Source organism: Kocuria palustris (assembly GCF_016907795.1).
Classification (GTDB): domain Bacteria; phylum Actinomycetota; class Actinomycetes; order Actinomycetales; family Micrococcaceae; genus Kocuria; species Kocuria palustris.
Genome location: NZ_JAFBCR010000001.1, coordinates 2,172,623 through 2,229,891, shown reverse-complemented (window position 1 = coordinate 2,229,891; position 57,269 = coordinate 2,172,623). Strand labels below are relative to the sequence as shown.

Genomic DNA, 57,269 nt, shown 5'->3' with positions numbered 1-57,269 from the left:
GGCGGCACCTACCACCAGGCCACGGATGAGCAGCAGCTGCAGCAGGCGTTCCTGGAGGGGCTCTCCACGGTCGATCGCTGATCCGCAGCGCCCATGAGCTGAGGCCCCCGCACCATCGGTGCGGGGGCCTCAGCTCATGGCGGCGGGGAGCCTCAGTGGAAGAAGTGGCGCGCCCCGGTCGTGTACATGGTCACTCCGGCGGCCTCCGCGGCCGCGATGACCTCCTCGTCGCGGATCGACCCGCCGGGCTGGACCACGGCCCGCACACCGGCCTGCAGCAGCACCTCCAGGCCGTCGGCGAACGGGAAGAACGCGTCCGAGGCGGCGACGGAGCCCTCGGCGCGGCGCTTGCCGTCCGAGTCCAGGGTGTTCGCCCGCTCGACCGCCAGGCGGCACGAGTCCACGCGGTTGACCTGGCCCATGCCGATGCCGACCGTGGCGCCGTCATCGGCGAGCAGGATCGCGTTCGACTTCACCGGGCGCAGCGCCTTCCAGGCGAAGGCCAGATCGGCCAAGGTCTGCTCATCGGCGGCCTGACCGGCCACGAGCGTCCAGTTCGCGGGATCGTCGCCCTCGGCCTGGCTGCGATCGGCCACCTGCATCAGCGCGCCGCCGGAGATCTGACGGAACTCGAGCGGATCGCGGTCGAAGCCCTCCGGCAGGCGCAGCAGGCGGATGTTCTTCTTCTGCGTGAGGATCTCCAGGGCGTCCGGCTCGAAGTCCGGAGCCACCACGACCTCGGTGAAGATGTCCTTGACGGTGCGGGCCATGGCCTCGCTCACCGGCCGGTTCACAGCGATCACTCCGCCGTAGGCCGAGAGCGGATCGCAGGCGTGGGCCTTGCGGTGGGCGTCAGCCACCGGGTCCTCGGCGCCCGGTGTGGCCACGGCCAGACCGCACGGATTGTTGTGCTTGACGACCGCCACGGCGGGCTCGTCGAAGTCGCCCACGGTGCGCAGAGCGGCGTCGGCGTCGACGTAGTTGTTGTAGGACATGGCCTTGCCGTGCAGCTGCTCGGCCTGGGCGATGCCCGCAGACGCCGCCTGATCCAGGTAGAGGGCCGCGGCCTGGTGGGGGTTCTCGCCGTAGCGCAGGGTCTCGGCGCGCTCGAAGCCCAGACCGGCGTACGGCGGCATGACCAGGTCCGCCTGCGGGTCGTCCGCAAGCAGCGTCTTCTGGGTCCACTCGGCCACGGCGGTGTCGTAGGCGGCCGTGTGCGAGAAGGCGGCGGCGGCCAGGCGGCGGCGCGCGGCCAGGTCGAACCCGCCGTCCGAGGCGGCCGCCACGACGTCGTCGTAGCGGGCCGGGTCCACGACCACGGCCACGGACGGGTGGTTCTTGGCTGCCGCGCGGACCATGGACGGCCCGCCGATGTCGATCTGCTCGACGACCTCGTCTCGCCCGGCGCCGGAGCGTACGGTCTCGGCGAACGGGTACAGGTTCACGACCACCAGGTCGAAGGACTCGATCTCGAGCTGCTGCAGCTGCCGGACGTGGTCGTCCTTGCGGCGATCGGCCAGGATGCCGGCGTGCACGCGCGGGTGCAGGGTCTTCACCCGGCCCTCGAGGCACTCGGGGAACCCGGTCAGGTCGGCGACCTCGGTCACGGGAACGCCGGCCTCGGCGATGCGCTTGGCCGTGGAGCCGGTCGAGACGAGGGAGACTCCGGCGGAGTGCAGGCCCTGGGCGAGCTCCTCCAGACCGGTCTTGTCGTAGACGGAGATCAGCGCGCGCTTCAGGGGCAGGCGGTCCAGCTGGTTCTGGCTCACAGACGGTCACTTCCTGATGGTGGATCGGGGCTCGGCGCCGCTTCCGGCGCGCGCACCAGTCTAGGACCCGTGGAGGGAAGGCGCCTGTGCCCTGCTCAGCCGCGGGAGAGCTGGGCGACCGTGTCCACGAGCAGCTCCCGCTCGGCGGCCTTGATCCGCTCGTGCAGCGAGTCCTCGTCGTCCTCCGGGGCCACGGCGACGGCGGTCTGGGCCAGGATCTGCCCCGCATCGACCTCCGGGACCACGCGGTGGACCGTGGCGCCGGTGATCTTCACCCCGTGGGCGAGGGCGTCGCGCACGCCGTGGGCGCCGGGGAAGGACGGCAGCAGGGCCGGATGGGTGTTGATCAGGCGATCGGCGAACGCTGCCACGAACTGCGCGTCGAGGATCCGCATGAACCCGGCCAGGATCACCAGGTCGGGCTCGCGCTCGGCCACCGCGGACTGGAGCGCGCGGTTCCAGCTGGGGCGGTCGGAGTACGACGACGGCGCCACGAGGAAGTCCTCGACGCCTGCGGCACGGGCGCGCTCGAGCCCGGCGCAGTCCTTGTCGGCTCCCACAGCGACGATCTCGGCAGGGATCCGGCCGTCGGCGACGGCATCGAGCAGAGCCTGTGCGGTGGTCCCGGAGCCGGAGAGGAGGATGACGAGGCGCATGTCTGGAATCCTATCGGCGCCCGAGCAGCCGCCGCGTCAGCCGTCGGGTGTCTGCCCGTGCCCGGCCCTGCGGGCCACCGGTGCGATCGGCGCAGGCCCGGCCCGTAGACTCGTGGCCATGAGCTCCGCACCTCCCCCTCCGAGCCCCACGACCCCGCGACCGGGACCGGGCGGCGACGGCGGGCCAGGCGGCGAGGAGCAGGAGCCGCGCGTGCTCAGCGGGCCCGCGGGCACCGCGCTGATCGCGCTGCTGGCGGTGGGCGCGGCCATGCTGCTGAGCTCCGGGCCGCTGTGGATGACGCTGGCCGGACTCGTGGCCGCCGTGGCCGGGATGATCCTGGCCGTCGTGGCGCTGGCGCGGATCCGTCGCGCACCGCGCAAGGCCACCATCATCATGACCTCAGTCATCGCGCTGGTCATCGGGCTGTGGAGCCTGATCGGCGGCGGCGCGCGGCTGCTGTTCTGGGACCAGGTCTCCGCCTACGACACCTGCATGTCGAGCTCGGTGACGATCGCCGGGACGTCGTCCTGCCAGCAGGAGCTCGAGGACGGGCTGCGCGAAGCGATCCTGCCGGGCTCCGCCCAGGATGCTCCGGCGGACGGGCCGACCTCCTGAAGAGGGCCGGGGCTCAGCGGTCGCGGACGGCCTTGCGCCTGCGCCGACGGCGCTCGTCCGCGGACTCCCTGCGCTGCCTCTTGGCCTGCACGGCCTCGGCGCGCTGGCGGCGACCCTGCTTGATCTCCGCGCGTCGGCGCGCCTCCCGCTGGCGGTCCGCCTCGGCGCGCGAGGCCGCCTCCTGCCGAGCCCGCTCGTCCTCGTCCTGGACGCTCCACAGCTCGTCGTCCTCGGAAGCACCCGCCTCCGGCTCGGCGGCTGCCGCGCCCGTGCGCACCGCACGGCGATGGTCCGTCCAGGGGCTGAGGATCAGGGCGATCAGGGCCCCGAGCGCCACCTCGAGCCCGACGGCCAGCGCCAGGCGCGCAGGATCGGGACCCACCTCCGTGAGGGCGCCCAGTCCCAGGGATCCGGAGGAGACCGCCCCCAGCAGCAGCATCAGCGCACCCGCGACCGCCCCGATCAGCACCGAGCTCAGCACGATGACCAGGGGCGCGGACAGCCACCGGCTCGGCAGGCGCACCGCGATCCACTCGCCCAGGTGGTCCTCGCCCTCGCGGGCGAACCAGTGACCGGCGGCGAACCCGCCGAGCACGAGCAGCACAGGGGCGGCCAGCAGCGCCGGCGCCGGGTCGTGACCGGGCAGGATCGCCAGCACCGGCAGCATGGGCAGTGCCTCGGCCTGGGTTCCGGCCGGCGTGATCGCGGTGCCGTCGCCGATCGCGAAGCCGGCACCCGAGGCCCAGGCGGAGGCCCACAGCACGAGGTTGGGCAGCAGGGCGAAGTGCAGCACCGCCACGGCGATGTCGCCGGGGATGTCCGTGCCGAGCGCGCGGTGGGCCTCGAGCATGGACTCGGCCCCGGTGGCCAGGGCCAGCAGCATGCACACCGCACCGGCCAGCACGGCGCACAGGGCGCCGATGCCTCCGGCGCGCAGCAGCGCCCAGAGATAGGATCCGGCCCACCGGTAGTCCTGGCGCATCCGCTGTGCTCGCGCGACCGTGCGCTGCCCCACCAGGGCGGCCGCAGAGCCCTCCTCGACCATGGCTCCGATCGCGATGAAGAGGCAGACTAGCCAGCCGCCGATCAGCAGGGCCCACAGCGGCGAGGCGGCCGAGGCCGGGGTGCGTGCCACGACCGCGACCGCAGCGGCCAGCACGGCGTGGGTGAGCCCCGCGGTGAGCACCGCGGCCCCGAGCCGGGCCCCCGAGGGCGCACCCCGTGCCATGCGCACGCCGACCGCGAAGGACAGCCAGGCGGTGAGCGCGCTGAGGCCCAGGGGCACCAGGCTCACCACGCCTCCCTCGGCCCCCAGCCCCTCCGCCGGGGCGATCAGGACGTCGACAGGGACCCCGAGGGAAAGCAGCCACAGCTGCGCACCGAGCCCGCCCGCGACCGCGGCGGGCAGATGCTCGAAGCCGCCCAGAACGGTCGAGAGCACGAGCGCGATCATGGTGAGCGCGAGCACGGGCACAGAGATGCCCAGCCCGGGCAGCACGCCGCGGTGCCAGGGCACCGAGACGGCCGGGATCTCCTCCGGGGCCCCGCCAGGGGCGACGGAGGACTCCGGATCGGATGGGGAAGCCGGGGAAGCGGATCGATCGGTCATCGCCGCACATGGTCTCACGCTCGCCTGCCAGTCCCCGGGGAGACGGACCGCACAGATGGCGGGTATGAGTTCACATCGGCTTCACCGCCAGGCCACTGCTCGGCGACGCCGCGTGCCCCGTGCAGCGCCACACTGGACAGCGTGAGAATCGCTGTCATCGCCGAACAGTTCCTGCCCCATATGAACGGAGTCACCCACTCCGTCATCCGCGTGATCGAGCATCTTCGGTCCCAGGGCCATCATGCGATGGTCATCTGCCCCGCCGCCGATCCGCTGCAGATGACGCACACGGTCGAGGCTCTCGATGGCGACGCCGCCGGACATCCGTCCCTGGACGGGCTCGTCGTCCACCGCCTGCCGGCCGTGCCGCTGACCGGCTACCCCGACGTCCGCCTGGCCGCGGGGCCGACCGCGACCGTGCGCCGGATCCTCAAGCGCTTCGCCCCGGACGTGGTCCACCTGGCCTCCCCGTTCGTGCTCGGCTGGCGCGGCGTCCAGGCCGCTCACCAGCTCGGCGTGCCCTGCGCGGCCGTCTACCAGACCGAGATCCCCGGCTACGCCGCCCGCTACGGCGCCCCGTTCCTCGAGGACGTGCTGTGGGGCCACGTGCGGACGCTGCACAACCTCGCGACCGTGACGCTCGCGCCGTCCACGTTCGCGATCCGCCAGCTGCACGAGCACGGGGTGCAGCGCGTGCACATGTGGCGCAGGGGCGTGGACGCCGTGCGCTTCGATCCCGCCAAGAGAGACGAGGCCTGGCGCCAGGAGATCGGCGGCGACCGGAAGCTGATCGGCTACGTCGGTCGGCTCGCAGCGGAGAAGCAGGTCGAGGACCTGGCCCGCCTGGACGCCCTGCCGGACTCCCGGCTGGTGATCGTCGGCTCGGGCCCGGAGAAGGAGGCTCTGCGCCGGAGGCTGCCGAACGCGCACTTCGCCGGCTTCCAGGGCGGCGAGGACCTGGCCCGGACCATGGCCTCGTTCGACGTCTTCGTGCACCCCGGAGAGTTCGAGACCTTCTGCCAGACGATCCAGGAGGCCATGGCCTCGGGCGTCCCGGTGGTGGCCACGGGCCGCGGCGGCCCCCTGGACCTGGTGGATCAGTCCCGCAACGGCTGGCTGTACCGCCCGGGCGACCTGGGCCAGCTGGAGCACCACGTCCGCGACCTCGTGGGCGATGACGCCAAGCGGGCGGCCTTCGCCCGCGCCGCACGTGCGACCGTCGAGTCCCGCACCTGGGCGGCCATCGGAGACCAGCTGCTCGCCCACTACGAGCGCGCCCGCATCACCTTCCAGCGCCACCGCTCGGCGCGCCGGATCGTGCGCGCCGGCTGATCAGGGGACCGACGATGGCGGATCTGGTTCTTCAGCCCATCAGCTTGGCGACCAGCACCTCGGCGAACTCGCGGGTGATGTCGCCGTAGTTCAGCGAGAAGTCGTCGTCCACGCGGGTGGGGATCAGCCCCGAGCACAGCACGGCGGCACGGGCGTAGAGCCCGGGCAGCTCCGCGCCGATCGGCACCGACAGCAGCTGCAGGGACTCGTCCCACGCCGCCAGCGGGGCTCCGGCCTGGCGAGCGGCCAGATGCTTGCCCAGCCCGGAGTTCACGAGTCGGCTGTGGCCCGACTCGACGTCTGCCTCGGTGCGGAACCGGTAGCGCGTGCGGTGGTGGTGGTTGATGCGGAAGAGCCCGACCTGCTCGCGGTCGGTCGTGGCGTGCCAGGTGGCATCGGCCGGGTCGAAGCGCTCGGCCACGCCGTTGTACTGCATCTCCGCGCGCGGCAGTCCCTGCTCGACCTCCGACAGCGGAGGGAGGGTGTCGAGCATGACCGGACCGGCCTCATAGACGACGTCGCACAGGCCCTCGGGCAGATGCTCCGCCACCGATTCGAGCTCGGCATCCATGATCAGCGACATGGAGTGGTCCTCGGGCGACAGCGTCACCACCGAGCCGCCCGCCTTCTCGGCCGCGGCCACGACCTGGGCCTCCTTCTGCGGCGTCCACCCGCCCGTGAGAAGCACCGAGCCGTCCACGAGCTGGGCCAGCGCCGGCGAGCAGACCTGCCAGCGGCGCACCGTCCAGTTGGCGTCGCGGATCGTCTCCAGGAATCCGAGCGCGTGGAGGTTGCCCACGAACCACTCCTCGAAGCGCTCGGTGTCCTCGAGCTGTCGGGCCACGATGGACAGCGACGAGCGCTTGCCGCCGCCCAGGAACGTGAGCGCGTCCCGGAAGGGGCCCCACGACGACGGGTGCTCCCCGACCTCCGGGCCGATGAACTGCAGGGCGTCCGCCGAGCCGACCTCCGAGACCGCCGAGGCCTTGGTCAGCCGTCCCGGGTAGCGCTTCTCCATGCCGCAGTCGCGGCAGCGCCCGAAGATCCAGGTCGCCTTGGACTTGGGGTCCATGGGCGGGATCACGATGCGGTGCCGCCCCGTCCGCAGGCAGGAGGGGCCGTCGTGCTCCGGAAGCACGTTCTCCCGGGGCACCAGCAGCTGGCCCTCCTCGGAGTGCCAGCCCGGCACGAGCGGCAGTTCGAGATCGGTCTCGACCGGATGGGCCTCCAGGTTGTCGAAAGCGCCCTGGACGTACTCCTCCGGCAGCTCCTCGGCGGTCGCCGCCGTGACGGGCCACAGCGCATCCGTGGGCTCGTGGAGCATCTCGCCCTCATATCCCAGCGAGCGCTGCGTGATGTAGAAGCTGGTGTCGCGGACCTGGTAGGCGATCCGCTGCTTCACGGTGCGTCCGGCCTTGAGGACCAGGATGTAGTCGTTGGGCCGCAGCCGGCCGTCCGGGCCGACCATGGGAGTGGACTCCACGGAGATCTGGAACGGAGGGGTGCGGTTCTCGGCCAGCTTGTGCCGCTCCAGGCGGAAGGTCTCCGCGTGGCGCCACTCCACCTCCAGGGTCAGGGGATCATCCGAGTCGGAGACCACCGTGATCTGCGGCGGGCGCTGCGTGGACCAGCGGATGACGTCGCCGGGGATGCGCAGCCCGCCGGAGAGACGGATCGACGGGACCAGCCGCGGCACCATCCCGGAGAAGTTGTCATCGGCGGTCAGCTCGGGGTTGCCGGCGCGCAGGACCTGGACGCCGTCGAACAGGGCCCAGCCCTCCGGCAGGCCAGCGGTGCCCGCGGGACGGAAGGTGAAGTCCGGGGAGGCGGAGTCCTCGAGGATCGCGCGCATGCCGGCGATCAGGTCCTCGTCGTCGCGGACCAGGACGCGGCACGGCCAGGCGGCCGGGATGTGGTCCACGGAGATGTAGGTGTCCGAGAAGCCGTCCTTGGCGAACACGACGACCGGGCGCGGCGAGCGCCGGAAGCTGTGGGCGCCGGCGGACAGGCGCAGCTCGCCGAGCAGCAGCGACTGCGGGTCGATGCGCGCGGAGTATGCGGAGATCCCCAGGTAGGCATCGCCGATGTAGGACAGGAAGACGGAGCGCGGCCCTGCGGTGGTTTCCAGCTCGACATCGCGATCGGCCATGTAGCGCTTGGGCACCACGAAGCCGAACTCGAACTGCGGATTGCCGACGTAGTCGACCGAGTCGACCAGGGTCAGCGATGCCGAATGCTCACCGGGCCGGGAGGTCGCCGAGCGGCGCACCGGCACCGGGCCTCCGGCGGACTCGCGCGAGCGCTCCCAGCGGATGAGCTCGGAGCGGGCGATCTCCAGACCCGGGTCGCGGGTGGAGGAGGTGGACCACAGCTTCTTCATCTCCGGCGAGACCTCGGTGTCGGCCACGTCGAGCCAGAAGTCCAGGTAGATGCCGAGCTCCCCCGCCGAGAGCCCCTGGGCCGTGGTCAGCCCCATGTCCTCGAACATCTGGTGCAGCTGGCGCCGCTCGGACTCCCCGAGCAGCGACTGGGACAGCGCCAGGCCCACGGGCCGCTGGTTCAGAGCATCGCCCACGGGCAGCCCGACCTCGCCGTCGCGCAGCTCGAGCCAGTAGCGCACGGCGTCCCAGTAGCCCTCGGCGTCCTTCTTGAACGAGGCCTCCAGGGCCTTGGCGTTGTCCTGGCCGGCTCCGAGCAGGATCGACAGGGGCAGGTAGAAGGCCGTGGCCGCCTTGGCGCCGGTGCGCGAGGCGAGACGGGAGGTGTGGCGCCCGGCCACGGCGAACAGGCACAGCAGCGCGACGACGGGCGGCGGGGCCAGCTCCTCCAGGGAGTCCAGGGCGCGGCGCGAGTCGCGGTACCACAGCGTGTTCATCCGCGTGAACGCCTCGAGGACCGGGGTGCGCGATCCGTCGAGGACCAGCAGCGGCGTCACCGAGTCGGCGATCGCGCGCAGGACCGAGGGCCCGTCCATCTCGTGCTCGGCGCCGATCCTGGCGAGCACGGCGTCGTCGAGGTCCAGCGGGACCAGCTCGCCCGCCTTGTCGGTTCCGAACAGCGCCGCGCACACGGCGTCGTTCCAGCGCAGGTACTCGATCTCCGCGGCGCTGCGGGCGATCCGATGGTCTCCGAGGCTGAGTCCTCGCGTATGAGCCAACTTCTCCTCCGTCCGCGGCTCCCCGAGCCGCCGTCCTGATGCCGGATGCCGGTCGGCCGCGATCCGCAGCCGCCCCTCTGGTGTCATGTCCTGTGCCCGAACGGGTGCGTTCGGACAGCACCTCCCATTGTAGGTGCCGGGCGCCGCGTAGAATCGGTCGGATGACCGCCTCACCCGATTCCGGAGCCTCTGGATGGAAGCGCGCGCTTGAGCGGATGCTCGACGACGAGGAGGACAGCGCGCTCGAGGCCTCCTTCGACGACGGCCCATCGGCCCAGGTCGGACTGGAGTTCGACCTGCAGCTGCCGCTGCTGCGCAGGGTCCGTCAGGCGGCGCCCGCCGCCGGGGCTCCCTACACCCTGGGAATGCGCCCGGTTCGACGCGGGGCGCGCGGGACCTGGATCCGCGGCGGGCTGGACTGGGAGCGCGTGGTGGACGCCGGTCGCACGGGGGTCGTCAGCCCCGAGCAGGCGGACTGGTTCGACGAGCTGCGCGTGCTCGCGAACGTGCGATCGCGCCAGGTCGCCCATGACCGGCACTGGATCAGGGTGGAGCACTACGAGTCGCCCATGCTGTGGCCGCTGCTCGAGCGCGCCGAGCAGCTGGACGTCTCCCTGGTCAGCGCGGGCGGAGGCCGGCCCGTCGTGCTGGATCCGGTCGGGCGCTTCCAGGTCGATCTGAGCCGCGACGAGGACCACGGCCTGGTCCTGCACCCGGAGGTCGTGGTCGAAGAGGAGGGCCTGCGCCGGGTAATCCCGCTGACCTCGGCCGGGGTCGTGGGCGATCCGGGGCACGGCCTGTTCTTCCCCGTGGCCGAGGACGACGCCCCTCCGGCCTTCTCCGGCTCCGCGCCGGAGCACCTGGACCCGGAGTCCGATCTCAACGCCATGTCGCTGCGCCTGGTGCCCCTGAGCACGCGCCTGACCCGGGATCAGCGCCGCTTCCTGGAGACCGCGCAGGAGATGACGGTCCCGGACGACGAGGTCCAGGAGTTCGTCGAGCGGTGGTTCCCCCGCCTGCAGCAGCGTATCGCCATGACCAGCGACGACGGCTCCATCGAGCTGCCGGATGTCGCCGCCCCGGAGATGGTCCTCACGGTGACCCACGATGACCTCACGGTGCGCCTGGAGTGGGAGTGGGAGTACCAGCTGGGAGCTGAGCGCCTGCGGCTGCCCTTCCGCCCCGCGGATCCCCTGGGCACCGAGCCGGTGCGCCGCGACTCCACCTGGGAGTCGTCCATGACCACCGCCGTCCACCGGCGCATCCCCGACCTCGAGTTCCGCCGCAGCGCCTACGTGGGCTACGACGCCGTGGTGCTGCTGCGCGACTGGCTGCCCGAGCTCGAGCGTATCCATGACCTGCGCATCGAGACCCGCGGCACGGAGCCGGCCTACCGCCCGTCGCAGGATCCGCCGGAGATCACGGTGAGCACTGCCTCGAGCCAGCGCCGCGACTGGTTCGACCTGGGCGTGTCGATCCGCGTGGGCGACTTCCACGTGGCCTTCGCCGACATCTTCAAGGCGCTGGCCCAGGGCCAGGACGTGATGATGCTGCCCGACGGCACCTGGTTCGGCCTCGACGCCCCGCGCTTCGAGAAGCTGAGGGACCTGCTCAAGGAGGCCCGGTCCCTGCAGGACTCGCCCTCGGACGCGCCCATGATCTCGCGGCACCAGCTGGGCCTGTGGGAGGAGTTCGAGGAGCTGGCCGATCGCTCCGAGCCGGTCAGCCGGTGGCGCGAGGCTGTGACCCGCCTGAGCGCGGGGCTCGAGGAGGAGGATCCGCCGGAGGTGCCGCAGGCTCTGCACGCGCAGCTGCGCCCGTATCAGGTCGACGGCTTCCGCTGGCTGGCAGCGCTGCACGATCTCGGCCTGGGCGGCGTGCTCGCCGATGACATGGGCCTGGGAAAGACGGTGCAGACCATCGCCATGTTCCAGCGCGCCCACGATCGAGCTGCTGCGGGCATCGACGGAGCCCCCGCCGGCGGGCCCTTCCTGGTGGTGGCGCCCACCTCCGTGGTGCCGAACTGGGTCTCGGAGATCCGTCGATTCGCCCCCGAGCTGTCCGTGCGCTCCATGCCCGGCACCGCCTCGGCGACCGGAGAGGACCCGCGGCGGCTGGCCGCCGAGCACGACGTCGTGGTGATCTCCTACGCGCTGCTGCGCCTGGACGAGCAGCTGTGGAGCGCGATCGACTTCTCTGCCGTGGTGCTGGATGAGGCCCAGTTCGTGAAGAATCCGCGCACCCGCGCCCACCGCGCCGCGCGGGCCCTGCGCACCGACACGACGATCGCCGTGACCGGCACCCCGCTGGAGAACGGGCTGACCGACCTGTGGGCGCTGCTCGCACTGACCGCCCCGGGGCTGTTCCCGTCCCGACGGCGCTTCGCGGAGGCCTATCAGCGCCCGATCGAGACCTCGGGCGATCGCACCGCGCTGTCGCGGATGCGCCGGCGCCTGGCCCCGTTCATGCTGCGCCGCACCAAGGAGTCCGTGGATCTTCAGCTGCCGCCCAAGATCGAGCAGACCCTCGAGATCGAGCTGTCCGAGGAGCACCGCCGGCTCTACGACCTGCACCTGCAGCGCGAGCGATCCAAAGTCCTGGGGCTGCTGCAGGATCTCAACGGCAACCGGTTCACGATCTTCCAGTCGCTGACCAAGCTGCGCCTCATGGCCCTGGACCCGTCGCTGGTGGATCCCGAGATGGAGGTCCCCTCCTCCAAGCTCGAGGTGCTCTTCGAGCACCTGCCGGAGATCGTCGCAGAGGGGCACCGTCCGCTCGTGTTCTCGCAGTTCACCGGATTCCTCAAGCTCGCTGCCGCGCGCCTGGACCGGCTCGGCATCCCCTATTCCTACCTGGACGGCTCGACCCGCGACCGCGCCACGGCGATCGAGGACTTCCGCTCGGGACGCACCCGCGTGTTCCTGGTCTCCCTCAAGGCCGGAGGCACGGGCCTGAATCTGGTCGAGGCCGACTACTGCTTCCTGCTGGACCCCTGGTGGAACCCCATGGCGGAGAACCAGGCGATCGACCGAGCCCACAGGATCGGGCAGACCCGGAAGGTGCTCGTCTACCGACTGATCGCCCAGGGCACGATCGAGCAGAAGGTCATGGAGCTCAAGAGCCGCAAGGCCGCGCTGTTCGACTCCGTGATGGACGACGACGGGACCTTCGCCTCCCAGCTCAGCGCCGACGACGTCCTCGAGCTGCTGCGGGACTGAGGCCGTTCCCACCCACCGGCCCCGCGCCCGCGCCCGCGGCGTCATAATGCCGTCCGGGGCCTGTGGTCCCGTGAGACTGCGCCCGGATTCGTCTAGCGTGGAGGCCGCGCGAGATCGTCAGGCCGCCCGCGGGCCGACCGGATGCGACAAGCGTCCGGACAGGCGTCTCCGCCCGCCCATGAGCCGCTCGTCGGTTGCGCTCGGAGCAATCCGCCGCCCCGTGGAACGCGCGCTCAGCTGCCGACGCCACCCGCGCACCGCCGCGCAACCGCCTTCTGCCTGCCGAGGAAGTGATCGCCGTGTCCCACATCTCAGCGGACCGGCCCGAGTCCGAGGGCGTCCCGGCCCTGGTCGCCGACTCGCTCGTCGCCTCCGGGCTCGCACCCGCCGACATCCGCCGCCGTCTGCACACCCTGTTCCCGGACAGGGCACCGAGCTCCTGGGCCGCGTGGCTGCGCCGGGATGTGCTCGGCGAGCCGGTCGCCCGCGACCGGGCCCACTACGACGACCGCCAGCTGCGCCTGGGCGTCGAGGTCGTGGCCGCCGTGGCCGAGGGCCTGGAGCCCGATCCCCAGGCGACAGCCCTGCTGAGCCCCGAGGACGTCGACATCCTCGAGGACCTGACCGGCGGGTACGACCCCTCCGGGGCCATCCTGGCCAACAGCCTCATGCTGGTCGGCGCGCTGCGCCAGCAGGTGCACTCGGGCCAGCGCCCGGTCCTGCGCCAGTCGCGGTACCAGGAGCTGCTCATGGAGACCCGGCTCGTCGCCGATGTCCCGCAGTCCCATCAGCTGCGCTGGCCGCCGGCCGCCTCGGTCGTCGCCCGCCGTCTGGGCGGCGGCGACTGGGCGCGCGCGCTGGACGGGATGGGCCTGGACGGAGGCCAGCCCGGCGAGCCGAGGCAGAGGGACATGCCGGTGGCCCGGGAGATCCTGGAGCTCGACGACCCCGGGATCGGACTGATCGCAGCGCCGGCATCCACGGGCGAGTGGCCCCATGAGGTCTGGGACGAGCTGCGGGACCGCCTGCTGGACGAGCTCGAGGAGCTCGCCTGGAAGGACATCCTGGTCCTGCGCTACTCCGCGCCCCCAGAGGAGGACGCTCCCCCGTCCCCGTCCGCCTGGGCCCGCACCGGGCCCGACGGGACCGTCATCAGTCTCTCCGGGGTCAACAGCCCGAGCGCCCTGTGGCCGAGGGCCGAGGACTACTTCGTCGAGCCCCGCTGGCGCCAGCCCGCCCATGGCGGGGTCGCCTGGAGCTGCGGCCCCATGCCGGCTGAGGAGGCCTCCGAGCTGATGGTCGAGGGCATGCGCATCGGGCGGCTGTGCGGCAATCCCTACCGCTTCCGCTGGGGCGTGGGAGATGCGCAGACCGGCTCAGCGGAGGAGGACCCCCAGGCCTCGGACTCAGTGGCCCCGGTGATCTCGTTCCATCGCCCCACATCCTGAAGTCCTCCCAGGCCGTCGCGCCGTGAGCGATTCCACACCCTGAGGCGGACCGGCGATCCGCGGGGCAGGTAGACTCGCCCGATCGAAGGGGAGTAGTTCCAGGGCGGCCTCGGCCCCCGGAGGCTCGTCGACATACCGGATTCACGGAGGAGTCCCGGCGAGCCGTCCGCATGCGGATGAGCGAGACCTTCAGCCCATCGGCCAGGCTGGTCCCAGACCGCCCGAGCCTCGACAGGACAGGACTCCTCCATGAACGCCTCTCCCGCGCCCTCTTCCGACTCCCCCGCCTCGCTGAACCCGGGCGATCCCGGGGCAGCCACCCGCTCCCAGGTCCGCCGCTGGCGGCGCTACCTGGCCGAGGAGCAGGCCGAGGCGGAGATCTACCGCAGGCTGGGCGAGCGCTCCGAGGGACGCCACCGCCGGATACTGCTCGAGGTGGCCGAGGCCGAGGGCAGGCACAGCCGGCACTGGCAGAGCCAGCTCGCCCCGTACGGGCTGGGCCCCACGCGCCCGTCGCTCGGCTCCCGCACCCTGATGCTGCTGGCCGAGCACTTCGGCACCGTTTTCGTGCTCGCGCTGCTGCAGCGCGCCGAGTCGCGCTCGCCGTACGCCGACGATGCCGATGTCCCCGCCTCCATGGCCGCCGACGAGGCCCTGCACGAGGAGATCGTGCGCGCCCTGGCCAACGACGGCCGGCAGCGGCTGTCCGGCAACTTCCGCGCCGCGGTCTTCGGCGCCAACGACGGCCTCGTGTCCAACCTGGCGCTCGTGATGGGCGTCGGCGCCACGGGCATGGCGGGATCCCAGGTGCTCTTCACGGGCATCGCGGGCCTGCTGGCCGGTGCCCTGTCCATGGGCGCAGGCGAATTCGTCTCCGTGCGCTCGCAGCGCGAGATGCTCGATGCCTCGCTGCCCACCCAGGTCACCCTCGACGTGGCGCCCCAGCTCGATCTGCAGGCCAATGAGCTCGAGCTGGTCTACCGAGCCCGCGGGATGTCGGCCGAGGCCGCCGCGCATCGCGCGGCCGAGCGCCTGGGCTATCTCGACTGCGACTGCGACCCGTCGCTGTCCTACCAGGACGAGGACGACCAGGCGGACAGCGGCGAGGACAACGTGGCCCTGGGGACCGATCTGGGCGCCTCCGCCTCGAGCTTCTGCTTCTTCGCCTCCGGGGCGATCATCCCGATCATCCCGTTCATCCTGGGGATGGCCGGCATGCCCGCACTGGTGCTGGCCATGGTCCTGGTGGGCATCGCCCTGCTGGTCACCGGCGGCGCCGTGGGCCTGCTGTCCGGGGCGTCCCCGCTGAAGAGGGGCCTGCGCCAGCTCTCGATCGGCTACGGAGCGGCGATCGCGACCTACCTGCTGGGCCTGCTGTTCAACACGACGGTCGGCTGAGCGGCCCGGGTGCACGTCCGCCCATGTCCGGAGCCTGTTCCGGGGCTGTGAACTGCATCACTCAAGGCACGTATTTCCTGCAGGGACGCACCGCTGTCCCCAAGGCTGGGATATGATCCGGCTCGTGGCCTTTGCGCCACACAGCAATGAAGGACCACTGTCGCAGACGTCGGCACGGCCGCACTGGGGGGTGCTTCGTCGCCGGCAGCAGCAGTGGCAGCAGTCGCTCAGCCCACGACTCCCTTCATTGAGACATGACTGTCTGCCGATGGCCTCGAGCATTCTCCTTCTGGAGGCGCATCTCTCCCCGCGCCGGGTGCCTTGCATCCGTCACCTCGCGGCCATCGGCCTGTCATGCCACGCACTGCACCCGGGCCCTGACGGGTCCGGGCGCTGCTCATCCGGGTCGGCTCAGGACTGCGGCTCGAACTGCTTCTCCCACACGATCTCCCCGTTGCCGTCGCGCAGCGAGACCGTCATGAGGTCCTGCTCGTCCAGGTCCACGTGGCCGAAGAACTGGAACGCCGCGTCCCGGGGCGAGCCCATGGCGGGGCCTGCCTTGGAGAAGACCTCCTCCGGGCCGAAGGTCCGGTCCAGCTTGTTCGGCCCGAAGGAGCCCGCGTTGATGGGGCCGGCCACGAACTCCCAGAACTCGTGGAAGTCCTGGAAGGCCGCGTTCTCCGGCGTGTAGTGGTGTGCGGCGCAGTAGTGGACGTCGCCGGTGATGACGAAGACATTCTTCACGCCGTTGTCCTTGATCGACTTCAGCACCCGGGCCAGCTGCAGCTCACGCCCCAGCGGGTTGCCCGGATCGGTGTTGGAGATCGACTCCTGGGCCTTGCCATCCGGGACCACCAGCCCCAGCGGGAGATCGGCCGAGAGGCACTTCCAGGTGGCAGTGGAGTCCCGCAGGCCGTCGATCAGCCACTGGGTCTGCTCCTCACCCAGGATGTCCGTCTCGTGAGCCTCCTTGCCGGCGGTGTTCTCGCCCTTGAACGTGCGCATGTCCAGGCAGAAGACGTCCAGCTGGGAGCCGCGCTCGATCTTGCGGTAGATCCGCGCATCCTCGAAGCCGGATGTCCCGGGCTTGAGCGCGCGGGCGTCGCCGATGGGCTGGTACTCCTGCCACGCGCGACGGCCCCGCTGGGCGAGGGTGTCGACATCGAGGACCGTGTAGCGCTCGTCCTCCAGGGTCTCGCCGGGGTACCAGTTGTTAGTGGTCTCGTGGTCGTCCCACTGCGAGAGCAGGGCGGTGTGCGCGTAGAAGTCCCGGATGTTGTGATCCATCATGTTGTAGCGATGGCGGGCCCGGAACTCCTCCTGGGTCTCGGCCACCTTCGCCACGCCCTCGGTCACCACGTTGCGCCAGACCTGGCCGTCGGTCTCCTGGTGCTCTGCCGCGATGGGGCCGTCCGCGTAGATCGTGTCGCCGGCGTGGATGAAGAAGTCCGGGTTCGTGGCCGCCATGGCCCGGTAGGTGCGCATACCGCCCAGATCCGGGTTGATGCCGAAGCCCTGCCCCGCGGTGTCGGCGGTCCACACGAAGGACTGACGGGTGCCCGAGGGCCGGCGGACGCGCTGGCCGCGGCCCGGGCGCAGCCCCTCGGGAGCGGTGCGGAAGGTCCCGAACTCCGCGGGCGAGCGGACACCGGACTCGTCCTCAAACTGCACGGCGTAGAGGAACTGCGAGCCGGAGGGCAGCCCGGTCACGCCGATCTTGGCGGTGTGGTCGGTCTCGGCGGTGACCCATCCGGACTCGACGGTCTTCTCGAAGCGCCCGCGCCCGCGGGCCGGGTTGAAGGCATCGTCCACCGCGGTGACCTTGACGATCATGCGGCCGTCGCCGGAGGAGCGCGACCACACGACGACGGAGTCCTTCGAGGCCTCCCCCGTCATGATGCCCGAGGGCAGGTGGAGGCGGCGGCAGACGATACCCGCAGCCGAGGGGCGCTGGCTGGGCGCGGCGACCGCCGGAGAGGCCGTGGCGGGGGCGGCGGAGGCGGCGAGGACGGAGGTGCAGGCAGTGGCGGTGAGCAGACCGCGGCGGGAGACGGAAGTCATGGCCCCATCATCCGAACCCCGCCCGTCTGCGCGCCCACGCCGAGGTGACACCGCGTCGTCACGCAGGTGAAGACGCGATGCCCCAGGTCACGAGCCCATGCCGGGACCTATGCCCAGGCCGTCCCGCGCAGATCGATCATGACCTTCGAGGACCCCGTCCTCCGGTCCGCGGCCAGCTCGAAGCCGTGCACGGCATCGGCGAGCGTCACCTCGTGCGTCATCAGCGGGGAGACGTCCACGCCCTCGGCCATCAGCCGCAGCGCATCGGAGATCTCGTCGACGAAGCGGTAGGAGCCTCGGTAGGTGATCTCCCGGGTCACGATCCCGCCCAGGGCCACGGGGACCTCGCCCCGGGGAGGTTGCCCACCTTCACGATGGTGCCCCCGCGGCGCACTGCCGCGATCACACCGGCCTGGCTCGTGAGGAACTGCGCGAACATCAGCAGGACCGGCTACGACATCCAGCCGCGCCGACCGAGTCGGGGAGGGACGTCGTCGTAGCCCGAGACGGCCACCCGGCCCGTGGAGATCGACCAATGGCCCAGCTCGATCTGCACCCACACCTTGAGGAAGGTCGAGATCAGCACGAGCCACAGCAGCATGAAGCCGACCTGCGCGTCCAGGGTCGTGGCCGTGAGCAGCTCGCCCGAGTCCACGACGGCCGCGGAGGTGATCATGCCGGGGCCCAGGAAGCGGAAGCGCCCGCCCATGCGCTCCGGGGGCTCCGCGGTCTCGCGGCCGGTCACCAGGTACGGATCGACCTTGTCGGCGTCGATCGTGGCTGTGGCCGGGAGGGTGTCGTCGTGGGGCATCTGGGTGCCTCTCGATAGGGCGAGGCGGCACGGGCATGCGGGTCCCTGCAGGCGGACGGAGAGATGCCCCAACCTAGGACATGACGCGCACCACGCCGTGCCTTGTTGCCGTGGGATGCCCCGGATGCGCGAGAGCACCGGGGCCCCTCCTGAAGGAGGGGCCCCGGTGCTCGATGATTCCGCTGAGGGCAGGCGCTCTCAGCGCGGATCGGTCACTTGCCGGCCATGAGCTCGCGCATCAGGTCGGCGGTCTCGGTGGGGGTCTTGCCGACCTTCACCCCGGCGGCCTCGAGGGCCTCCTTCTTGGCCTGGGCCGTTCCGGAGGAGCCGGAAACAATGGCGCCGGCGTGGCCCATGGTCTTGCCCTCCGGGGCGGTGAAGCCCGCGACGTAGCCGACGACCGGCTTGGTCACGTTGGCCTTGATGTACTCGGCCGCGCGCTCCTCGGCGTCGCCGCCGATCTCGCCGATCATCACGATGCCCTCGGTCTCCGGATCGGCCTCGAAGGCCTCCAGAGCGTCGATGTGGGTGGTGCCGATGACGGGGTCGCCGCCGATGCCGATCGCGGTGGTGAAGCCGAGATCGCGCAGCTCGAACATCATCTGGTAGGTCAGGGTGCCGGACTTTGAGACCAGGCCCAGCTTGCCCTTGCCGGTGATGTTCGCCGGGGTGATGCCCAGCAGCGACTCCTCCGGGGAGATGATGCCGGGGCAGTTCGGGCCGATGATGCGGGTCTTGGGACGGCCGTCCTCACCCGCGTTCGCCTTGGCGTGGGCCCAGAACTCCGCCGCGTCCTGCACGGGGATGCCCTCGGTGATCACGACGACCAGCGGGATCTCGGCGTCGATGGCCTCGATCACGGCGTCCTTGCAGAACTTCGGGGGCACGAAGACGATCGACGCGTTCGCGCCGGTCTCCTTCATGGCCTCGGCCACGCCGCCGAAGACGGGCAGCTCGACGTCGGCACCCTGAGCGTCCTTGTGCGAGACGGTCGTGCCGGCCTTGCGGGCGTTCACGCCGCCCAGGACCTGGGTGCCTGCTGCGAGCATCCGGGCGGTGTGCTTGGATCCCTCGCCGCCGGTGATGCCCTGAACGATGACCTTCGAGTCCTTGTTCAGAAAGATGGACATTCTGATTCCTCTGCTTTCGGTTTCCGGCGGTTTCAGTTGGCGGCTGCGGCGAGCTCTGCGGCCTTGTCGGCGCCGCCGTCCATGGTGTCCACGGAGGTGACCAGCGGGTGGTTCGCCTCCTCCAGGATGCGGCGGCCCTCCTCGACGTTGTTGCCGTCGAGGCGGACGACCAGCGGCTTGGTCGCGGTGTCGCCCAGGATCTCCAGGGCCTTCACGATGCCGTTGGCCACGGCGTCGCACGCGGTGATGCCGCCGAAGACGTTGACGAACACGGACTTGACCTGCGGGTCGTTCAGGATGACGTCCAGGCCGTTGGCCATGACCTCGGCCGAGGCGCCGCCGCCGATGTCCAGGAAGTTCGCAGGCTTGACGCCGCCGTGCTTCTCGCCGGCGTAGGCCACGACGTCGAGCGTGGACATGACCAGCCCGGCGCCATTGCCGATGATGCCGATCTCACCGTCGAGCTTGACGTAGTTGAGGCCCTTCTCCTTGGCCTTGGCCTCGAGCGGGTCCTCGGTGTTCTTGTCGACCAGGGAGGCGTGGTCCTCGTGGCGGAAGTCGGCGTTGTCGTCGAGCGAGACCTTGCCGTCCAGGGCCACGATGTCGCCCTCGCCGGTCTTGACCAGCGGGTTGACCTCGACCAGGGTCGCGTCCTCGTTCTTGTAGACCTCGCCGAGCTTCACGAGCACCGGCACGATCTTGGCGCCGGTCTCCTCGTCGAACTTGGCCTGTGCGACGATCTCGCGGGCCTTCTCCTCGGTCAGCCCGGCTGCGGGATCGACCTCCACGCGAGCCAGGGCCTCGGGGCGCTCGACGGCCAGCTGCTCGATCTCCATGCCGCCCTCGACGGAGCACATGGCCAGGTAGGAGCGGTTGGCGCGGTCCAGCAGCACCGAGAAGTAGTACTCCTCCGCGATGTCTGCGCCCTGGGCGATCATCACGCGGTGGACGGTGTGGCCCTTGATGTCCATACCCAGGATCTGCTGCGCGTACTCGTAGGCCTCATCGGCGGTCTTGGCGACCTTGACGCCGCCGGCCTTGCCGCGGCCGCCGACCTTGACCTGTGCCTTGACGACGGTCACGCCGCCGATCTTCTCAGCAGCTGCCTTTGCTTCTTCCGGAGTGGTCGCCACGATGCCCTGGAGCACGGGCACGCCGTGCTTCTCGAAGATGTCGCGTGCCTGGTATTCGAACAGGTCCACGGTTGAGAGCCCTTCTTCGTCGAAGTTCTTGGTCCGGCCGCGCGGATGTGCGGCCGATCGTTGCCGTCGAGGCGCGCGGGCCCTGCTCCGCCAAGTGCATCCCCGGCGCAGGGCACAGCGACGTGCCTCTCCTGAACCCAGCTTAGCGGACTCGCCCTCGGCCCCGCCCTGCGCCCATCGGGGCCTCCGAGTTGATTGACTGTCCCGCATGCAGGCAACCCGACGGCGCGGCGAGAGGCAGCGGCCCCGCTCCATGCCGCCCGCCCGGGCGGCCATGCTCCGAGCCTCGACATGGGTCCTGCTGATCAGCCTTGCGCTGTGCGCGCTGCGCATCCCCCTGGCCGAGGTCCCCGATCTGCTCGACCCGCCCGGCAGGCTGCTTCCGCTGTGGCCCCAGTCGCTGCTGTGGCTCGGCATGGGCCTGATCGCCCTGCTCGGCGCCCGACGCGGATATCTGAGCCTGCAGCGGGCCTCCGGGGCTCGCCGGGTCTTCACGGCCGGACGACGCCAGCCGGACGTCGAGGCGGACCCCCGCTCCCCCACCCTGGCGCTGGCCCTGTTCGTGGTCGCGCTGCTGTCCGCCGTGATCCTCCCGCCGCTGCTCGTGGGCGGCTGGACCATGCAGCCGGTCGAGCTGTGGCTGGGCCTCTACGGCACCTACGGGACCTCCGTGGCGTTCGCGACGGCGGCCTGGGTGATCTTCCACACGGGCTACGCGATCCTCTTCGCACTGATCCTGGCGCTGGTCCAGTCGATGGGCGAATCGCTGATCCGCCGCGCCTGGACCCGGCGCGTCCCTCTGGGCGGGATCGCGCTGGGCCTGCTGCTGGGCATTCCGGACCTGTTCGTCGGCGGGTGGGCCGACCTGCTCACGACACTGGTCAGCTGCACCCTGCTGGGGGTCGTGCACCTGCTGGTGGGTGGGCGCCTGCGCTGGAGCGCGGCGGCGTCGTGGTTCCTGATGATGTTCCTCTGAAGACGACCGCCAGCCGCTCAGCGGCTCACTCGAAGGTCCTGCTCACTCGGAGACCCTGCTCAGCGGGGCCGAGCGCACGAGCAGCCGCTTCTCCTCCGAGCCGAACCTGACCTTGGCGATCACCCGGTCCCCGCGGCCCTCCAGCTGCACCACGGTGCCGCGCCCGAAGCTCTTGTGGTCGACCTGCTCGCCGATGCTCAGCGCCAGGACCTCCCGCTGCGGATCCACGCGCCCCGCTGCCGGTGTGCGGGCACCGCGCCGGAACGTGGCCGCCGCCCCGCCCTGCGAGCCGCCGGAGCCCATGAGCCCGGAGCCGTAGGCGGCCCCGCCCCAGCCCGGCCGCGCGCCGGAGCCCTCGCGCTCCCAGCGGATCAGCTCGGACGGGATCTCCTCCAGGAAGGGGCTCGGCGGGTTGTACTGGGTCTGCCCCCACTGCGAACGGTTCTCCGCGCGGGTCAGGTAGAGGCGGCGGCGGGCGCGGGTGATCCCCACGTAGGCCAGGCGCCGCTCCTCCTGCATCTCCTTCTCATCAGTCATGGAGCGCTGATGCGGGAAGATCCCGTGCTCCATGCCGGTGAGGAACACCACCGGGAACTCGAGGCCCTTGGCCGTGTGCAGGGTCATCAGGGTCACCACGCCCTGCGACTGCTCGTCGGGATCGGGGATCTGATCGGCGTCGGCGACCAGGGCCACGTGCTCCAGGAACTCCGCCAGCCCGTGCTCCGGATGCTCGCGCTCGTGCTCGCGGACCACCGCCACGAGCTCGGCCAGGTTCTCCACGCGGGTCTCGTCCTGGGGGTCCTCCGAGGTGCGCAGGGCCTCCAGGTAGCCGGTCTGCTCCAGCACGGCCTCCACCACCGAGGCCGGACTGTTGCCCTCCGCGACGGTCGCGAGGTCGTCCATGAGCTGCACGAAGGCCTTCACCGCGTTCAGCGAGCGCGAGGCCATGCCCGGGGCCTCCTCGGCCCGGCGGGCGGCGTCCATGAAGGACAGTCCGTCGCGCTCGGCCAGGGCGGCCAGGGCGCCCTGGGCTCGGTCGCCGATCCCGCGCTTGGGCTCGTTGATGATGCGCCGGACCGTGACCTCGTCATCCGGGTTCAGCAGCGCGCGCATGTAGGCCAGGGCGTCCTTGATCTCCTTGCGCTCGTAGAACCGGGTGCCGCCCACGACCTTGTAGGGCAGGCCCACGCGCATGAGGATCTCCTCGAGCGAGCGGGACTGCGCGTTGGTGCGGTAGAAGATCGCCACGTCCGCCGGACGGATGCCCTCGGCATCCTGGAGGCGGTCGATCTCCTCGGCGATCCAGCGCGCCTCCTCGTGGGCGGACTCGGCCGCGTAGCCCACGATCTCGGTGCCATCGCCCTCGGCGGTCCACAGCCTCTTGTCCTGGCGCCCGGCATTGCGGGAGATCACGGCGTTGGCCGCGGAGAGGATGGTCTGGGTCGAGCGGTAGTTCTGCTCCAGCAGCACGGTCCGGGCGGAGGGATAGTCCTTCTCGAACTCGGTGATGTTGCGGATGTCCGCCCCGCGGAAGGCGTAGATGGACTGGTCGGAGTCGCCCACGACCGTCAGCTCCGCAGGCGGCAGGCCCGTGGGATCACCCTGATGCCCCACGATCTCCCGGATCAGGGAGTACTGGGCGTGGTTGGTGTCCTGGTACTCGTCGACCAGGACGTGCCGGTAGCGGCGGCGGTAGTACTCCGCGATCTGGGGGAAGGCCCGCAGCATGTGCACCGTCTGCGAGATGAGGTCGTCGAAGTCCAGGGCGTTGGCCGCACGCAGCCGCTGCGTGTAGCCGCGGTAGGTCTGCGCGACCGCCTGCTCCCACGGATCCGACCCGGTGGCCCGGGAGAGATAGGTCTCGTCGTCGATCAGCTCGTTCTTCAGCGAGGAGATCGCGTGCTGCAGCGCCTTGGGGGCGAAGCGCTTGGGATCCAGCTCGTGCTGCTTGGCCACTGCGGTGATCACTCGCAGCGAATCGGCGGAGTCGTAGATCGAGAACGTGGACTTCAGCCCGATCGCGGTGGCCTCCCGCCGCAGCACGCGCACGCAGAAGGAGTGGAACGTGGACAGGGACATGGTCCGCGCAGACGGCCCCACGAGCTCGACCACGCGCTCGCGCATCTCCGCGGCGGCCTTGTTGGTGAAGGTGATCGCCAGGATCTCCCCCGGATGCGCCCGCCCCGTGCCCAGCAGATAGGCGATGCGGTGGGTCAGCACGCGGGTCTTGCCCGAGCCCGCCCCGGCCACGATCAGCAGCGGCGAGCCGGCGTGCTCGACAGCCTGGCGCTGCGGCCCGTTGAGCCCCTCCAGGAGGGATTCCGGGCTGCGCCGCCCCGGAGCCGACTCCATGGCGCTGGCTGCGCCCGAGGCCGGCGGGGAGGAGAGCAGGGGGTTGTCCGAGAGGAAGTCCATGATGGGCTCGAGTCTAGAAGAGCCGCCGGACAGCACAGCGGGCGTCGCGATCCGGTGCCGCATGGCCGATAGCCTGCATGCATGGGACTCTCGCGGGCGCAGAAGATCAAGAAGCACGGCGACAGCGCTGCGCAGGCACCGACCGGCCGCACCACTGCCGCCCGATCGCGCCCGGCGGCCCGGAGCACCGGGGCCTCGACGACCACAGCCGCGGCTCAGCGTCGCGAGCAGCTGCGCCCGGAGCCGGAGAGCTCGCCGTCGAGCCCCATGATGCTGGTGGGCGTGCTCATGGCGGTCGCAGCGCTGTTCCTGCTCTACGTGAACCTGGTGATCCTGCCGGGCTTCGCCTCGGCCATGGCAGGCGGCCACGGCGTCCCCGAGCTGCGCCTGCTGGGATTCGACGCCGAGTGGTTCCGGGGCTTCACGGACGCCATGGACGACGGCGCCGCCGAGGCCTACCGCTCCATCCACCGCTCCACGGCGCTGATCGCCCCGCTGGGCATGACCGTGGGCTGGGCGGCCTTCGTGCTCCTGCAGTCCAGGGGCGCGGCGCTGTTCCGCTGGGCCGGCCTGGGCGTGGTGGCGCTGTTCACGATCGTCTACCTGCTCGGCAGCTCGGTCCTGGACCGCGCCGTGGCCGATCCGCAGGACGAGACCCTGGTGGGCATGGCCTCGCTGCTGATGAACCTGCGCGGGGCGCTGCTGCTGGGCATGGTCGCACTGCTGGTGTGGGCCATGCTGCGCTCGGTGCGTCGGATCGCCGGCGAGATGGCGCAGCGCGGGCGCCAGGACCAGCAGGCCTGAGCCGGCGGCCCGGTGCAGGACCGCGTGCGAGCGCGGAAGAAGGAAGAAGGAAGAAGGGGTGCCCCCGGCGCGATTCGAACGCGCGACACCGGCTTTAGGAGAGCCGTGCTCTATCCCCTGAGCTACGGGGGCGACGGCGACCATCATAGGGCCCGCAGCCTGCCGCTCCGAACAGCGGGCGGCAGCGCGAGTGCCGGGCGGGGTCGGTGCCGGGCGATAGATTGACGCGCATGGCTGTCTACATCGATCCCGCGCGCTGGCCTGCCCATGGCACCGTCTTCTCGCACCTGGTCTCCGACAGCTCCCTGGACGAGCTGCACGAGATGGCTCGGCGGATCGGCGTGAGCCCCCGGGCCTTCGACGGCGATCACTACGACGTCGCAGTGGCCCACTACGACAAGGCCGTGGCCGAAGGCGCGATCGAGGTCGACGGCAAGGAGCTGGCCCGGCGCCTGGTGCAGTCCGGGCTGAGGATCCCGGCTGCGCGTCGCAGCGAGCGTGCCGAGTACGCGCTGCGCTCGCGCTGGGACAGCGGCATCGGGATCGACCCCGAGCTGCGCGGCCTGCCCGCCGAGCTGCTCGAGCGCTGGGGCGAGCCCCACCGCCGCTACCACGACCGCACCCACCTGCTGGCCGTGCTGAGGGCGCTGGATCTGCTCACCGACGATGCCCCGCCGCGGCCCGTCGTGCTGGCCGCCTGGTTCCACGACGCCGTCTACGACGGCCGCCCCGGCGCCGATGAGGAGGCCTCCGCCGAGCTGGCCGAGCGCCTGTTGCCGGAGGCCGGCTTCCAGGCCTCGGAGGTCGCCGAAGTCGCCCGCCTGGTCCGCCTCACCGCCTCCCACCGTCCCCGGCCCGACGACGACGCGGGGCAGCTGCTGTGCGATGCCGATCTGGCGGTGCTGGGCGGCGCCCCGGCCGTGTACGCCGACTACGTCCGCAGGGTGTCCGAGGAGTACGCCTCGGTGCCGCGGCCGGACTTCGTGCGGGGGCGGCTGCAGATCCTGGAGCAGCTCTCCGCGGCCGAGCTCTACCGCACGCCCAAGGGGCAGCAGCTGTGGGCCAAGCAGGCGGCGGAGAACCTCGCCGTCGAGATCGACGACCTGCGCCTGGAGTCCCTGCGGGAGATCCAGGTGCCGGAGGGCCTGGACGTGCTCACGATCGTGGGCGTGTGCTTCCTGCGCGAGGGTCGTCTGCTGACCGTCCGCAAGCGCGGCACGCAGAAGTTCATGCTGGTCGGCGGCAAGCTCGAGCCCGGTGAGACGGCCGAGCAGGCCGCTGAGCGCGAGGTCGCCGAGGAGGTCGGGGCCGTGATCAGCGCGGAGGACCTGCAGCTGCTGGGCCGCTTCCACTCGCCGGCGGCCAACGAGGCGGACACCTGGGTCTCCTCGACCGTCTTCACGGTCGATCTGGACGAGCAGGCGCAGCAGCCCCGTCCGCAGGCGGAGATCGAGGAGCTGCGTCCGCTGGACCTGCGACCGGAGGCGGTCGCCGAGGCCGAGCCGTCCCTGGCCCCGCTGGTGCGCCGCCAGGTCATCCCGCTGCTGCGCCGCCGGGATCCGCGGTTCTTCAGCGCCGGTCCGCGGTGAACAACCGCTCGGCGACACTGCGCGGCGCGACGGCGCTCAGCTCCTGGGAGGCTGCTGCCCCTGGGCCTGCTCTGCCTGCTCGGCCTGCAGACGGGTCCGGCGCCGGCGCCACAGGATGCTGGCCGTCACGAGCCCGATGATGATGCCCACGCCGCCGATGACCGAGACCCACATGGCCGCGTGCCCGATCGCCAGCGACACCAGCAGCCCCGCGATGACTCCGGGGACCGCTCCGGCCACCATGCCCGCGGCCAGGTAGGTGTACTCCTGGTCGCTGCCGGTGCGCGCGGCCGCGCTGTAGTCCGCCGGGGGTCGCTGCTGTCCTCGAGGGTCCTGTGCCATGGCTCCAGCCTATCCGCGCCGAGACGGTGGGCCGTCGCGGCCGGTGGCCTCAGCGCACGGTGTAGAAGCCGTCCAGGGCCATGTCGTGCACCGAGTGCTCGATCGTGCCCTGCTGGGGGTTCAGCGCGGAGATCATCCGATCACCGCCCAGGTAGATCCCCACGTGCGATCCTCCGTTCTGCGAGACGAGGTCGCCCGGGCGGGGGTCCGCCGTGGGCTCGGCGGCGGCGAACTGCTCCCACGTGACCCGCGGCAGCTCGAGGCCGTGCTGCGCGTAGACCCACTGCACGAACGCGGAGCAGTCCCAGGCCTTGAAATCGGTGCCGCCCCAGACGTACTGCCCGCCGAGCCCGAGCCGAGCGGTGGCCAGGATCTCCTCGTCCGAGACCCCGCCGCCTGTGTCCGCGGCGCTGGTCGTGGCCTGCTCGGTCGTCGGCGCATGAGCAGGAGCGGCAGGGGCCGCAAGGGCTGCCTGAGGTCCTGCCGAGAGCGTCTCGGCGCCCGGACTGCGCTCGAACGGGGCCGTGGCCGCTGAGGCCAGGTCGTCGAGCCCGGGATCCGCCGCCGGCTGGGCGGGGTCCGACTCCCACAGAGTGTCCTGGAGGCTCTGGTGGACGCCCAGCTGATCACCACCGGCGGTGTCTGCTGCCGTGGGCGGGGCCGCATGGCGGGCCGTGGGGTCCAGCGAGGTGGAGCGGCTGCCGTCGGCGTAGGCGAAGCTCACCACGCCGTCGGCGTCCGTGGACCAGGATAAGGTCCAGTCATTGGCCTCGGCGGCCGCGCGATCCAGCCCGGCGTCGTCGGGGACGGTCCCGGTGACCGTGACCCAGGCGGGGAACTCGATCGCAGCGGCCTGCGCCGGGGCTGCTCCCAGAAGCGCCGCCCCCACGAGCCCGAGCCCCGCAGCACCCGCCAGCGGCGCGGGAGCCCGAACCGTGCGGCCACCGCTGAGGACCCGGCTCGCGGCTCCACCTGAAGGGTGCATGGCCCGGGCCGAGAGCATGGGCTCGATCTGACCTGCCAGGGGTCGCAGAGCGGGAGCGGATCGGAGGCCTGCGAGGTCACGGGCGTCGAAGGCCCATGTCTCCCGGACGGGATCGGCGGATCGGAGGGCGACGGCGTTCATGGCGGAACCTCTCACGGGAAGCGTGCGGCGGCGGGCATCGACGACGGCGATGCCCGCGCACGCTATGCCCCGTGCCGCCGCGCGCCTGCTGCCCTTCGCCGCATTGAGACTCCCGAGAGCGCTGAGCAGCGGGGACCGCTCCTCTGCCGCGACATGATCCGCTGGGGGCTGCGCCTGTGGAGCCGCGGGTGCGCAACCGACCCGCGCAGACGACGGCACCGCCGGCGATCGTGTCGCCGGCGGTGCCGTCAGAAGCGCTTCAGCAGCGGGCGGCTCAGCCCTGCCCCACCACGATGGAGTGGGCGGAGGCCTCCGGGATGCGGATGTCCTCCGCCTCCACGCCCTCGGCAGGCTCCAGAGCCCGCACGACGACCTCACCGCTCTCCTCCTTGCGCGCCGCGAACGGTCCACCGGCCAGCAGCCCGCAGCGACCCAGGAGGCTCAGCACCTCCGGATGCGTCTGCACGACCTCCGGGATGCCCCTGAGCACGAAGCGCCCGCCGAGCTCGCTCGGGGCGGCCTCCGAGAGGATCTGGTCGGTGCCGGGAAGGGACTGCAGCGGCTGCAGCAGAGCCTGGTGAGCGGCCTCCTCCGAGGCCGCGCCCAGGCCCGCCAGGCCCGGGATCGGCATGCCGTAGGGCGAGATCTGCGGGTTGTGCAGCAGATCCACGAGTCGCTCCTCCACAGCCTCGCTCATGACGTGCTCCCAGCGGCAGGCCTCGTCGTGGACGACCGAGAGATCCAGGCCGATGACGTCGGCGAGCAGGCGCTCGGCCAGGCGGTGCTTGCGCATGACCTTGACCGCGGTCTCCCGCCCCGCCTCCGTGAGGGCCAGCCGGCGATCCGGCTGCACGGTCAGCAGGCCGTCGCGCTCCATGCGGGAGACGGTCTGGGAGACGGTGGGCCCGGAGTGATCGAGGCGCTCCACGATACGGGCGCGCATGGGAGGGATCCCCTCCTCCTCGAGCTCGAGGACCGTGCGCAGGTACATCTCCGTGGTGTCGATCAGTTCGGTCATGTGACAGCTCCTGAGCAGGGGGCGAGCAGACATCTGGGGACGTGGCCGCGGCTGGGCGGCGCATGCCGGTTCATCGCAGGAGTCTACGCAGATCCCCCGACAGCGCATCGGCTCCGTGCGGCACAATGGCCGGACGGAGGGTCCTGCCGGCCCTCCGCCCGATCCCTCGTCCCAGGAGCACCGCCCGTGACCGACCGCCTCACGATCCCCGACAGCCTGCTGCCCGTCGACGGGCGCTTCGGCGCCGGACCCTCCAAGGTCCGCGAGGAGCAGATGGGAGCGGTCGCCCGAGCCCATCGTCAGCTCATGGGCACATCCCACCGCCAGGCCCCGGTGCGCGGCCTGGTGGGCGGCCTGCGCGAGGGCCTGGGCGAGTTCCTCCGCGTCCCTGACGGCTACGAGATCCTGCTGGGCATGGGCGGAGCCTCCGCCTTCTGGGATGCCGCGGCCCTGGGCCTGGTGCGCGAGCGCGCACAGCACGCGGCCTTCGGGGAGTTCGGCGCCAAGTTCGCCGAGGTCACCGACGGCGCCCCGTTCCTGCAGCCGTCGTCGATCCGCCGTGCGGAGCCCGGCACGCGCACCTCCGTGCAGCTCGAGGACGGGATCGACGTCTACGCCTGGCCGCAGAACGAGACCTCCACGGGCGTGGCCGCCCCCGTCGTGCGCCCCGAGGGCCTGGCCCCGGCACGCAGCGCGGCGGATCCGCTGGTCGTGGTCGATGCCACCTCGGCCGCCGGGGGCATGGCCGTGGACCTCTCCGAGACGGACGTCTACTACTTCTCGCCGCAGAAGAACTTCGCCTCGGACGGCGGACTGTGGTTCGGCGCGTTCTCGCCGGCGGCGATCGAGCGGATCGAGTCCGTGGCCGCCTCCGAGCGCTGGATACCGGCCTTCCTGTCCCTGGGGGCGGCCCTGGAGAACTCGCGCAAGGACCAGACGTACAACACCCCGGCCCTTGCCACGCTCGTGATGCTCGACGAGCAGGTGCGCTGGCTCAACGACCAGGGCGGCATGGACTGGGCCGCCGAGCGCACGGCGCGCAGCTCCGGGCTGATCTACGACTGGGCCGAGGCGCACCCCCATGCCGCGCCCTTCGCCGCAGCCGTCGAGGACCGCTCCCCCGTAGTCGTGACCGTGGACTTCGACGACAGTATCGACGCCTCGGTGCTCAGCTCGGCGCTGCGCGCCCACGGCGTCGTGGATGTGGAGCCGTACCGGAAGCTGGGCCGCAACCAGCTGCGGATCGCCACCTTCACCGCGGTCGAGCCCTCGGACGTCCAGAAGCTGCTGGCCTGCCTGGACGTGCTGATCGAACAGCTCTGAGTCCCTGATCAGCCGCCCGGCTCGGCGCGCAGGCGCCGCCGGTGGAGCAGGCCCACGCAGGCCCCGGCAGCCCCTGCCAGGACGGCGGCGCCCAGCCCCCAACGCGGGCCGGCCGTGTCGATGACCCACCCGATCAGCGGCGCTCCGATCGGGGTGCCGCCCATGAGGATCGCCGTGTACAGGCTCATGACCCGCCCGCGGAAGCGCGGCTCCGTCGTGGTCTGGACATAGGCGTTGGCCGTCGTCGTCATGGTCAGCGACGCCATGCCCAGCGGGATCAGGCACAGGCCGAACAGCAGCGGCGTGGGTGCCAGCGCGGCCAGCAGCGAGCTCAGCGCGAATATCGCCGCACCGGCATAAAGCGTCCTCAGCCTGGCGCGGGGACGGCGCGCCGCCAGCAGAGCCCCCAGCAGGGTCCCCACCGCGAGCACGGAGTTCAGGAGGCCGAAGGCCTGGGACCCGAGCCCGAAGACCGTGCCGGTCATGGCCGCCAGGAAGATCGCGTAGTTCAACCCGAGCGTGCCCAGCAGGAAGACGGTGAGCAGCACGGCCAGCAGATCCGGGCGCTGCCGGACGTAGCGGAAGCCCTCCCGGATCTGGCCGGGGCCCTTGGGCGTGCGCTCCCGTGGATGCAGCCGATCCCGATCCAGGCGAAGGATGGCGGTGATCATGGCGGCGAAGGTCAGGCTGTTGAGCAGGAAGACCCATCCCGTGCCCACCTGCGCGATGAGCACCCCGGCGGCGGCTGGGCCGAGCAGACGGGCCGCGTTGAAGGCCGTCGAGTTCAGCGCCACCGCATTGGACAGGTCGCGGTCCCCGACCAGGCTGGCTACGAAGGTCTGGCGCACCGGGGCGCTGAAGGTCGTGGTGATGCCCAAGGCCAGGGCGAAGGCCATCACCCAGCCCAGCGTGACCGCGCCGGAGAGCACCAGCGCGCCCAGGCCCAGCGCCAGGACGCCCATCAGCGTCTGCGTGACCAGCAGGACCCGGCGGCTGTCCGCGCGGTCGGCGTGCAGCCCGGCCCACGGCGAGATCAGCAGCTGCGGCAGGAACTGCAGGGCGAGCACCAGCCCCATGGCTCTCGCGTCATGGTCGGTCAGCTCGTCGAACACGAGCCAGGACTGCGCCGTGCGCTGCATCCACGTGCCGGTGTTCGACAGCAGGGAGCCCGCGTACCAGCGGCGGTAGTTGGGCACGCGCAGCGACCGGAACGCGCCGGTCGCGGGTGCCTCGCTCACGGAGCGGGATCGATCCCCGGGCGCTGCTCCGAGCCGTCCTGCCCGCGATCACGGGAGTCGGCCTGGGCCGCGTCGCGATCGGGGTCCCGCTCCTGCGGGTCGGGGCGCTCCTGGTCCTCGGACTCCGAGTCCTCGGGCTCCTTCTGGTCGGAGCCGTCAGCGCTGTCGGACTCCTCCGACCCGTCGGACTCCTCGGTCTCGTCGGTGCCGTCGGCCTCGGCCCCAGGCTCGCCCTCTCGATCCTCGTCGTGGTCGCTGTCGAGCACGCGCTCGGACCAGGGGACCCAGGCCGGGGCCAGGAGGGCGTCCTCACCGGGCAGCATGCCGGATTCGCAGACCGTGGCCTCCTCGGAGCCGGGCACACGGGTCAGCGTGACGTACCACTCCCAGCCGCGGCTGCCCCGGGCCGTGGCGGGGAAGAGGTGCGTGACCAGCAGCTCGCCGTCGGCGCGCACGCGGTGGCCCTCGCCGATCTCATCGGCCGGCACGATCGCGCGCAGAGCCGCCAGGGCGAGATCCCGGCGAGCGGCGAGCTGGACGTCCGGGCTGTGCTCGGGGCCCTGGTCGTGAGTGGTGGTGGACTGATCGGTCACCGATGCCCCTAGTCGTCGTGTTCCGTGTGCTGCCTCCTGCGGCGGGCAGGCGCCAGGCGCGAGCGGCCCGCCGCAGGAGGTCTCAGGCCTCCAGATTATCCGCGACCGTGCGCAGGATCTTGGCGATCTTCTGCCCGTGGGCGCGATCCGGATAGCGGCCGTGCTGCAACCCCTCCGAGATCCCGTCCAGCAGCGTCACCAGGTCCTGGCTGATCTCGGCCATCTGCGCGGCCGGCATGCGATTGTTCCGGGCCACGGACGGGGTCCTGCCCAGCACGGTGGCCTGCAGGGCCTGGGCTCCGCGACGGCCTTCGGCCACGCCGAACTCCATGCGGGTCCCGGGCGCGACGGTGTCCATGCCCTCGGGCAGCGCCGAGACGTGGAGGAAGACCTCGCCGCCGTCGTCGTCGGCCAGGAACCCGAAGCCCTTCTCCTGGTTGAACCACTTCACCTTGCCGGTGGGCACTGTGCACATCCTCTGCTTCTCGTGGCGAGGCAGCGGCCTCGCGGGGTGTTCCGGGTGCGTGCTCGGCCGCGGAGATCCCTTCCGGACAGGGCACGACGCCTGCGCGGTCCCTGCGGCGGCCCGCTGCTCGAGCAGGCGGCTCGGGCCCCGGCGGGCGCGCTCTGCTCGGGGACCGGCAGAACGTCCCATCGTACTCCAGCCGGTGCCTCGGCGCCCCTGTCGGGCTCGGCTGTACCCTGGGTCCATGCCCGCCGAGTCCTCCCCTTCGATTCCCCCTGCCCGTTCCGGCACCGCATCCTCCGCCGCCGGCAGGCAGCCCGGAGGCATGGATGCGCTGGCCTGGGCCACGGTCGTGCTGGCGGTGAGCTCCGGGGCGGCCATGGCCGCCATGCTGATCACCAAGTGGATCGTGGGCGGCGGCGAGATCTGGCCCTGGTTCACCCGCTACGCCCTGGTCGCCTTCCCGCTGTCGGTCGTCCTGCTGTTCGTGCTGCTGGTGCGCAACGCGATCCGCCGTGCCCGCAGCTGACGTCGTGAGCACGAGCCTGCCGCTGCTGCACCGGAGCTGAGATGGCCAAGCTGTACTTCCGCTACGGGGCCATGAACTCCGGCAAGTCCACCGCGCTGCTGCAGGCGGCTTTCAACTACGAGGAGCGCGACCAGCGCGTGCTGCTGGCCAAGCCCTCCGTGGACACGAAGGGCGAGTCCACCATCACCTCCAGGCTGGGCCTCGCCCGCTCCGTCGACCTCCTGCTCGGACCCCACGACGACGTCCGCGCCCGCTTCCGCCAGGCCGCCGCGGGCCGCGACCCGGAGGCCCTGCTGGCAACCGTCGAGCTCCCGCCCGTGGCGTGCCTGCTCGTGGACGAGGCCCAGTTCCTGAGCCCGCAGCAGGTGGACGACCTGCTGCGCATCGCCGTACTCGATTCCGTGCCGGTGCTGGCCTACGGGATCCGCGGCGACTTCCGCACCCGCTCCTTCCCCGGTTCGGGGAGGCTGATGGAGATCGCGCACACGCTCGAGGAGCTCAAGACCATCTGCCGCTGCGGCCGCAAGGCGATGTTCAACGCCCGCACCTCGGACGGCGGCATGGTGCTGGACGGAGAGCAGGTCGCAATCGACGGTGAGGTGGCCTACGAGTCCCTGTGCGCCTCCTGCTACCTCGAGCGCAGCGGCGGGCAGCTGGGCTGAGCCCTGCCCCACGGCCCACGACTTCCATGAAACGTCCTCAAAGCATCCAGAGGACGTCCAGGAGACTCCGAGACACTGGGTCGCGTGAACAACAGCAACCCTGAAGCAAAGCTCCTGGTCGTCGACGACGAGCCCAACATCCTCGAACTCCTCGCCACCTCGCTGAAGTTCGCGGGCTTCGAGGTCGTCACCGCCGCCAATGGCCGCGATGCCATCACCCGCGCCCAGGAGGAGAGCCCCGATCTGGCCGTCCTGGACGTCATGCTCCCGGATCTGGACGGCTTCGCCGTCACGCGGAAGCTGCGCGCCGAGGGCCGCACCTTCCCCATCGTCTTCCTGACCGCCAAGGACGACACCGAGGACAAGGTCCAGGGCCTGACCGTCGGCGGCGACGACTACGTCACCAAGCCGTTCAGCCTGGACGAGGTCGTGGCCCGCATCCGCGCCGTCCTGCGCCGCTCGGCCCCGGCCGAGGAGGACGACTCGCGCCTGCGCGTGGACGACCTGGTCCTCGACGACGACGCCCACGAGGTCTTCCGCGGCGAGCGCGAGGTCGATCTGTCGCCCACCGAGTTCAAGCTGCTGCGCTATCTGATGCTCAATCCCAACCGCGTGCTGTCCAAGGCCCAGATCCTGGATCACGTGTGGGAGTACGACTTCAACGGAGACGCCTCGATCGTCGAGTCCTACATCTCCTACCTGCGCCGCAAGATCGACAACGATCCGGATCTTCCCCCGCTGATCCACACCAAGCGCGGCGTCGGATACCTGCTGCGCACGGCCCACAAGAACGGCTGAGCCCATCTGCAGCCCTCACCGGGCGGTGTCCGCCTCCGGCGGCGCCGCCCGTCGTCCTGACAAGATGACCGTCGTCCGCCTGCCGTCGACGGAGGTCTGAACCGTGGAGAAGCTCACAGCGCGGTGGCGCTCGTCGTCGCTGCGGACCCAGCTGATGGTCCTCACCGGCCTGCTGCTGATGCCGTCGATCCTGCTGACGAGCTTCGTGTCGATCTCCGTGGTGCGCGACTCGCTCGTCAACTCGATCGACAACGAGCTGCGCGAGTCGCTGGGCACCGTGTCGACCGCGCTGATGTCGGACATGATCGGATCGCCCACCGTCAACGTGTCCAAGCGGGGCTACCTGCTCGACTCCGACGGCGAGATCGTCGCCCAGGTGGGCTCCACCGCCCCCGGCCCGGTCGACCCGGGCGAGCCGGACCTCTCCAGCTTCACCCGCGAGCTCGTCCTGCAGACGGAGCAGTCCGGGATGACGGTGCGCTCCGCCGACGGCGAGGACGGCTCCTGGCGCGTGGTGGCAGCCCCCCAGGCCGATTCGGACTACACCGTCGTGACGGCCGAGCCGCTGGGCTGGGCCAACGGCATGATCTCGGCGGTGACGCTGCTGACCCTGAGCTTCGGGGTGGCCACCCTCCTGGTGGCCCTGACGGTCGGCTGGATCCTCATCACGCGGGCGTTCACACCGCTGAAGCGGGTCGAGGCCACCGCTGCCGCGATCGCCGCCGGCGACCTGTCCCAGCGCATCTCCGGCTACAGCTCCGCGACCGAGGTCGGTCAGCTGTCGATGTCGCTGAACCGCATGCTCGGGCAGATCGAGGACGCCTTCGACGCCCGGACCCACTCCGAGAACCGGCTGCGCCAGTTCGTGGCCGATGCCTCCCACGAGCTGCGCACTCCCCTCGTGTCGATCCGCGGATACTCCGAGCTCTACCGCCACGGCGCCCTGGACGATGACGAGAAGGTCTCTCAGGCCATGGGGCGCATCGAATCCGAGGCCACGCGCATGACCCAGCTGGTCGAGGACCTCCTCTCGCTGGCCCGGGTGGACAACGGCCGAGCCCTCGAGATCACCGACGTCGACCTGCTGGTCCTGGCCCACGATGCCGCCGCCGACTTCGCGGCGGCCTGGCCGGATCGCCGCATCACGGTGCTCGGCCCGGACGACAGCGCCGCCGCGCCGGTGTGGACCCGCGGCGATGACGCCCGTCTGCGCCAGGTCGTGGTCAACCTGATGACCAACGCCGTGCGCTACACGCCGCAGGGAACAGACCTCGAGATCATCGTGGAGAACCCCTCGTTCGACGCCGTGCCGCAGGAGCAGCAGCCCGCCGTCCCGGATGACGAGTCCGCGCCGACCTGGCTGGCGCAGCTGAAGATCCGCGACCACGGTCCCGGCATCAAGGGCCCCGACCGCACTCGGATCTTCGAGCGCTTCTACCGCGCGGACACCTCCCGCACCCGCGAGACCGGCGGCACCGGGCTGGGCCTGTCGATCGTGGCCTCGGTGGTGGGCCAGCACGGCGGAGTGGTCACCCTCGAGGAGACCCCCGGCGGCGGCGCGACATTCGTGGTCACCCTGCCCGGCGGAGAGTCCGCCGAGGCCGCGATCGAGCGCGCGGCCGACGCCGACGACCCCGCGGACCAGGCCCTGCGCTCCAGCGGCGCTGAGGCTTCCAGGGCCTCCCGCGGGGAGTCGGGGACCTGGTTCTCGCGCGGTGCGTGGACCCCCTCCAGGCGGCGCAGCGCACCCACCGAGGAGCAGCTCGAACGGCAGCGCCAGGCCGCCGAGGAATCCGGTCCCGCTTCGGCCTCGAGCGGTCGTCGGATGCGCCGTGCCGCCCGCCGCGGCGAGACGACAGTGCCCTCGGCCGGAGACTCCCCGGTCGAGCCCGGTTCGGCAGCCGAGGCCACCGGTGCCGGCGCGTCCGATGCCGACGGCTTCGAGGCGGGAGATTCCGCTCGCGCCTCGACGGCTGCGGGGGCGTCGCCGGCCGAGCAGGCTCAGCCCGCCCGCGCCGCAGATGCCGAAGCAGGCACTGCTGGACGCGAGACCCGAGACGACGCCCCGTTCGGCGACGACGGCCTGCCTCCGATCCCCGAGATCGACGAGGACGATCCCAGCATCATCGACGAGACCGGCGAGCTGCCGGATCTGTCCGGCCCAGATCCCGGGGCACCGCGCGACGACCGCAGCGGCGGCTCCTCGCACAGCTGAGGGTCCGTCCACGGCTCGCAGAGCGACCGGCGCAGACCGCTTCCGAGGGCGAGCATGGCCCGAGAGGTCCTCGCGGCCGCCGGCCGGGCAGAGAGACGACGGCTCGGTCGCGGGGGCGTCAGCTCAGCCGCGGGGACGGCGGGTCAGCCGGTCGTGCAGCCCGGAGCTGAGCCGATCCAGGCCCACGATCTCCACCTGCACGCCGTGGCGGTCGTACTTCTCCCGGATCGAATCCAGCGCGGCGACCGTGGAGGCATCCCAGATGTGCGCCCGGCTCAGGTCGATGCGCACGTGCTGCGGGTCCCGGGCGTAGCCGAACTGCGTGTAGAGGTCGTTCGAGGAGGCGAAGAACAGCTCGCCGTCCACCACGTAGGTGACCATGTCCTCGCTGGGGGCCGTGGTGACGAGGTCCTCGCCCACCCGGCCCGGGAAGCGGTGGACGCGCACGGTGTGGGCCACGCGGCGGCTGAACAGGACCATGGCAGCCAGCACTCCGGCGCCCACGCCGATCGCAAGATTGTGCGAGACCACGATGACCACGGTCGTGATGACCATGACCGCGACCTCGCTGCGCGGCAGCGTGCGAAGGGTACGCGGGTGGATGCTGTGCCAGTCGAACGAGGTCAGCGCCACGTAGATCATCACCGCGGCGAGTGCGGCCATGGGGATCACGGCCACGACGTCTCCCAGTGCGATCACGAGCACCAGCAGGAAGATGCCCGCCGAGGCCGTGGAGATCCGCGTGCGGGCGCCCGAGGCGTTGACGTTCATCATGGTCTGCCCGATCACCGCGCAGCCCCCCATCCCGCCGAAGAGCCCCGTCACGATGTTCGCAGCGCCCTGCCCCCAGGTCTCGCGGGTCTTGGAGGACGGGGTGTCGGTGATGTCGTCCACTAGCTTGGCGGTCAGCAGCGACTCGAGCAGCCCCACGACCGCCATGGACAGGGCGTACGGGAAGATCACCTGCAGCGTCTCGAACGTCCAGGGGACCTCCGGCAGTCCCAGTACCGGCAGCTCGCGCGGCAGCTCGCCCTTGTCCCCCACGGTCGGCACGGCGATCGAGGCCAGCACCGCCAGGAGGGTCACCACGACGACCGCCGCGAGCGGGGACGGCACCGCCCGGCTCAGCCGCGGCAGACCGAAGGTGATCAGCAGGCCCAGGGCCACGAGCGGGTAGACCATCCACGGCACGCCGAGCAGCTCGGGTAGCTGGGACGTGAAGACGATGATCGCCAGCCCGTTGACGAAGCCCACCATGACCTGCCGCGGCACGAAGCGCATGAGCTTGGGCAGTCCGACCAGCGCCAGGAGCACCTGCAGGATCCCGGCGAGGATCACGCATGCGATCAGGTGCTCGACCCCGTGGGAGGCCACCAGGGGCGCGACGACCAGGGCGACGGCACCGGTGGCCGCCGAGATCATGGCGGGTCGGCCGCCGACGATCGAGATGGTCACCGCCATGGTGAAGGAGGCGAAGAGCCCCACCCGCGGATCGACCCCGGCGATCACGGAGAAGGCGATCGCCTCCGGGATCAGCGCCAGGCCCACGACGAGTCCCGCCAGCAGCTCGGTGCGCAGGGCTCGCGGCGAGCGCAGGCTCCACAGCACGGACTGGCGCTGCAGCGGCGAGGGCGAGGCCTGGGCGGACGGTGAGCTCATGCGGACGGGGGCTCCTGAGACGGGGAAGGGCAGGGACCCCGCCGCCGGCAGGTGCGCCGCGGGGCTGTTCAGGACTCGAGCGTCACCTGGAGGTGGCGCAGCAGCCATTGTCCCAGTTCGCTGCGGGAGTCCTCGCGCGTCCACAGCGCGGTGTGCACCGCCGAGCCCGTGGAGCCCAGGACATGGATCGTGGTCTGCACAGCGCGCCCGCTCAGGGCCAGCAGGTCCACCAGATGCAGGTCGGCGGAGTCGTCGCCCCGGGAGACGCTCGCGGGATCGCCGGGGCGCCCGTCCGAGTCGATGAGCACCGCCTCCGGGTGGAGGGTCGCGGACGGCAGGCCCTCGCGGATGCGTCCGCGCTCCAGGCCGAAGACCTCCTGCGCGGGGCTCGGAGCGGCGGCCAGGTCCTCCGACTGATCCTCCAGGCTCGAGAGCAGATCGGGATCCGGGTCCCCCACCTGCTCCTCTGCCTCCGCACGGGGATCGGCTGCGCCGCTGCCTGCGGGACCGGCCTGGTTCCCCGCTGCGGCGCCTGTGGCGGCCGCGGGCTCGGCAGAAGCCGCAGGGCCTGCCGGCGCCGCAGCAGCTGAGGGCGCGGCCGCGTCCGAGCCCAGCGCCAGCCCCGGCCCCTCCTCCGGCGCGCGGCCGGCCTGAAAGGCCTTGGCGGCGGCGTTGGCCCGGGCATCGGCGGCCTCGTTCAGCTCGTGGCCCGCGTGGCCCTTGACCCATTCGAAAGTCACGTCCCGGCCCTGCATGGCGGCGTCCAGCGCCTTCATGAGCTCGACGTTGAGCACCGGCTTGCCGTCGCTCTTCTTCCAGCCCTTCTTCTTCCAGCCCTTCATCCACTTGGTGATCGAGTTGATGACGTACTGGCTGTCGCACAGCACCCGCAGGGGCTCGCCGAGCTCCTGCGTGGACTCGAGCAGGTCCAGCACGGCCTGGAGCTCGCCCATGTTGTTCGTGCCATGCGGCCAGCCCCCGCTGCGCCAGTTGGAGTCGTCGATGTACCAGGCCCAGCCGGCCGGGCCGGGATTGCCCAGGGCGGAGCCGTCGGCGGCAGCGATGATCGTCATGCCGAACACTGTGGCACGTCCCACCGACAGCACGGCCCCGTCCGGCGCCGCGGCTCGGGCTGCCCCGACAGGCTCCCGTCGGCAGGGCGGTCGCACCGCACCCTGGGACGCCTGCGGCACCGGCCGGCAGCGCAGACGCTCGTCGGGTCCACCCCCGGACATGACGACGGGCCCCGCCTCCCGAGGTGGGAGACGGGGCCCGTCGGACTCGCTGGGCTGCGCTCAGGCGCGTTCAGCGATGACGCCGAGGCGTCATCACATCATGCCGCCCATGCCGCCCATGGGGTCCTCGCCGCCGCCGGCACCGGCCGGCTCCGGCTTGTCCGCCACGACGGCCTCGGTGGTGAGGAACAGACCGGCGATCGAGCCGGCGTTCTGCAGGGCGGAGCGGGTGACCTTGACCGGGTCGTTGATGCCCGCGGCCAAGAGGTCCTCGTACTCGCCGGTGGCCGCGTTGAGGCCCCAGCCCTTCTCGAGGCCGCGCACCTTGGCCGCCACGACGCCCGGCTCGAGCCCGGCGTTGAAGGCGATCTGCTTGAGCGGAGCGTCGATGGCGACCTTCACGATGTTCGCGCCGGTGGCCTCGTCGCCGCTGAGCTGCAGCTGGCCGAAGGCGGTCTCGCCGGCCTGGATCAGGGCGACGCCGCCGCCGGCGACGATGCCCTCCTCCACAGCGGCCTTGGCGTTGCGCACAGCGTCCTCGATGCGGTGCTTGCGCTCCTTGAGCTCGACCTCGGTGGCCGCGCCGGCCTTCAGCACGGCGACGCCGCCGGCCAGCTTGGCCAGGCGCTCCTGCAGCTTCTCGCGGTCGTAGTCCGAGTCCGAGTTCTCGATCTCGGCGCGGATCTGGGCCACGCGGCCCTCGATCTCCTCGGCGGAGCCGGCGCCGTCGACGATGGTGGTCTCGTCCTTGGTCACGACGACCTTGCGGGCGGTGCCCAGCAGGTCCAGGGTGGCGGTCTCGAGCGAGAGGCCGACCTCCTCGGTGATGACCTGGCCGCCGGTCAGGATGGCGATGTCCGCCAGCTGGGCCTTGCGGCGGTCGCCGAAGCCCGGAGCCTTGACGGCCACGGACTTCACGGAGCCGCGCATCTTGTTCAGCACCAGCATGGCCAGCGCCTCGCCCTCGACGTCCTCGGCGATGATCATCAGCGGCTTGCCCGACTGGATGACCTTCTCCAGGACCGGGACGAGATCCTTCACGGCCGAGATCTTCGAGTTGACGATGAGGATGTAGGGATCTTCGAGGACGGCCTCCTGGCGGTCGGCGTCCGTGACGAAGTAGCCGGAGAGGTAGCCCTTGTCGAAGCGCATGCCCTCGGTCAGCTCGAGGTCCAGCCCGAAGGTGTTGGACTCCTCGACCGTGATCACGCCCTCCTTGCCGACCTTCTCCATGGCCTGGGCGATGAGGCGGCCGATCTCCGGATCCGCGGCCGAGATGGACGCGGTGGCCGCGATCTGCTCCTCGGTCTCGATCTCCTTGGCGGAGCTGAGCAGCTCGGCGGTGACGGCCTCGACGGCCTTCTCGATGCCGCGCTTGAGCGAGAGCGGGTCAGCACCGGCAGCCACGTTGCGCAGGCCCTCGCGCACGAGCGCCTGGGCGAGCACGGTGGCGGTGGTGGTGCCGTCGCCGGCGACGTCATCGGTCTTCTTGGCGACCTCCTTGACGAGCTCGGCGCCGATCTTCTCGTAGGGGTCCTCGAGCTCGATCTCCTTGGCGATGGACACGCCGTCGTTGGTGATCGTGGGAGCGCCCCAGGACTTCTCCAGGACGACGTTGCGGCCGCGCGGGCCGAGCGTGACCTTGACGGCGTCAGCCAGGGTGTTGAGGCCGCGCTCGAGACCGCGGCGGGCCTCCTCGTCGAATGCGATGAGCTTTGCCATGTGTTCGTCCCTCCTGGACGTTCAGTCTGACTCCCACCGACCCGCTGCCCGCGACGGACGGGGCGCCGGCTCCTGCGGGATCTGCCCGCCGAGCCTGCCCCTCAGAGAGACGGTGGCTTCCACTTCGTGGTCGAGCGGCTGCGCCGACCGCAGCGGGGCCGGCTGGCAGTCTGCTCGACTGAGTGCCAAGTCCATTATTGGCACTCGGCCCCTGCGAGTGCAAACCCCTGAGCGCGTTCGGCTCAGGGTTCACCGTGGGCGGACGCCCCGTGCCACGGCACCTGCTCCCACTCCTCGCGCAGAATGCCGTAGATCATCCGGTCGTAGTGCTCCCCCGCCACCTTACGAGCCCTGCGGATCCGCGCCTCCTCGGTGAAGCCGAGCTTCCGGGCCACCCGGCACATGCCGCGATTGCCGCTCCAGGTCTCCAGGTCGACGCGGTCGGCGCCGCTGGTCCGGAACAGCAGGTCGACCCACAGGCGCAGGGCCTCCGAGCCGTACCCACCGGACCAGTACTCCGGCGGGTAGATCGCCACGCCGATCGAGTGCAGCGGCAGCAGATGCGTGCCCGTACCCGGATCCTCCGTGGGGGCCTCCGCGTGATACCAGGAGACCTGCCCCAGGAACCGGTCGGTGCCCTGCTCGGCGATCACCGCGGTGTCGCGCACTGCGGGCCAGTCGCCCTGGCGCACCCGCTCCGTCAGCTTCCCGAGCCAGCGCTGGGCCGATTCTGCGGTGAAGTTGGGGTAGAAGGGCCCGTCCGTGCGCTGCCACTCGTGCTCGCCGCCGCCGGGCGGGGGCATGATCCACCGCTCGTAGACGGGGAGGTCATCGGCGCGCCAGTCGCGCAGGCGCACGCGCCGGCCCTCGACGGCCAGCGGCTCGACAGCGCGCGAGTTCCCCGCCGCGCTCATCGGAGGGCCTCCGCCGGATCGGCCGCCAGCGCCTGGGCGCCGGCGCCTTCCTGCGGGAGCTCGGCGGCGCCCTGCGCGGAGGACTGCTCCTGGCCTGCGCCCACCAGCTCCTCGCCGAGGTCGTCTCCGATCACTGCCACCAGCGGATAGGCGATGGCGTCGTCGGCCTGGACCTGCTCGATCCCCAGGGCATCGGCCACGAGCCGGGCCTGCTCCTCGGTGTCCCCGGTGACGCCGTCGCTCGCGTAGTAGACCACGCTCTCGTCCACGGGCATGCCCCAGTTGCCGGTGGCGATGACCTCCCAGTCCAGCGCCGTGAGGTCCTCACTGGCAGCGCCGGCCACGCCGTCGAGGTCGGTGGCGTTGAAGATGCCCACCTGCTCGGCGTCCTCGGGAGCGGCGGAGGCGCTCGCCCCGTCCTCCGCCCCGGCCGACCCGCTCGGATCCTCGGCGACCTGGTCCTCGGAGCCCTGGACGGCGCTCGAGCCGCGGTCCTGGTTCACGGTCGAGAAGACGTAGGCGCAGGCGCCCAGCAGCAGGCCGAGGGAGCCCACGATGACCATGGCCTTCAGGCTCCCGGGTGTCTTGGGGGCTGCGGCCTCCCGGGGCCGGTGCGCGCCCTGCCGAGGGCCGCCCTCCGGGACGTCGTCGAAGACGTCGCGGGGATGCAGGTCGGGATCGGACCACGGGGGCTGTTCGCTCATGCGCGCCATCCTTCCATCCGGGAGCCCGTTCATGCGCCGCGACGAGCCGCCGGGACCGCGCTCACGAGTCCCTCAGCTCGCGCAGCCGCCGCACCAGGACGGGCTCGGCCGCCCAGGCGGCCTCCGTGTCCAGCAGCGCGTTGAGCCGCTGGTAGTACTCCGTCACGGGCATCCCGAGCTGCGCGCCGATGGCCCGCTCCTTGGCCCCCTGGTACTTGAAGCGCCGCTTCTCCAGGTCGAGGATCGCCCGCTGCTGCTCGTCCAGCTCCCCCGCCTGCGCGCCCATCAGCGCTGCTCCTGGCGCGGGCGCACCGAGACCGAGGTGAGCTGCACATCCGGGGAGGCATCTACGACCGCACGCACGGCCCGGCCCACCGACTCGGGGAGGATGTACTCCTCCGGGCGGTGCTGCTTCCCGATCGAGTCGTGGATCCCCCGCAGCATCTCGGTGTCCGTGGGGCCGGGGTGCACCGAGGCCACCCGCACGAGGTCCGGTTCGAGCTCCTGGCGCAGCGAGTCCGCCAGCGCCCTCAGCGCGAACTTGGAGGCCGCGTAGACCGCGTTGCCGCCGCTGGCGGTGAAGCCGGCGCCGGAGTTCACGAGCACCACGGTTCCCTGCGCGCGGCGCAGCGCGGGCAGGGCCAGCCGGGTCAGCTCGGCGGGGACCATGACGTTGAGCTCCAGCTGCGCCTGCCAGTCCTGGGGGCGGGAGTCCTCGACCGAGAGCCGGTGGCCCAGGGCGGCGCAGTGGACCAGGACATCAAGCCGCTCGAGCCCGTCCACGAGCTCGGGCAGGGCCTGGAAGTCCGTGAGCTCGGCGCGCACGGGCTCGGCCCCCTCCGGCAGCTGCGCCAGGGCGTGCTCATCGCGGCCCACGGCCAGGACCCGGTGATCGACCGCCAGGGACTCGACGACCGCCCGGCCGATGCCGCCGGTGGCACCGGTGACGAGGGCGAGGGGACGCTGATCGGTGGGCATGCTCGACTCGCTCATGCCGCCACTGTAGAACGCGGCCACGACAGCGCAGCGGGGCGCCCCCCGGCGTCGTGGGCGGCGGTCCCTAGAGTGGTCCGCATGACCAGCACCGATTCCGCAGACCGCCCCGAGCTCGCCGAGATCATGGCCGAGGACTGGGCCGAGGCCCTGCGCCCCGTGGAGGACGCGATCCACGGGATGGGCGACTTCCTGCGCCAGGAGCATGCGCAGGGCCAGCGCACCTTCCCGCCGGGCCCGGAGATCCTGCGGGCCTTCCAGGAGCCGATGGCCGAGGTCCGCGTGCTGGTCCTGGGCCAGGACCCGTACCCCACCCCGGGCCACGCCATGGGGCTGTCGTTCTCGGTGCGTCCGGACGTCCGCCCCCTGCCGCGGTCCCTGCAGAACATCTACCGCGAGCTGCACGACGACCTGGGGATCGCCCCGGCCGAGAACGGGGACCTCAGCGCATGGAGCCGCCAGGGTGTCATGCTGCTCAACAGGTGCCTCACGGTGCGCGACGGAGTGCCTGCCTCCCACCACGGCAAGGGGTGGGAGGCCGTCACCGAATGCGCGGTCCGGGCCCTGGCGGCCCGCGGCGGCCCGCTCGTGGGCCTGCTGTGGGGACGCCCCGCACGCCAGTGCGCCCCCTGGCTCGCCCCGGCCCCGACCGTGGAGTCCACGCACCCCTCTCCCCTGTCCGCCTCCCGCGGCTTCTTCGGTTCGCGGCCGTTCTCCCAGGTCAACCGTCTGCTCGAGGAGCAGGGGGCGGCTCCGATCGACTGGTCGGTAAGGTGAGCCTCATGACTGACGACCCCGCCCAGCACCAGCCCGCTCCCGCAAAGCCGCCGAAGGCGCAGATCGACCTGACCGTCGTGCAGCGCCTGGAGCTCTCCCCGTCGATGGTGCGCATCGTGGCCTCGATCGGCGATCCGAGCTCCTTCCGGGACATCGAGCCGCCGGAGAAGTACTGCAAGCTCGTGTTCTTCGATCCCGAGCTGGGCCTGGGAGATCATCCCGACTACTGGAGCCTGCGCGAGACGCTTCCGCGCGAGCACCTTCCCGTGACCCGGCACATGACGCTGCGCCACGTGGACCTCGAGGCCGGGCAGCTGTGGATCGACGTCGCGCTGCACGGCGACTCCGGCTGGGCCGGGCCGTGGGCGGCCGGAGCGCAGCCCGGCGACACGATCGTCGCTGTGGGTCCCGGCGGCAAGTGGATCCCCGACCCACAGGCCTCCTGGAGCCTCATGCTCGGCGACGAGGCCGCGATCCCCGCGGTGCTCGCCAACGTCGAGGCCATGCCGGAGGACGCCCGCGGAGAGATCCTGCTCGAGGTCCAGGACGCCGATCACCACCTGGACATCCAGGTGCCCTCGGGCTGGAGCCTGCGCTGGATCCACCGCGCCGAGGCCCCCGCCGGCTTCCCCGCCCTGGTCGAGGCCGCGCGCACGGCGCAGTGGCCCGGCACGACGGACGGCATCCAGGTCTTCGCCCACGGCGAGCGCGAGGCCATGAAGGCCCTCCGACCCGTCCTGTTCGAGGAGCACGGCCTGGACCGGGCGCAGGTCTCGCTGTCGGGCTACTGGGCCCGCGGCCGCGACGAGGACGCCTTCCAGGCCGAGAAGAAGACCCCGGTCGGCAAGGTCTGATCCCCTTCCCCTCGCACAGCACGACGGCCGCGCACCTGCTCATGCGAGGGTGCGCGGCCGTCGTCGTCTGCGCAGGCGGGGTCGGTCAGCGGCGGCGGTTGCGGCGCATGCCGATCCGGGCGTCCTCCGAGAGCACGAACGGGCGCATCAGCAGCTGGCCCAGGACCAGCCCGGCGGCCATCGACAGGATCGTGGTCATGGCCGTCACCAGCGACACGACGCCGTGGCCCGTGGTCTCGGCCTCGATCGTCACTGCGTACATGCCGCGGAAGAACGACAGCCCGGGCAGCAGGAACGTCATGCCCGGCACCGCGAGCACCAGGGACGGGATGCGGTGCCGCCCGGCGATGTAGGCGCCGATCACGCCCGTCATCGTGGCCCCGAAGACCACCTGCAGGCGCGCGTCGAGTCCGACCCACCCCACCAGGTGATAGGCCAGCAGGCCACCGAGCCCGGCGACCATGGCGGGCAGCAGGTGCCGCGCCGAGGCCTGCAGGCTGATCGCGATCAGCCCGGCTGCCAGCGTCATGCAGATGATGTTGAAGTAGGGCGCCGCCGGCTCGAACTGCGTCTGGGAGATGTCCAGCCCTCCCTGGCCCATCAGCCCCATGACCGCGATGCCCGTGTAGATCCCCGCGACGATCCCTGCGAAGGCCATGCCCGTGGACAGCGCGCGCCCTGCGGCCGTGACGGGGAAGCCCGAGATCGCGTCGTGCATGGTCGACATGAACCTGGTGGTGGGCATCAGCATGATCAGACCGGCCGCGATCACCTTCGGGGGCGACATCTCGATGCCGATCTGGGAGCCCAGCAGCGCCATGACGGTGATGACGAAGGCCGAGACCACCATGGTGAAGAACTCCGGCACGCGGCGTCGGCCCATCACGGCCCCGATCTTGCCCACCATGCCGGCCGAGAGCATCGAGATCGTGGCGCCCGTGAGGCCGCCGCCGATGCCCAGGGTGATGGCGAATGCCGCAGCCATGGTGGCCAGGGAGACCACCCAGTTGGGGTAGGGCTTGGGCCGGGAGTTGATGGCCTGGAGCCGCTCGCGGGCCTCCTCGCGCGACATCCTCCCTCGGCTGATCTCCGTGACCAGCCGGTGCGTGTCCGCCAGACCGGAGTAGTTGTCCGACGACGAGCGCACCACGCGCATGACGGTGTGGCTCGTGGTGTCGGCGTGGTTGAACACGTCCTCGCGGGTCGCGGAGGCATCGAGGCCGGAGACGTCTGCGACGTAGTTGATCGTGACCGACTGGTTGGTGATGTCGACCTCGATGTTCTCCACGCCGTAGGTCGCGCACACGGCCACGACCGCGTTCTCGACGTCCAGTGCGTCGGCGCCGTAGTGGAACATCGTCTCCGCCAGGCGCAGGGCGAAATTCAGGGTGCGCCGGGCCTCTCGGTCATCCGAGCTCGCGTACCGGCGCAGGCCCGCGAACGGGCTGGCCGTGAGCCGCTCGACCATGGGCATGGCGGCGGTCATCCCTGCGTCGCGCTTCATGATCGACTCGAGCACGCGACGCGAGCGCCGCGGCTGCGGTGCCGTCGCTGCGGAGCTCGACGACGGGTAGGCCGCCGTCTGCATCTGCGTGGTCGGCTGGCTGCCGAGACCCGTCGGCTCGACGGCCGGCAGCATCGAGGTGTCCGGGCGCGAGACCGGGCCCGTGGACTCCTGTGAGGCGCGCCGACGGCTCGTCGTGGCGATCGGGACGGTCTGGGCGGGCGACTGCCGCTGCAGCCGGTCGCGCTCGATGGCCTCGGTCGTGAGCACTGGAAGCGCCTCGACGCGCGGTGCCAGCACATCGCCGAGCTGACCGTCCGCCAGGGCCTGGGCGCGTCCGGCCTGGGCCTCGGTGGCCCGGATCGGCGCCAGGTCGTCGTCGCTGAGCAACTGATGCAGGCTCAGCTGGGCGTCCGGCCCGAAGGGATCCGCGGGCAGCTGCTCGAGGTCCGTCCATCCCGAGCTCGGATAGGAGCCGGGGCGGACCTCCTGGCCGAAGGGCTGCAGAGCCGACGGCTCGGATGCGTCCGTCAGGCTGGTCAGGGAACCGGTGAGCGTGGCTGGGGGCACCGCGGACTCTCCTCCATGGTGTGTTCCGACATGCATCGGGCCGGATGCCGCCGTGCGGCGTCATCCGGCACGGGCACCCGGGCAGGCCGGGCAGGGGGCCGGTCGTCGGCTCAGTAGAACGCCTCGTTGCGGGAGCGGACCCACAGCCGTCGCATGACCTTCTCGATCACGGTGTTCCACAGGCGGGCCCGGCAGGGGGAGATCTGCTGATCCCACACGCCGGTGTAGTCGATGACGGTCTTGGTGAACGACGTCTTGAACAGCCCCAGCCCGTGGAACGGGTGCTCCTTGTCCTTGACCCGGTCCTTGGGCGGGGTGCCCACGAAGTCGTAGTCGATGATCCCGTGGTCCTTCATGAGATCCGTCAGCGCGGTCCACTGCACCAGGTGCGAATCGCCGTACTGCTTGCGCCGGGGCTTCGACCCGCCGTCCTTGTAGAAGCCGTGCCTCCCGAAGGCCACCACGAAGGCGCCGACGGAGGGCTCGCCGTCCTCGTAGGCGAAGTACAGGCGTCCCTGCCCGGCCTGGTCGAAGTTCGTCCAGAACCGCTGGTAGTACTCGTACGGACGCAGCATGACGCTGGCGTGGCCCTGTCCGATGGTCTGCATCAGCCCGAACATGGCCTGCATGTTCTCCTCCGTGACGGGCACGCGCTCGACGCGCGCCTCCTCCCGGATCGCGCGGCGCACCGCGTTGCGGCCGCGGGAGTGCAGGGCCTTGAAGACCTCGTCCTCGCTGCGGTCGGTGTCCAGCAGCGCGGTCGAGTCGTTGGACTGGATCGGGAAGGAATGCACCAGGCCGGCGTCCTCCAGGGTGGACGTGAGCTCGGGGTCATCCAGCAGCACCGGCTCCATCTTGACCATGAAGACGCCCAGGCGCTTGCGGCGGATCAGCTCCTCCGTAGCCTCGGCGAAGCCGACCAGGTCCTCGCCGGCCTCGACCGACGGGCCCTTGGCCATGTACCAGAGGGTGCCCAGCCCCGGAACGACCTTCTCCAGCACGAGCGTGAACACCGGCTGCGATCCGTCGCGCGGCTCGTGGACCAGGTGCACGGGCCGCCAGCCGTGATCCTTCTTGACGTCGGCGTACGAGGACGCCTGCAGCAGGTCCCCTCCGCGCGGGTTGGACTGCACATGCTCATCCCAGGCGTCGATCTCCTGGGTCGTGGCGAAGCGTGCGGTGAAAGCGCGCACGGTGCTCCTTTCGGGTCATGCCCCGGGACGATCGCTCGGGGGCTGTCTCGGCGAGGACGGGACGGGGGCCGACAGCAGGCCCGCGCCGCCCGGGCTCGCGGACAGGGGTCTCGGCCTCCCACCGTACCGGGTGATCCCTGCTCGGACCCCGGCACCGCCCCTGCGCGTCCTTCAGGCGATGACGACCTCCACACCGGCGCGCTCCAGGGCGCGGGCGAGCCCTGACGGCGGCTCGGCGTCGGTGATCATGACGTCGATCTCGCTCAGATGGGCGTAGCGCGAGAACGTCTCGTGGCCGTGCTTCTCGGCGTCGCAGACCACGACCACCCGGCGGGCGGCCCCTGCGATCGCCGCCTTGACCGCGGCCTCTGGCGCGTGCGGCGTGGAGAATCCGAAGCCCTCCGAGACCCCCGAGCAGCCCAGGATCGCCAGGTCCACCCGGTGGTCGGAGTAGTGCCCGGCGGTGCGGGCTCCGGCGGCCGCCCAGGTGAGCTTGCGCACAGCGCCGCCGACCATGTCGAGCTCGATGTCCGGGTGATCGGCCAGCCGCCCGGCCACGTGCAGCGCGTGGGTCAGCACCTGCAGCGGCTGCTCGGAGTCATCGGACCGCCAGTTCGCGAGCTCATCGGCCACCGCCTCCACCGTGGTGCCCGCATCCAGGACGACGGTGACCGCGCCCTCGGCCTCGAGCAGGCGCACGGCAGCCGCGGCGATGCGCCGCTTGGCCGGGGACTTCGGCGCCTCGCGCCCTGCGATCGCTGCCTCGACGGAGGCCGGCCGGTCGAGGGAGACCGCCCCGCCGTGCACTCGACGCAGCCTGCCCGCGGCCTCGAGCGCGGCCAGATCCCGGCGCACGGTCTCCATGGCCACATCGAATCGCCGGGACAGGTCGGCGCCGCTGACCCGACGGGATGTGCTGACCAGCTCGGCGATCTCCGCCTGCCGCTCCTGTGCGAACATGTGCCGATTCCTCCTGGGACCCGAGTCCGTGCCTCGCCCCCTCCTCGGTGCGCGGTCCTTTCGCGGCAGCCGAGACAGGGCCGCTGCGACCCGGGGCGTCGCCCCCGAGACTATCGGGAGCCTCCCTGTCCGAAGGTCTATCCTGTCTCCGGCCGGGCCCGGCTTCCGGGCCCCTGCCCCTTCCGCGCACCCCGTCATCGATGACGGACGCGCCCATCCCCTGCGCCCCTCGTCCGCCCCCTTGGAGGCACCGCTTGCTCCTGCGCCTGATCCGCGACTACGCGGGCCGCTACCCCGGCTGGATCCTGGGAACGGTCGTCCTGCAGCTGGCCGCGACCATGACGATCCTCCTGCTGCCCGCGCTCAACGCGCGCATCATCGACGGCGGGGTGGCCCAGGGCCGCACCGGGGTGATCGTCTCCACGGGTCTGGTCATGCTCGGTGTGACGCTGCTGCAGGCAGTGACTGCCGTGGCGGCCGTGTACTGCGGCGCGCGCGTGGCCATGGGCACCGGACGCGACCTGCGCCACGCCGTCCAGCGCCGGGTCGCCCGCTTCTCCGGGCGCGAGATGGACCGCTTCGGCACACCGTCGCTGATCACGCGCGGGACGAACGACGTCCAGCAGATCCAGATGCTGACCCTGATGGGCCTGACCATGATGATCACCGCGCCGCTGATGAGCATCGGCGGCCTGGCCATGGCCCTGCGCACGGACCCCGGCCTGTCCTGGCTGGTCTGGGTCGCGATCCCGCTGCTCGTGGTGCTGCTGCTGCTGATCATGCGCAGGCTCATGCCCCTGTTCCGCTCCATGCAGGGCCGGATCGACGACATCAACGGCGTGCTGCGCGAGCAGGTGGTCGGCATGCGCGTGGTGCGGGCCTTCGTGCGCGAGGATCACGAGCGCCAGCGCTTCGCCGGTGTGAACGACGAGCTCTCCGGGATCTCCCTGCGCATCGGGCAGCTGTTCGTGCTGATGTTCCCCCTGATCATGATGATCCTGCACCTGGCCACCGCCGCGGTGCTGTGGTTCGGCGGCCACCGCGTGGATGAGGGGCTGCTCGAGGTCGGGCAGATGACGGCGTTCACGCAGTACCTGCTGCAGATCCTCATGGCCCTGATGATGGGCGTGTTCATGATGATGATGGTCCCCCGGGCCATGGTCAGCGCCGAGCGCATCGGAGAGGTCCTGCGCACGGAGACGAGCCTCCACGAACCGCTGCAGCCGCAGGCCCCGCAGCGCCTCGAGGGCGTCGTCGAGTTCCGGGACGTCTCCTACTCCTACCCCGGCGCGGAGGCCCCGGTGCTGGAGGGCATCAGCTTCACGGCCCGCCCGGGCACCACCACCGCGATCATCGGCTCCACGGGCGCCGGGAAGACCACGCTGCTGCACCTCATCCCGCGCCTGGACGACCCCACGCACGGGCAGGTCCTGCTCGACGGGGCGGAGACCTCGCGCCTGGCCCGCAGCGAGATCGTGCGCCGCGTGGCGCTCGTGCCGCAGAAGCCCTACCTGTTCTCCGGGACGATCGCCTCCAACCTGCGCTTCGGGCGCCCCGAGGCCACCGACGAGCAGCTGTGGGAGGCCCTGGAGACCGCGCAGGCCGCCGATTTCGTGCGCCGGATGCCCGAGCAGCTCGAGACGAACGTGTCCCAGGGCGGAACGACCGTCTCGGGCGGGCAGCGCCAGCGCCTGTCCATCGCACGGGCGCTGATCGCGGATCCCGTGGTCCACCTGTTCGACGACTCGTTCTCGGCCCTGGACGTCACCACGGATGCCGCGCTGCGGGCGGCGCTGCGTCCCGTGACCCGCGACGTCACCCAGATCGTGGTCGCCCAGCGCGTGGCCACCGTGCTCGATGCCGATCAGATCCTCGTGCTCGACGACGGCCGGATCACCGCCCGCGGCACCCACGCCGAGCTGCTTGAGTCCTCGGCCACCTACCGGGAGATCGTGGACTCCCAGCTCAGTCCCGAGGATCCCTCGGCCGACACGGAAGCGGAGGCCGCCCGGTGAGCCCCAGCACCTCCTCTGCACGTCGCCGCGGACGCGCCGACGCCGAAGCCGCGGCCGGGGACGAGGCCCTGAAGGACGATTCCCTGATCTCCCCCGAGATCGACCTGGATGACGCTCCCGCTGACGACGGCTGGGGCGGCGGCGCTCCCGCGCGCAAGCCGCGCAGCTTCTGGCCCTCGGTGCACCGGCTCGGCGGCCTCATGATGGACTTCAAGGCGGGGCTGGCCGTGGTGCTGGTGTTCATCACGGGATCCGTCCTGCTCTCCGTGCTGGCGCCCATGCTGCTCGGCCAGGCCACGAACGTCGTCTTCGCCGGTGTGCTGTCCCGGGACCTCCCGCCGGATGCCACGCAGCAGGAGGTCGTCGACGGCCTGCGCGCCGACGGGCGCGACTCCCTGGCCGACGTCTTCTCGACCATGACGCTGGACCCAGGCTCCGGAGTGGACTTCGGTCGGCTGGGCCAGCTGATCATGCTCGTGCTGGCCATGTACCTGGTGGCCTCGGTCCTGCAGTGGGCCCAGGGCCGGATCCTCAACACGATCTCCGTGCGGATCATCCGGGACCTGCGCGCCCAGGTCGAGGACAAGCTGCACCGGATCCCGCTGAGCTACTTCGACACCCGCCGCCGCGGGGATGTGATGTCGCGGGTGACCAACGACGTCGACAACGTCCAGACGGCGCTGCAGCAGACCTTCTCGTCACTGCTCGAAAACATCATGCGGGTGCTCGGCATCCTGATCATGATGTTCGTGCTGTCCTGGCAGCTGGCGCTCGTGGCGCTGATCGCGCTGCCGCTGTCCGCCGCCGCGGCCGGGATCGTGGGCTCTCGTGCCCAGAAGCACTTCGGGAAGCAGTGGGCGGCCACCGGAGCCCTCAACGGCCAGATCGAGGAGGACTTCACCGGCCACCAGCTCGTGACCGTCTTCGGGCGCGAGGACGACATGGCCCGGGACTTCGATCGCCGCAACGACGACCTCTACCGCTCGGCCTTCTCCGCCCAGTTCGTCTCCGGGACGATCATGCCGATCATGCAGTTCGTCTCCTGGCTGTCCTACGTGGGCATCGCCGTGGTCGGCGGGATGCGCGTGGTGTCGGGGTCCATGACGCTGGGTGCGGCCACGGCCTTCATCCAGTACTCGCGTGAGTTCAACCAGCCCCTGTCGCAGGTCGCCTCGATGGCCACCCAGATCCAGTCGGGCGTAGCCTCGGCCGAGCGCGTCTTCGAGCTGCTGGACGCCCCGGAGCAGGAGCCCGAGTCCGCTCCGGCGCAGATGCCCGAGCGCATCGAGGGCCGCGTGCAGTTCGAGCACGTGGACTTCTCCTACCAGCCCGACGAGCCGCTGATCGAGGACCTCTCCTTCACCGCCGAGCCGGGGCGCACGGTCGCGATCGTGGGCCCCACCGGCGCGGGCAAGACCACACTGGTCAACCTGGTGATGCGCTTCTACGAGATCGACTCCGGGCGCATCACCCTGGACGGCACCGACATCCGGGAGATGACCCGTGCGCAGCTGCGCTCGCAGGTGGGCATGGTGCTGCAGGACGCGTGGCTGTTCACCGGGACCATCCGCGAGAACATCCGCTACGGGCGCCTCGAGGCCACCGACGAGGAGGTCGAGGAGGCGGCCCGCGCCACCTCGGTGGACCGGTTCGTGCGCTCCCTGCCCGACGGCTACGAGACTGTGCTGGACAACGACGGCGGCAGCATCTCCGCCGGCGAGCGCCAGCTGATCACGATCGCGCGCGCCTTCCTGGCAGCACCGGCCCTGCTGATCCTGGACGAGGCGACCTCGTCGGTGGACACCCGCACGGAGGTCGCGGTGCAGAAGGCCATGGCCGCGCTGCGCCGTGGCCGCACATCGTTCGTGATCGCCCACCGCCTCTCCACCATCCGCGACGCGGACACGATCCTGGTGATGAGCGGCGGCCGGATCATCGAGCAGGGCTCCCACGACGAGCTGATGTCCCGCCCCGGGGCCTATCGGGCGCTCTACGAGAGCCAGTTCAGCGAGGAGCCTCCCGAGGAGCCCGAGGCCCTCACCGGCTCGCTCGATCAGCTGTGATCGCGGCCGCTGCGGGGGCTCGGCTCAGATGCGATTGTGGGCGAGTTCACATGTAGCATGGCGCACATCATCAGCCGCGGGTCGGGATGCCACCACCTCTGACCTGCGGCTGCGCCACGCACCAGCAGGAGCCCTCCCGTGGAAGCACAGGAAACACCGCAGACAGGTCCCCCGGGCCGTCGGGCCGTTCTGAAGGGACTGGGCGCGGTCGTGGCGCTCGGGTCGTTCGGGACCGCGGCCTACGGCTCGATCACCTCGCGCACCTCCGGAACCGATCTTCGCTCGAACCTCACGATCATCGCCCCGGCCGCGGCCGGCGGCGGATGGGACACCATCGCCCGTGAGATGCAGATGGTCCAGCGCGAGAACCAGATCATCAACAACACCCAGGTGGTCAATCAGCCCGGTGCCGGCGGCACGATCGCGCTGAGCAACCTCATCAACATGGAGGGCGACCCGCAGACCCTGATGGTCGGCGGCACCGGCCAGCTCGCGGCGACCATCCAGTACGAGACGGAGGCGACCCTCGACGACGTCACCCCTCTGGCCGTCGTGGTCGAGGAGTACGGCGTGATCGTCGTGCCCGGAGACTCCCCCTACGAGAGCCTCGACGACCTCGTGAAGGCGTGGAAGGACGACCCGGGGGCCCTCCCGTGGACCGGCGGCGGCTCGTTCGACGAGCTCGTGATCACCGATCTGGCGCTGAAGGCCGGGGTGGACCTGGCGAACTTCCAGTTCGTGTCCTCCGACGGCGGCGGCGAGGCCATCCAGGCGCTGCTCAACGGCACCGCCAAGGCGGCCACGGGCGGCTACCCGGACAACGTGGATCAGATCGAGGCCGGGAACCTGCGCGCGCTGGCGCTGGTGGCCCCCGAGCCGGTCGAGGGCATCGACATCCCCACCGCCGTGGAGCAGGGATACGACGTCTCGCTGACCAATTGGCGCCTGCTCGCAGCCCCTCCGGGAATCACGGAAGAGGAGAAGGCCGAGCTGGAGGACGTGATCCTCGAGACCATCGACGCCCCCGAATGGGCCGAGGCCGTGGAGCGCTACCACTGGTCCGAGAACCGGATCTTCGGCGACGAGCTGACCGACTTCCTGGAGACCGAGCGCGAGCGCATCTCCGGCCTGTACGAGGAGATGGGCTCATGAGCACCTCAGCATCCGCCGCCGAGACCCCCTGGGCCGACGGCTCCGACGAGCCCCGCGACCCCGCAGCGCCTTCGAGCTCCTCCGCCGAGCCCGAGGTGCGCACCACGCTGATCCGCGATCTGCTCACTCCGCTGATCCTGCTCGCGTTCGCGACCTATCTGACGGTGAACCTGTTCCTGATCGAGGTCACGGACTCCACCGACTTCCCGGGCCCCCGGTTCTTCCCCGCGATCATCGCCGGGCTGATCTACGCGCTGACGGCCCTGGAGCTGCTGAGCATCGCCCGGAACCGCTCCCGTCGCGGCCCCGCGCCCGCGGCCGCCGCCGAGTCGGCCGCGCCGTTCGACTGGCCCGCACTGGTCTGGACCGTCGGCGGGTTCATCCTGTTCATCCTCACCCTGCGGCTGCTCGGCTGGGTCCTGGCCGCGGCGCTGCTCTTCTGGTTCGTGGCCCGCGGGTTCGGCAACCGCAGCCCGCTGACCTCGCTCGCGGTGGGCCTGACGGTCAGCTCGCTGGCCTACATCGGCTTCGACATGGGGCTGGGCCTGAACCTGCCCTCCGGCATCCTGGGAGGTGCGTTCTGATGGAATCCCTGTCCCTTCTGGCCGACGGCTTCGCCGGAGCCCTGACGCTGAGCAACCTCTTCTGGGTCGTCGCCGGGTGCCTTCTGGGCACCGCTGTGGGCGTCATCCCCGGGCTCGGCTCCTCCATGGCCGTGGCGCTGCTGCTGCCCGTGACCTTCGCCCTCGAGCCCACCGCCGCGTTCATCATGTTCTCGGGCGTCTACTTCGGCGGCCTGTTCGGCGACTCCACCATGGGCATCCTCATGAACACTCCGGGGCAGGGATCGGCGATCGCCTCCACATTCGAGGGCCATCGCATGGCCAAGGACGGCAGAGCGCCCCAGGCCCTGGCCACGGCCGCGATCGGCGCGTTCGTCGGCGGCTTCACGGCCTCGATCCTGCTGGTGTTCGTCGCGCCCTGGCTGGCCAGGTTCTCCTCCAGCTTCGGACCGGCCGAGTACTTCGCCCTGGCCCTGTTCGCCTTCATGGCCACGTCCTCCGTCGTCACCGACTCGGCGGTCAAGGGCCTGCTGTCGCTGCTGCTCGGCCTGGGCATCGCGGTGATCGGCATCGACTCCGTCACCGGCATCCCTCGCTTCACCGCCGATTCCCAGAACCTCTTCGACGGCATCTCGCTGGTCACCGTCACCGTGGCCGTGCTGGCTCTCGGCGAGGTCTTCCACTACGCCACCGTCACCCGGCACACCCCGCAGGGGACCATGGTCGCCTCCAAGGGCCGTCCGTGGCTGTCGGGCAAGGAGTTCCGGGAGGCGGCCCCGGCCTGGGGCCGCGGCACCGCCATCGGCCTGCCCTTCGGCGTGATCCCCGCCGGCGGCGCCGAGATCCCCACCTTCCTGGCCTATGGCACCGAGCGATCGCTGGATCGACGCCGCAAGGACCCCCAGTTCGGCAAGGGGGCCATCCGCGGCCTGGCCGCACCCGAGGCCGCCGGCAACTCGACCACCGGCATGGCCATGGGCGCTCTGCTGGCCCTGGGCCTGCCGGTCTCCGCCACCGCGGCCATCATGCTGGCGGCCTTCCGGCAGTACGGCCTGCAGCCCGGCCCGCTGCTGTTCGAGCGCTCCTCGGACCTGGTCTGGGCGCTGCTGGCCAGCTTCTTCGTGGCCATGGTGGTCCTGCTGATCATCAACCTGCCGTTCGCACAGGTCTGGGCCAAGCTGCTGCTGATCCCCGCCCCGTATCTCTACGGCGGGATCATGGTCTTCTGCGCGCTGGGCATCTACGCGTCGTCGAGCGCCCTGTTCGACCTGGGCCTGCTGCTGGTGCTCGGACTGATCGCGTTCGTCATGCGGCTCAACGACTTCCCCATGGCGCCGCTGATCATCGGCATGGTCCTCGGGCCGCTGGCCGAGACCTCCCTGCGGGATGCGCTGGTGTCCTCCGCCGGTGATCCCTCCGTGCTGATCGACGGCCCCATCACCTGGGTGCTCTACGGGCTGCTCGCCGTGATCCTGCTCCTGTCCATCCGCGCCAAGGTGGTCAGCCGCACCCGCAAGGACGTCTGAGCCGGGTCGAGCCGCGAAGGCCCTCCTCGGTGCGCAGTGCCCATCGAGGAGGGCCTTCGTCGTGCCCGGGCCAGGTGCTCGGCGGTCCCGCGGCGGATCCCCGTGGGAATGTCCTGTGCATTCGAGCCGATGCGACGAGTGCGGTTCCTCCCCTCGGCGTGCGCGGATACGTTGGGGAGGAAGGCATCGCATCAGTCATCGCATGAGCGCCTCCGGCGACCCGGAGCGCGCCGGGAGGAGATGAAGTGACCAATTTCGCCGTCGTCGAGCGCCGTCACCTGGCAGCCCTGCTGCGCCGCGTGGGGCCGGATGCCCCCACCCTGTGCGAGGGCTGGGTCACCCGTGACCTCGCGGTCCACCTGAT

48 protein-coding genes and 1 tRNA gene (2 of these 49 running past the window's edge) are annotated in these 57,269 nt (G+C 71.3%); 22 read left to right on the top strand and 27 right to left on the bottom strand.

What is annotated here, in order from left to right; genetic code table 11:
* Positions 1–81, top strand: the 3' end of a protein-coding gene (locus JOE55_RS09875; RefSeq protein ID WP_204782780.1) for a substrate-binding domain-containing protein. Its footprint begins 1,566 nt before the window's first position; only the last 81 of its 1,647 coding nucleotides appear in the window; its start codon lies off the left edge, out of view; the stop codon is at positions 79–81.
* Positions 82–152: 71 nt separating this feature from the next.
* Here the strand turns inward: JOE55_RS09875 and purH are convergent, their stop codons facing one another.
* A complete protein-coding gene (purH, locus tag JOE55_RS09870; protein WP_204782779.1) occupies positions 153–1,769 on the bottom strand; it encodes a bifunctional phosphoribosylaminoimidazolecarboxamide formyltransferase/IMP cyclohydrolase in 1,617 nt (538 codons plus the stop codon).
* Positions 1,770–1,864: 95 nt separating this feature from the next.
* On the bottom strand, positions 1,865–2,425 hold the full coding sequence (gene purN / locus JOE55_RS09865) for a phosphoribosylglycinamide formyltransferase (protein ID WP_006215525.1): 561 nt from the start codon (positions 2,423–2,425) through the stop codon (positions 1,865–1,867).
* A 118-nt stretch (positions 2,426–2,543) separates the two neighbouring features.
* On the opposite strand from purN, the gene JOE55_RS09860 reads away from it, so the two are divergent.
* Positions 2,544–3,041, top strand: a complete 498-nt coding sequence (locus JOE55_RS09860) for a hypothetical protein (protein ID WP_155930929.1) — start codon at positions 2,544–2,546, stop codon at positions 3,039–3,041.
* 13 nt (positions 3,042–3,054) lie between these two features.
* On the opposite strand, the gene JOE55_RS09855 is transcribed toward JOE55_RS09860, so the two are convergent.
* Positions 3,055–4,650: a cell division protein PerM gene (locus tag JOE55_RS09855; RefSeq protein WP_204782778.1), complete on the bottom strand. Its 1,596-nt coding sequence runs from the start codon at positions 4,648–4,650 to the stop codon at positions 3,055–3,057.
* Positions 4,651–4,791: 141 nt separating this feature from the next.
* Between JOE55_RS09855 and JOE55_RS09850 the strand changes: the two genes are divergently transcribed.
* A complete protein-coding gene (locus tag JOE55_RS09850; RefSeq protein WP_204782777.1) occupies positions 4,792–5,982 on the top strand; it encodes a glycosyltransferase in 1,191 nt (396 codons plus the stop codon).
* Between the two features lie 31 nt (positions 5,983–6,013).
* Here JOE55_RS09850 and JOE55_RS09845 read toward each other — a convergent pair whose 3' ends face one another.
* Positions 6,014–9,139, bottom strand: coding sequence for a hypothetical protein (locus JOE55_RS09845; protein WP_204782776.1), 3,126 nt, complete (start codon positions 9,137–9,139; stop codon positions 6,014–6,016).
* Positions 9,140–9,300: 161 nt separating this feature from the next.
* On the opposite strand from JOE55_RS09845, the gene JOE55_RS09840 reads away from it, so the two are divergent.
* From JOE55_RS09840 to JOE55_RS09830, 3 genes are all read left to right on the top strand, one after another.
* Positions 9,301–12,357, top strand: a complete 3,057-nt coding sequence (locus JOE55_RS09840) for a DEAD/DEAH box helicase (protein WP_204782775.1) — start codon at positions 9,301–9,303, stop codon at positions 12,355–12,357.
* A 299-nt stretch (positions 12,358–12,656) separates the two neighbouring features.
* Positions 12,657–13,805 carry a hypothetical protein gene (locus JOE55_RS09835; RefSeq protein WP_204782774.1) on the top strand — a complete coding sequence of 383 codons (1,149 nt, stop codon included), beginning with the start codon at positions 12,657–12,659 and terminating at the stop codon, positions 13,803–13,805.
* A gap of 249 nt (positions 13,806–14,054) precedes the next feature.
* Entirely contained in the window at positions 14,055–15,203 is a 1,149-nt protein-coding gene (locus JOE55_RS09830; RefSeq protein ID WP_006215532.1) for a VIT1/CCC1 transporter family protein, read from the top strand.
* Between the two features lie 411 nt (positions 15,204–15,614).
* On the opposite strand, the gene JOE55_RS09825 is transcribed toward JOE55_RS09830, so the two are convergent.
* From JOE55_RS09825 to sucC, 5 genes are all read right to left on the bottom strand, one after another.
* Positions 15,615–17,264 carry an alkaline phosphatase D family protein gene (locus tag JOE55_RS09825; RefSeq protein ID WP_204782773.1) on the bottom strand — a complete coding sequence of 550 codons (1,650 nt, stop codon included), beginning with the start codon at positions 17,262–17,264 and terminating at the stop codon, positions 15,615–15,617.
* Between the two features lie 107 nt (positions 17,265–17,371).
* On the bottom strand, positions 17,372–17,602 hold the full coding sequence (locus JOE55_RS09820; protein ID WP_204782772.1) for an MDR/zinc-dependent alcohol dehydrogenase-like family protein: 231 nt from the start codon (positions 17,600–17,602) through the stop codon (positions 17,372–17,374).
* Positions 17,603–17,715: 113 nt separating this feature from the next.
* Complete coding sequence (locus tag JOE55_RS09815; RefSeq protein ID WP_204782771.1) at positions 17,716–18,075, bottom strand: Nramp family divalent metal transporter; 360 nt, start codon at positions 18,073–18,075, stop codon at positions 17,716–17,718.
* Between the two features lie 212 nt (positions 18,076–18,287).
* On the bottom strand, positions 18,288–19,205 hold the full coding sequence (gene sucD / locus JOE55_RS09810; protein ID WP_024289078.1) for a succinate--CoA ligase subunit alpha: 918 nt from the start codon (positions 19,203–19,205) through the stop codon (positions 18,288–18,290).
* A 32-nt stretch (positions 19,206–19,237) separates the two neighbouring features.
* Positions 19,238–20,407 (bottom strand): ADP-forming succinate--CoA ligase subunit beta, encoded by a 1,170-nt coding sequence (sucC, locus tag JOE55_RS09805; protein WP_006215563.1) that lies wholly within the window; start codon positions 20,405–20,407, stop codon positions 19,238–19,240.
* Positions 20,408–20,615: 208 nt separating this feature from the next.
* Between sucC and JOE55_RS09800 the strand changes: the two genes are divergently transcribed.
* Positions 20,616–21,383, top strand: coding sequence for a hypothetical protein (locus JOE55_RS09800; protein ID WP_051990503.1), 768 nt, complete (start codon positions 20,616–20,618; stop codon positions 21,381–21,383).
* Between the two features lie 42 nt (positions 21,384–21,425).
* Here JOE55_RS09800 and pcrA read toward each other — a convergent pair whose 3' ends face one another.
* Positions 21,426–23,798 carry a DNA helicase PcrA gene (gene pcrA, locus JOE55_RS09795; RefSeq protein ID WP_024289080.1) on the bottom strand — a complete coding sequence of 791 codons (2,373 nt, stop codon included), beginning with the start codon at positions 23,796–23,798 and terminating at the stop codon, positions 21,426–21,428.
* A gap of 81 nt (positions 23,799–23,879) precedes the next feature.
* Between pcrA and JOE55_RS09790 the strand changes: the two genes are divergently transcribed.
* Positions 23,880–24,602, top strand: coding sequence for a hypothetical protein (locus JOE55_RS09790; RefSeq protein WP_204782770.1), 723 nt, complete (start codon positions 23,880–23,882; stop codon positions 24,600–24,602).
* A gap of 59 nt (positions 24,603–24,661) precedes the next feature.
* Here JOE55_RS09790 and JOE55_RS09785 read toward each other — a convergent pair.
* Positions 24,662–24,734: transfer RNA gene (locus JOE55_RS09785), tRNA-Arg, on the bottom strand.
* Between the two features lie 98 nt (positions 24,735–24,832).
* Here JOE55_RS09785 and JOE55_RS13450 point away from each other — a divergent pair.
* Positions 24,833–26,191 carry a DUF4031 domain-containing protein gene (locus tag JOE55_RS13450; RefSeq protein WP_204782769.1) on the top strand — a complete coding sequence of 453 codons (1,359 nt, stop codon included), beginning with the start codon at positions 24,833–24,835 and terminating at the stop codon, positions 26,189–26,191.
* A 36-nt stretch (positions 26,192–26,227) separates the two neighbouring features.
* On the opposite strand, the gene JOE55_RS09775 is transcribed toward JOE55_RS13450, so the two are convergent.
* The 3 genes from JOE55_RS09775 to JOE55_RS09765 form a co-directional block, all read right to left on the bottom strand.
* The gene (locus JOE55_RS09775; protein ID WP_204782768.1) at positions 26,228–26,533 is read right to left on the bottom strand and encodes a hypothetical protein; all 306 of its coding nucleotides are present in this window, start codon (positions 26,531–26,533) and stop codon (positions 26,228–26,230) included.
* Positions 26,534–26,582: 49 nt separating this feature from the next.
* A complete protein-coding gene (locus tag JOE55_RS09770; protein WP_239546594.1) occupies positions 26,583–27,659 on the bottom strand; it encodes a C40 family peptidase in 1,077 nt (358 codons plus the stop codon).
* Positions 27,660–27,933: 274 nt separating this feature from the next.
* A complete protein-coding gene (locus JOE55_RS09765; RefSeq protein ID WP_029643372.1) occupies positions 27,934–28,677 on the bottom strand; it encodes a metal-dependent transcriptional regulator in 744 nt (247 codons plus the stop codon).
* A 186-nt stretch (positions 28,678–28,863) separates the two neighbouring features.
* Between JOE55_RS09765 and serC the strand changes: the two genes are divergently transcribed.
* Complete coding sequence (gene serC / locus JOE55_RS09760; protein ID WP_024289084.1) at positions 28,864–30,000, top strand: phosphoserine transaminase; 1,137 nt, start codon at positions 28,864–28,866, stop codon at positions 29,998–30,000.
* Between the two features lie 8 nt (positions 30,001–30,008).
* Here serC and JOE55_RS09755 read toward each other — a convergent pair whose 3' ends face one another.
* The 3 genes from JOE55_RS09755 to JOE55_RS09745 form a co-directional block, all read right to left on the bottom strand.
* The gene (locus tag JOE55_RS09755) at positions 30,009–31,238 is read right to left on the bottom strand and encodes an MFS transporter (RefSeq protein ID WP_029643373.1); all 1,230 of its coding nucleotides are present in this window, start codon (positions 31,236–31,238) and stop codon (positions 30,009–30,011) included.
* Positions 31,235–31,831, bottom strand: a complete 597-nt coding sequence (locus tag JOE55_RS09750; RefSeq protein ID WP_024289085.1) for a DUF3027 domain-containing protein — start codon at positions 31,829–31,831, stop codon at positions 31,235–31,237. Before JOE55_RS09750 ends, JOE55_RS09755 begins: the two co-directional genes overlap by 4 nt.
* Positions 31,832–31,913: 82 nt before the next feature.
* Positions 31,914–32,297: a cold-shock protein gene (locus JOE55_RS09745; RefSeq protein WP_024289086.1), complete on the bottom strand. Its 384-nt coding sequence runs from the start codon at positions 32,295–32,297 to the stop codon at positions 31,914–31,916.
* A 325-nt stretch (positions 32,298–32,622) separates the two neighbouring features.
* On the opposite strand from JOE55_RS09745, the gene JOE55_RS09740 reads away from it, so the two are divergent.
* The 4 genes from JOE55_RS09740 (at position 32,623) to JOE55_RS09725 (ending at position 36,501) form a co-directional block, all read left to right on the top strand.
* The gene (locus tag JOE55_RS09740) at positions 32,623–32,826 is read left to right on the top strand and encodes a hypothetical protein (protein WP_006215575.1); all 204 of its coding nucleotides are present in this window, start codon (positions 32,623–32,625) and stop codon (positions 32,824–32,826) included.
* A 41-nt stretch (positions 32,827–32,867) separates the two neighbouring features.
* Positions 32,868–33,488, top strand: coding sequence for a thymidine kinase (locus tag JOE55_RS09735; protein WP_006215576.1), 621 nt, complete (start codon positions 32,868–32,870; stop codon positions 33,486–33,488).
* An 84-nt stretch (positions 33,489–33,572) separates the two neighbouring features.
* Entirely contained in the window at positions 33,573–34,286 is a 714-nt protein-coding gene (locus tag JOE55_RS09730) for a response regulator transcription factor (protein WP_024289087.1), read from the top strand.
* A 103-nt stretch (positions 34,287–34,389) separates the two neighbouring features.
* Positions 34,390–36,501 (top strand): ATP-binding protein, encoded by a 2,112-nt coding sequence (locus JOE55_RS09725; protein WP_338125470.1) that lies wholly within the window; start codon positions 34,390–34,392, stop codon positions 36,499–36,501.
* A gap of 123 nt (positions 36,502–36,624) precedes the next feature.
* Here the strand turns inward: JOE55_RS09725 and JOE55_RS09720 are convergent, their stop codons facing one another.
* From JOE55_RS09720 to JOE55_RS09690, 7 genes are all read right to left on the bottom strand, one after another.
* Positions 36,625–38,160 (bottom strand): SulP family inorganic anion transporter, encoded by a 1,536-nt coding sequence (locus JOE55_RS09720; RefSeq protein ID WP_006215579.1) that lies wholly within the window; start codon positions 38,158–38,160, stop codon positions 36,625–36,627.
* A 68-nt stretch (positions 38,161–38,228) separates the two neighbouring features.
* On the bottom strand, positions 38,229–39,233 hold the full coding sequence (locus JOE55_RS09715) for a ribonuclease HI (protein ID WP_204782767.1): 1,005 nt from the start codon (positions 39,231–39,233) through the stop codon (positions 38,229–38,231).
* Positions 39,234–39,488: 255 nt separating this feature from the next.
* A complete protein-coding gene (gene groL / locus JOE55_RS09710) occupies positions 39,489–41,117 on the bottom strand; it encodes a chaperonin GroEL (protein WP_006215581.1) in 1,629 nt (542 codons plus the stop codon).
* A gap of 242 nt (positions 41,118–41,359) precedes the next feature.
* A complete protein-coding gene (locus JOE55_RS09705; RefSeq protein WP_024289092.1) occupies positions 41,360–42,031 on the bottom strand; it encodes a GNAT family N-acetyltransferase in 672 nt (223 codons plus the stop codon).
* Positions 42,028–42,735: a LytR C-terminal domain-containing protein gene (locus tag JOE55_RS09700; RefSeq protein ID WP_006215583.1), complete on the bottom strand. Its 708-nt coding sequence runs from the start codon at positions 42,733–42,735 to the stop codon at positions 42,028–42,030. Before JOE55_RS09700 ends, JOE55_RS09705 begins: the two co-directional genes overlap by 4 nt.
* 61 nt (positions 42,736–42,796) lie before the next feature.
* Positions 42,797–43,021 carry a DUF3263 domain-containing protein gene (locus JOE55_RS09695; protein ID WP_006215584.1) on the bottom strand — a complete coding sequence of 75 codons (225 nt, stop codon included), beginning with the start codon at positions 43,019–43,021 and terminating at the stop codon, positions 42,797–42,799.
* Entirely contained in the window at positions 43,021–43,728 is a 708-nt protein-coding gene (locus JOE55_RS09690; protein ID WP_024289093.1) for an SDR family oxidoreductase, read from the bottom strand. Before JOE55_RS09690 ends, JOE55_RS09695 begins: the two co-directional genes overlap by 1 nt.
* Positions 43,729–43,809: 81 nt before the next feature.
* On the opposite strand from JOE55_RS09690, the gene JOE55_RS09685 reads away from it, so the two are divergent.
* Complete coding sequence (locus JOE55_RS09685) at positions 43,810–44,505, top strand: uracil-DNA glycosylase (RefSeq protein WP_204782766.1); 696 nt, start codon at positions 43,810–43,812, stop codon at positions 44,503–44,505.
* Between the two features lie 5 nt (positions 44,506–44,510).
* A complete protein-coding gene (locus tag JOE55_RS09680) occupies positions 44,511–45,359 on the top strand; it encodes a siderophore-interacting protein (RefSeq protein WP_053448184.1) in 849 nt (282 codons plus the stop codon).
* An 85-nt stretch (positions 45,360–45,444) separates the two neighbouring features.
* Here JOE55_RS09680 and JOE55_RS09675 read toward each other — a convergent pair whose 3' ends face one another.
* The 3 genes from JOE55_RS09675 to JOE55_RS09665 all read right to left on the bottom strand — a co-directional run bounded on the left by JOE55_RS09675 (position 45,445) and on the right by JOE55_RS09665 (position 49,586).
* Positions 45,445–47,433, bottom strand: a complete 1,989-nt coding sequence (locus JOE55_RS09675; protein WP_338125469.1) for a threonine/serine exporter family protein — start codon at positions 47,431–47,433, stop codon at positions 45,445–45,447.
* A gap of 110 nt (positions 47,434–47,543) precedes the next feature.
* Positions 47,544–48,626 carry a peptidoglycan bridge formation glycyltransferase FemA/FemB family protein gene (locus JOE55_RS09670; RefSeq protein ID WP_024289097.1) on the bottom strand — a complete coding sequence of 361 codons (1,083 nt, stop codon included), beginning with the start codon at positions 48,624–48,626 and terminating at the stop codon, positions 47,544–47,546.
* 171 nt (positions 48,627–48,797) lie between these two features.
* Entirely contained in the window at positions 48,798–49,586 is a 789-nt protein-coding gene (locus JOE55_RS09665; protein WP_024289098.1) for a DeoR/GlpR family DNA-binding transcription regulator, read from the bottom strand.
* Positions 49,587–49,840: 254 nt separating this feature from the next.
* Between JOE55_RS09665 and JOE55_RS09660 the strand changes: the two genes are divergently transcribed.
* From JOE55_RS09660 to JOE55_RS09635, 6 genes are all read left to right on the top strand, one after another.
* On the top strand, positions 49,841–51,601 hold the full coding sequence (locus JOE55_RS09660) for an ABC transporter ATP-binding protein (RefSeq protein WP_006215591.1): 1,761 nt from the start codon (positions 49,841–49,843) through the stop codon (positions 51,599–51,601).
* Positions 51,598–53,664: an ABC transporter ATP-binding protein gene (locus JOE55_RS09655; RefSeq protein ID WP_204782764.1), complete on the top strand. Its 2,067-nt coding sequence runs from the start codon at positions 51,598–51,600 to the stop codon at positions 53,662–53,664. Before JOE55_RS09660 ends, JOE55_RS09655 begins: the two co-directional genes overlap by 4 nt.
* Before the next feature lie 138 nt (positions 53,665–53,802).
* Positions 53,803–54,816 (top strand): tripartite tricarboxylate transporter substrate-binding protein, encoded by a 1,014-nt coding sequence (locus tag JOE55_RS09650; protein WP_204782763.1) that lies wholly within the window; start codon positions 53,803–53,805, stop codon positions 54,814–54,816.
* The gene (locus tag JOE55_RS09645; protein WP_006215594.1) at positions 54,813–55,400 is read left to right on the top strand and encodes a tripartite tricarboxylate transporter TctB family protein; all 588 of its coding nucleotides are present in this window, start codon (positions 54,813–54,815) and stop codon (positions 55,398–55,400) included. Before JOE55_RS09650 ends, JOE55_RS09645 begins: the two co-directional genes overlap by 4 nt.
* Positions 55,400–56,905: a tripartite tricarboxylate transporter permease gene (locus JOE55_RS09640; protein ID WP_024289102.1), complete on the top strand. Its 1,506-nt coding sequence runs from the start codon at positions 55,400–55,402 to the stop codon at positions 56,903–56,905. The genes JOE55_RS09645 and JOE55_RS09640 overlap by 1 nt, the downstream gene beginning before the upstream one ends.
* Positions 56,906–57,150: 245 nt before the next feature.
* A protein-coding gene (locus JOE55_RS09635) for a TIGR03085 family metal-binding protein (protein ID WP_006215596.1) crosses the window boundary here: on the top strand, positions 57,151–57,269 show its 5' portion. It continues 484 nt past the right edge of the window; 119 of the gene's 603 nt are visible here — the first part of the coding sequence; its start codon is at positions 57,151–57,153; the stop codon falls past the right edge of the window.

Excerpts from the sequence above, each read along its gene's own strand:
- purN (WP_006215525.1), bottom strand. The coding sequence starts at position 2,425 with ATGCGCCTCGTCATCCTCCTCTCCGGCTCCGGGACCACCGCACAGGCT.
- JOE55_RS09860 (WP_155930929.1), top strand. The coding sequence starts at position 2,544 with ATGAGCTCCGCACCTCCCCCTCCGAGCCCCACGACCCCGCGACCGGGA.
- JOE55_RS09855 (WP_204782778.1), bottom strand. The coding sequence starts at position 4,650 with ATGACCGATCGATCCGCTTCCCCGGCTTCCCCATCCGATCCGGAGTCC.
- JOE55_RS09840 (WP_204782775.1), top strand. The coding sequence starts at position 9,301 with ATGACCGCCTCACCCGATTCCGGAGCCTCTGGATGGAAGCGCGCGCTT.
- JOE55_RS09830 (WP_006215532.1), top strand. The coding sequence starts at position 14,055 with ATGAACGCCTCTCCCGCGCCCTCTTCCGACTCCCCCGCCTCGCTGAAC.
- JOE55_RS09825 (WP_204782773.1), bottom strand. The coding sequence starts at position 17,264 with ATGACTTCCGTCTCCCGCCGCGGTCTGCTCACCGCCACTGCCTGCACC.
- JOE55_RS09815 (WP_204782771.1), bottom strand. The coding sequence starts at position 18,075 with ATGCCCCACGACGACACCCTCCCGGCCACAGCCACGATCGACGCCGAC.
- sucD (WP_024289078.1), bottom strand. The coding sequence starts at position 19,205 with ATGTCCATCTTTCTGAACAAGGACTCGAAGGTCATCGTTCAGGGCATC.
- JOE55_RS09800 (WP_051990503.1), top strand. The coding sequence starts at position 20,616 with ATGCAGGCAACCCGACGGCGCGGCGAGAGGCAGCGGCCCCGCTCCATG.
- pcrA (WP_024289080.1), bottom strand. The coding sequence starts at position 23,798 with ATGGACTTCCTCTCGGACAACCCCCTGCTCTCCTCCCCGCCGGCCTCG.
- JOE55_RS09790 (WP_204782770.1), top strand. The coding sequence starts at position 23,880 with ATGGGACTCTCGCGGGCGCAGAAGATCAAGAAGCACGGCGACAGCGCT.
- JOE55_RS13450 (WP_204782769.1), top strand. The coding sequence starts at position 24,833 with ATGGCTGTCTACATCGATCCCGCGCGCTGGCCTGCCCATGGCACCGTC.
- JOE55_RS09775 (WP_204782768.1), bottom strand. The coding sequence starts at position 26,533 with ATGGCACAGGACCCTCGAGGACAGCAGCGACCCCCGGCGGACTACAGC.
- JOE55_RS09770 (WP_239546594.1), bottom strand. The coding sequence starts at position 27,659 with ATGAACGCCGTCGCCCTCCGATCCGCCGATCCCGTCCGGGAGACATGG.
- JOE55_RS09765 (WP_029643372.1), bottom strand. The coding sequence starts at position 28,677 with ATGACCGAACTGATCGACACCACGGAGATGTACCTGCGCACGGTCCTC.
- JOE55_RS09740 (WP_006215575.1), top strand. The coding sequence starts at position 32,623 with ATGGATGCGCTGGCCTGGGCCACGGTCGTGCTGGCGGTGAGCTCCGGG.
- JOE55_RS09735 (WP_006215576.1), top strand. The coding sequence starts at position 32,868 with ATGGCCAAGCTGTACTTCCGCTACGGGGCCATGAACTCCGGCAAGTCC.
- JOE55_RS09720 (WP_006215579.1), bottom strand. The coding sequence starts at position 38,160 with ATGAGCTCACCGTCCGCCCAGGCCTCGCCCTCGCCGCTGCAGCGCCAG.
- JOE55_RS09715 (WP_204782767.1), bottom strand. The coding sequence starts at position 39,233 with ATGACGATCATCGCTGCCGCCGACGGCTCCGCCCTGGGCAATCCCGGC.
- groL (WP_006215581.1), bottom strand. The coding sequence starts at position 41,117 with ATGGCAAAGCTCATCGCATTCGACGAGGAGGCCCGCCGCGGTCTCGAG.
- JOE55_RS09705 (WP_024289092.1), bottom strand. The coding sequence starts at position 42,031 with ATGAGCGCGGCGGGGAACTCGCGCGCTGTCGAGCCGCTGGCCGTCGAG.
- JOE55_RS09700 (WP_006215583.1), bottom strand. The coding sequence starts at position 42,735 with ATGAGCGAACAGCCCCCGTGGTCCGATCCCGACCTGCATCCCCGCGAC.
- JOE55_RS09695 (WP_006215584.1), bottom strand. The coding sequence starts at position 43,021 with ATGGGCGCGCAGGCGGGGGAGCTGGACGAGCAGCAGCGGGCGATCCTC.
- JOE55_RS09690 (WP_024289093.1), bottom strand. The coding sequence starts at position 43,728 with ATGAGCGAGTCGAGCATGCCCACCGATCAGCGTCCCCTCGCCCTCGTC.
- JOE55_RS09685 (WP_204782766.1), top strand. The coding sequence starts at position 43,810 with ATGACCAGCACCGATTCCGCAGACCGCCCCGAGCTCGCCGAGATCATG.
- JOE55_RS09680 (WP_053448184.1), top strand. The coding sequence starts at position 44,511 with ATGACTGACGACCCCGCCCAGCACCAGCCCGCTCCCGCAAAGCCGCCG.
- JOE55_RS09665 (WP_024289098.1), bottom strand. The coding sequence starts at position 49,586 with ATGTTCGCACAGGAGCGGCAGGCGGAGATCGCCGAGCTGGTCAGCACA.
- JOE55_RS09645 (WP_006215594.1), top strand. The coding sequence starts at position 54,813 with ATGAGCACCTCAGCATCCGCCGCCGAGACCCCCTGGGCCGACGGCTCC.
- JOE55_RS09640 (WP_024289102.1), top strand. The coding sequence starts at position 55,400 with ATGGAATCCCTGTCCCTTCTGGCCGACGGCTTCGCCGGAGCCCTGACG.